Origin of the sequence: Streptomyces sp. 8N706 (assembly GCF_052245415.1) — a bacterium.
Taxonomy (GTDB): Bacteria; Actinomycetota; Actinomycetes; order Streptomycetales; family Streptomycetaceae; genus Streptomyces.
In genome coordinates this window covers 1-47,414 of sequence record NZ_JBQQBW010000051.1, presented here as the reverse complement: position 1 = coordinate 47,414, position 47,414 = coordinate 1, and the positions used below count along the sequence as shown (strand labels likewise).

At 69.6% G+C, this 47,414-nt stretch carries 43 protein-coding genes and 6 pseudogenes; 35 read left to right on the top strand and 14 right to left on the bottom strand.

Going from position 1 to position 47,414, the window contains the following annotated elements:
• The 7 genes from ACTWQE_RS20105 to ACTWQE_RS20075 form a co-directional block, all read left to right on the top strand.
• Positions 1–261: hypothetical protein (locus tag ACTWQE_RS20105; RefSeq protein WP_443330370.1), on the top strand; the 261-nt coding region annotated here is incomplete at its 5' end.
• Complete coding sequence (locus ACTWQE_RS20100) at positions 258–1,691, top strand: condensation protein (protein ID WP_443330369.1); 1,434 nt, start codon at positions 258–260, stop codon at positions 1,689–1,691. The genes ACTWQE_RS20105 and ACTWQE_RS20100, both read left to right, overlap by 4 nt.
• Positions 1,688–2,479, top strand: a complete 792-nt coding sequence (locus ACTWQE_RS20095; protein WP_443330368.1) for a class I SAM-dependent methyltransferase — start codon at positions 1,688–1,690, stop codon at positions 2,477–2,479. The genes ACTWQE_RS20100 and ACTWQE_RS20095 overlap by 4 nt, the downstream gene beginning before the upstream one ends.
• A gap of 4 nt (positions 2,480–2,483) precedes the next feature.
• On the top strand, positions 2,484–3,638 hold the full coding sequence (locus ACTWQE_RS20090; protein WP_443330367.1) for a hypothetical protein: 1,155 nt from the start codon (positions 2,484–2,486) through the stop codon (positions 3,636–3,638).
• Positions 3,628–3,864, top strand: a complete 237-nt coding sequence (locus ACTWQE_RS20085; protein WP_443330366.1) for a Trm112 family protein — start codon at positions 3,628–3,630, stop codon at positions 3,862–3,864. The genes ACTWQE_RS20090 and ACTWQE_RS20085 overlap by 11 nt, the downstream gene beginning before the upstream one ends.
• Complete coding sequence (locus tag ACTWQE_RS20080) at positions 3,861–4,637, top strand: FkbM family methyltransferase (protein ID WP_443330365.1); 777 nt, start codon at positions 3,861–3,863, stop codon at positions 4,635–4,637. Before ACTWQE_RS20085 ends, ACTWQE_RS20080 begins: the two co-directional genes overlap by 4 nt.
• Positions 4,638–4,732: 95 nt before the next feature.
• Positions 4,733–5,311 carry a hypothetical protein gene (locus ACTWQE_RS20075; protein WP_443330364.1) on the top strand — a complete coding sequence of 193 codons (579 nt, stop codon included), beginning with the start codon at positions 4,733–4,735 and terminating at the stop codon, positions 5,309–5,311.
• A gap of 147 nt (positions 5,312–5,458) precedes the next feature.
• Here the strand turns inward: ACTWQE_RS20075 and ACTWQE_RS20070 are convergent, their stop codons facing one another.
• On the bottom strand, positions 5,459–6,112 hold the full coding sequence (locus ACTWQE_RS20070; RefSeq protein ID WP_443330363.1) for an endonuclease: 654 nt from the start codon (positions 6,110–6,112) through the stop codon (positions 5,459–5,461).
• A 132-nt stretch (positions 6,113–6,244) separates the two neighbouring features.
• Between ACTWQE_RS20070 and ACTWQE_RS20065 the strand changes: the two genes are divergently transcribed.
• Positions 6,245–6,760, top strand: a complete 516-nt coding sequence (locus ACTWQE_RS20065; RefSeq protein WP_443330362.1) for a DUF6328 family protein — start codon at positions 6,245–6,247, stop codon at positions 6,758–6,760.
• A 27-nt stretch (positions 6,761–6,787) separates the two neighbouring features.
• Positions 6,788–7,300, top strand: a complete 513-nt coding sequence (locus tag ACTWQE_RS20060) for a hypothetical protein (protein WP_443330361.1) — start codon at positions 6,788–6,790, stop codon at positions 7,298–7,300.
• A 302-nt stretch (positions 7,301–7,602) separates the two neighbouring features.
• Here the strand turns inward: ACTWQE_RS20060 and ACTWQE_RS20055 are convergent, their stop codons facing one another.
• Positions 7,603–8,127, bottom strand: a complete 525-nt coding sequence (locus ACTWQE_RS20055) for a hypothetical protein (RefSeq protein WP_443330360.1) — start codon at positions 8,125–8,127, stop codon at positions 7,603–7,605.
• Positions 8,128–8,396: 269 nt separating this feature from the next.
• Here ACTWQE_RS20055 and ACTWQE_RS20050 point away from each other — a divergent pair, with 269 nt between their 5' ends.
• On the top strand, positions 8,397–8,804 hold the full coding sequence (locus ACTWQE_RS20050) for a hypothetical protein (RefSeq protein WP_443330359.1): 408 nt from the start codon (positions 8,397–8,399) through the stop codon (positions 8,802–8,804).
• A gap of 263 nt (positions 8,805–9,067) precedes the next feature.
• Here ACTWQE_RS20050 and ACTWQE_RS20045 read toward each other — a convergent pair whose 3' ends face one another.
• Positions 9,068–9,256, bottom strand: a complete 189-nt coding sequence (locus ACTWQE_RS20045) for a hypothetical protein (protein ID WP_443330358.1) — start codon at positions 9,254–9,256, stop codon at positions 9,068–9,070.
• Between the two features lie 549 nt (positions 9,257–9,805).
• Complete coding sequence (locus tag ACTWQE_RS20040; protein ID WP_443330357.1) at positions 9,806–10,084, bottom strand: peptidoglycan-binding domain-containing protein; 279 nt, start codon at positions 10,082–10,084, stop codon at positions 9,806–9,808.
• 382 nt (positions 10,085–10,466) lie between these two features.
• Here ACTWQE_RS20040 and ACTWQE_RS20035 point away from each other — a divergent pair, with 382 nt between their 5' ends.
• From ACTWQE_RS20035 to ACTWQE_RS20015, 5 genes are all read left to right on the top strand, one after another.
• A complete protein-coding gene (locus tag ACTWQE_RS20035; protein WP_443330356.1) occupies positions 10,467–12,011 on the top strand; it encodes a substrate-binding domain-containing protein in 1,545 nt (514 codons plus the stop codon).
• 19 nt (positions 12,012–12,030) lie between these two features.
• Positions 12,031–12,231, top strand: a complete 201-nt coding sequence (locus ACTWQE_RS20030; RefSeq protein WP_443330355.1) for a hypothetical protein — start codon at positions 12,031–12,033, stop codon at positions 12,229–12,231.
• Between the two features lie 121 nt (positions 12,232–12,352).
• Positions 12,353–12,550, top strand: coding sequence for a hypothetical protein (locus ACTWQE_RS20025; protein WP_443330354.1), 198 nt, complete (start codon positions 12,353–12,355; stop codon positions 12,548–12,550).
• A gap of 113 nt (positions 12,551–12,663) precedes the next feature.
• Positions 12,664–12,855 (top strand): hypothetical protein, encoded by a 192-nt coding sequence (locus ACTWQE_RS20020; RefSeq protein WP_443330353.1) that lies wholly within the window; start codon positions 12,664–12,666, stop codon positions 12,853–12,855.
• A 640-nt stretch (positions 12,856–13,495) separates the two neighbouring features.
• Positions 13,496–18,196 carry a beta strand repeat-containing protein gene (locus ACTWQE_RS20015; RefSeq protein ID WP_443330352.1) on the top strand — a complete coding sequence of 1,567 codons (4,701 nt, stop codon included), beginning with the start codon at positions 13,496–13,498 and terminating at the stop codon, positions 18,194–18,196.
• A 560-nt stretch (positions 18,197–18,756) separates the two neighbouring features.
• Here the strand turns inward: ACTWQE_RS20015 and ACTWQE_RS20010 are convergent.
• Positions 18,757–20,523, bottom strand: a complete 1,767-nt coding sequence (locus tag ACTWQE_RS20010; RefSeq protein WP_443330351.1) for a fatty acyl-AMP ligase — start codon at positions 20,521–20,523, stop codon at positions 18,757–18,759.
• A gap of 115 nt (positions 20,524–20,638) precedes the next feature.
• A complete protein-coding gene (locus ACTWQE_RS20005) occupies positions 20,639–22,435 on the bottom strand; it encodes a fatty acyl-AMP ligase (RefSeq protein ID WP_443330350.1) in 1,797 nt (598 codons plus the stop codon).
• Between the two features lie 373 nt (positions 22,436–22,808).
• On the opposite strand from ACTWQE_RS20005, the gene ACTWQE_RS20000 reads away from it, so the two are divergent.
• On the top strand, positions 22,809–24,104 hold the full coding sequence (locus ACTWQE_RS20000) for a beta-ketoacyl-[acyl-carrier-protein] synthase family protein (RefSeq protein ID WP_443330349.1): 1,296 nt from the start codon (positions 22,809–22,811) through the stop codon (positions 24,102–24,104).
• Here ACTWQE_RS20000 and ACTWQE_RS19995 read toward each other — a convergent pair.
• Positions 24,068–24,835, bottom strand: a complete 768-nt coding sequence (locus ACTWQE_RS19995; protein ID WP_443330348.1) for a LuxR C-terminal-related transcriptional regulator — start codon at positions 24,833–24,835, stop codon at positions 24,068–24,070. The two genes, ACTWQE_RS20000 and ACTWQE_RS19995, sit on opposite strands and share 37 nt — an antisense overlap.
• Before the next feature lie 466 nt (positions 24,836–25,301).
• Here ACTWQE_RS19995 and ACTWQE_RS19990 point away from each other — a divergent pair, with 466 nt between their 5' ends.
• From ACTWQE_RS19990 to ACTWQE_RS19980, 3 genes are all read left to right on the top strand, one after another.
• Entirely contained in the window at positions 25,302–26,279 is a 978-nt protein-coding gene (locus tag ACTWQE_RS19990) for an AraC family transcriptional regulator (protein WP_443330372.1), read from the top strand.
• Between the two features lie 166 nt (positions 26,280–26,445).
• Positions 26,446–28,122: a BTAD domain-containing putative transcriptional regulator gene (locus ACTWQE_RS19985; RefSeq protein WP_443330347.1), complete on the top strand. Its 1,677-nt coding sequence runs from the start codon at positions 26,446–26,448 to the stop codon at positions 28,120–28,122.
• Positions 28,123–28,431: 309 nt separating this feature from the next.
• Positions 28,432–29,277: a DUF4394 domain-containing protein gene (locus ACTWQE_RS19980; RefSeq protein WP_443330346.1), complete on the top strand. Its 846-nt coding sequence runs from the start codon at positions 28,432–28,434 to the stop codon at positions 29,275–29,277.
• 484 nt (positions 29,278–29,761) lie between these two features.
• Here the strand turns inward: ACTWQE_RS19980 and ACTWQE_RS19975 are convergent.
• Positions 29,762–29,848: pseudogene (locus ACTWQE_RS19975) on the bottom strand (VapC toxin family PIN domain ribonuclease); the annotation flags it as partial.
• 189 nt (positions 29,849–30,037) lie between these two features.
• On the opposite strand from ACTWQE_RS19975, the gene ACTWQE_RS19970 reads away from it, so the two are divergent.
• Positions 30,038–31,273, top strand: coding sequence for a pentapeptide repeat-containing protein (locus tag ACTWQE_RS19970; protein WP_443330345.1), 1,236 nt, complete (start codon positions 30,038–30,040; stop codon positions 31,271–31,273).
• Positions 31,274–31,356: 83 nt separating this feature from the next.
• Here the strand turns inward: ACTWQE_RS19970 and ACTWQE_RS19965 are convergent.
• A pseudogene (locus ACTWQE_RS19965) lies at positions 31,357–31,629 on the bottom strand (ABC transporter ATP-binding protein); the annotation flags it as partial.
• A gap of 150 nt (positions 31,630–31,779) precedes the next feature.
• On the opposite strand from ACTWQE_RS19965, the pseudogene ACTWQE_RS19960 reads away from it, so the two are divergent.
• Positions 31,780–31,947, top strand: a pseudogene (locus ACTWQE_RS19960) (IS982 family transposase); the annotation flags it as partial.
• Between the two features lie 168 nt (positions 31,948–32,115).
• Here ACTWQE_RS19960 and ACTWQE_RS19955 read toward each other — a convergent pair.
• Complete coding sequence (locus tag ACTWQE_RS19955; RefSeq protein WP_443330371.1) at positions 32,116–32,595, bottom strand: DUF6194 family protein; 480 nt, start codon at positions 32,593–32,595, stop codon at positions 32,116–32,118.
• 47 nt (positions 32,596–32,642) lie between these two features.
• On the opposite strand from ACTWQE_RS19955, the gene ACTWQE_RS19950 reads away from it, so the two are divergent.
• A complete protein-coding gene (locus ACTWQE_RS19950) occupies positions 32,643–33,395 on the top strand; it encodes a MerR family transcriptional regulator (RefSeq protein ID WP_443330344.1) in 753 nt (250 codons plus the stop codon).
• A gap of 337 nt (positions 33,396–33,732) precedes the next feature.
• Here the strand turns inward: ACTWQE_RS19950 and ACTWQE_RS19945 are convergent.
• Together ACTWQE_RS19945 and ACTWQE_RS19940 are read right to left on the bottom strand one after the other, a co-directional pair.
• A pseudogene (locus ACTWQE_RS19945) lies at positions 33,733–34,095 on the bottom strand (alkaline phosphatase PhoX); the annotation flags it as partial.
• A 108-nt stretch (positions 34,096–34,203) separates the two neighbouring features.
• Entirely contained in the window at positions 34,204–34,971 is a 768-nt protein-coding gene (locus ACTWQE_RS19940; RefSeq protein WP_443330343.1) for a helix-turn-helix domain-containing protein, read from the bottom strand.
• 402 nt (positions 34,972–35,373) lie between these two features.
• On the opposite strand from ACTWQE_RS19940, the gene ACTWQE_RS19935 reads away from it, so the two are divergent.
• From ACTWQE_RS19935 to ACTWQE_RS19925, 3 genes are all read left to right on the top strand, one after another.
• Complete coding sequence (locus tag ACTWQE_RS19935) at positions 35,374–35,877, top strand: hypothetical protein (RefSeq protein ID WP_443330342.1); 504 nt, start codon at positions 35,374–35,376, stop codon at positions 35,875–35,877.
• A 9-nt stretch (positions 35,878–35,886) separates the two neighbouring features.
• Positions 35,887–36,135 (top strand): hypothetical protein, encoded by a 249-nt coding sequence (locus ACTWQE_RS19930; RefSeq protein WP_443330341.1) that lies wholly within the window; start codon positions 35,887–35,889, stop codon positions 36,133–36,135.
• A gap of 204 nt (positions 36,136–36,339) precedes the next feature.
• Positions 36,340–36,615, top strand: coding sequence for a DUF2255 family protein (locus tag ACTWQE_RS19925; protein WP_443330340.1), 276 nt, complete (start codon positions 36,340–36,342; stop codon positions 36,613–36,615).
• 59 nt (positions 36,616–36,674) lie between these two features.
• On the opposite strand, the pseudogene ACTWQE_RS19920 reads toward ACTWQE_RS19925, so the two are convergent.
• Together ACTWQE_RS19920 and ACTWQE_RS19915 are read right to left on the bottom strand one after the other, a co-directional pair.
• Positions 36,675–37,112, bottom strand: a pseudogene (locus tag ACTWQE_RS19920) (helix-turn-helix transcriptional regulator); the annotation flags it as partial.
• A 192-nt stretch (positions 37,113–37,304) separates the two neighbouring features.
• A pseudogene (locus ACTWQE_RS19915) lies at positions 37,305–37,641 on the bottom strand (ArsR/SmtB family transcription factor); the annotation flags it as partial.
• Between the two features lie 83 nt (positions 37,642–37,724).
• Between ACTWQE_RS19915 and ACTWQE_RS19910 the strand changes: the two are divergent.
• From ACTWQE_RS19910 to ACTWQE_RS19865, 10 genes are all read left to right on the top strand, one after another.
• Complete coding sequence (locus ACTWQE_RS19910) at positions 37,725–38,810, top strand: cation diffusion facilitator family transporter (protein WP_443330339.1); 1,086 nt, start codon at positions 37,725–37,727, stop codon at positions 38,808–38,810.
• Between the two features lie 80 nt (positions 38,811–38,890).
• On the top strand, positions 38,891–39,469 hold the full coding sequence (locus ACTWQE_RS19905; RefSeq protein WP_443330338.1) for a hypothetical protein: 579 nt from the start codon (positions 38,891–38,893) through the stop codon (positions 39,467–39,469).
• A gap of 189 nt (positions 39,470–39,658) precedes the next feature.
• Positions 39,659–40,405, top strand: a complete 747-nt coding sequence (locus tag ACTWQE_RS19900; protein ID WP_443330337.1) for a DUF1775 domain-containing protein — start codon at positions 39,659–39,661, stop codon at positions 40,403–40,405.
• A 560-nt stretch (positions 40,406–40,965) separates the two neighbouring features.
• Positions 40,966–42,324, top strand: coding sequence for an MFS transporter (locus tag ACTWQE_RS19895; RefSeq protein ID WP_443330336.1), 1,359 nt, complete (start codon positions 40,966–40,968; stop codon positions 42,322–42,324).
• 38 nt (positions 42,325–42,362) lie between these two features.
• Positions 42,363–42,719 (top strand): ArsR/SmtB family transcription factor, encoded by a 357-nt coding sequence (locus ACTWQE_RS19890; RefSeq protein WP_443330335.1) that lies wholly within the window; start codon positions 42,363–42,365, stop codon positions 42,717–42,719.
• Positions 42,720–43,096: 377 nt separating this feature from the next.
• Entirely contained in the window at positions 43,097–43,819 is a 723-nt protein-coding gene (locus tag ACTWQE_RS19885) for a serine/threonine-protein kinase (protein WP_443330334.1), read from the top strand.
• A gap of 84 nt (positions 43,820–43,903) precedes the next feature.
• A complete protein-coding gene (locus tag ACTWQE_RS19880; protein ID WP_443330333.1) occupies positions 43,904–44,353 on the top strand; it encodes a hypothetical protein in 450 nt (149 codons plus the stop codon).
• A 258-nt stretch (positions 44,354–44,611) separates the two neighbouring features.
• Positions 44,612–45,076, top strand: coding sequence for a hypothetical protein (locus ACTWQE_RS19875; protein ID WP_443330332.1), 465 nt, complete (start codon positions 44,612–44,614; stop codon positions 45,074–45,076).
• 142 nt (positions 45,077–45,218) lie between these two features.
• A complete protein-coding gene (locus ACTWQE_RS19870; RefSeq protein WP_443330331.1) occupies positions 45,219–46,370 on the top strand; it encodes an alkaline phosphatase PhoX in 1,152 nt (383 codons plus the stop codon).
• A gap of 602 nt (positions 46,371–46,972) precedes the next feature.
• The gene (locus tag ACTWQE_RS19865; protein ID WP_443330330.1) at positions 46,973–47,386 is read left to right on the top strand and encodes a VOC family protein; all 414 of its coding nucleotides are present in this window, start codon (positions 46,973–46,975) and stop codon (positions 47,384–47,386) included.
• Positions 47,387–47,414 lie beyond the last annotated feature (28 nt).

Genomic DNA, 47,414 nt, shown 5'->3' with positions numbered 1-47,414 from the left:
ACGGGTGCGGGCGAACCGGTCGCCGTGGACCAGGGCGCGTTCGGTGCCCCCGCACAGGCCCTCGCCCTGGTGGCGCTGGCAGCCGCGGTGGTGACCACGGGCCGGCCGAAGGGCCGTGACGGCGCGGGCCCCGACGACGGCGGCGACGACACCGACGGCGACGACATGCCCCACCAGGCGCGGACAGAGGGGACGGAGAGGACCGAGAGGACGGATCCGACCGGGAGAACAGCGAGCACAGAAGGGACACCGACCGGATGACAGCCCTGCACTCCACCCGGCGCGACCGGCCCGGAGGCCCGCCCGTGCGGCGGATCCCGTTCCCCACCGTGGACGAGGTGTCCCGGCACTGCCTCCAGGACGAGGAGCCGGACACCGTCCACCTCGAGGTGCATCTGCCGGGACGGCCCGAACCCGGGCGGCTGCGGGCCGCGTTCGCGGAAGCACTGCGACGGCATCCCCGCATCCTGATGCGCGAAGCACCCGGCCCCTGGTTCCGGCGGCGGTACGAGTGGGAGCTCACCGGCGACGCCGATGTGGACCCGGTCAGCTTTCCGCCCCCGGGCCCGGACGCCCTCGACGCGGCCCGCGCACGAGCGTTGTCGCTCTGTCCCCCGCTGTCCGCCTCGCCGCCCGTCCGGCTCGAGGTCATCACCTCGGAGGGGGCCGGCGGCGGCTGCGTCCTGCTGCTCACCATCAACCACACCGCTCTCGACGGGCCCGCGTGCCTGCGGGTTCTGGCCACGGCCGCCGAGTTGTACGGCGGAGCGGCCAACTCCCCGGCGCCCCCGCCCGTACGGGCCGCCCGGCCCGCCCGCACGGCCACCGACCGGGCGTCGGCCCCCGCGTCCGCGCCGGCGGCCGGGTCCGGATGGGCCCGGCCCGTGCGGATCGCCGCGGACACACCGGCCGTCGCCACCGGGAACGGCATGCTGATCGCCGAACTGCCCGTCCCGCGCCGCGCCCCCCGCTGCCCCGGCGGCATGCCCCCGTACACCGTCAACGACCAACTCCTCGTGGCCACCGGCCTGATGGTGGCCCGCTGGAATCTGCTCCACGGCCGGCCCACCGGCCCCGTACGGGTCACCATGCCGGTGGACGACCGGCCCCGCGGCACCGACATGCCGATCGGCAACGGCACCCGGCTCGTCGACGTGACCGTCTCCCCCGCGGACCGTGCCGACGAGGAGTTGCTCACCGCCGTGCGACCCGACCCGGACGCCGTCGCACGCCTTCTGCGCCGCACCGCGGAACGCACCCGCGCACTCAAGGCCGCGCCCCGGCCACCGCTCGGCCGGGGCGGGGCGCTGCTCACCGCGCCCGTACTGCCGGTCGGCGCACGGGCCGTGGTGACCCGGCGGCTGCGGCGGGCCTTCGCCCCATGGACCTCGACCACACTGCTCAGCAATATCGGGCGCGTCCCCTACCCGCTGGACTTCGGCGACGCCGGGCGGGCACACGCCGTCTGGTTCTCGGCCCCGGCCCGGATGCCACGCGGTCTGACGGTGACCACGGCCGGTACCTCCGGCCGCCTCCACCTCGCGCTCCGCTGGTCCAGGGCGCTCCTGGACGAACAGGCCGCGGCCACCCTCGCCCGCCTCTTCGCCCAGGCCCTGAACGTCACGGACATGACGGAGGTCCTGGACGCATCGGACATCACCAGGGACGCCACCGCGGGAGGCGCCGGATGACCGCGGCGACCGGCACACCGGCCCCACCCTCCGGCACACCGGTCCCACCCTCCGGCACACCGGCCCCACCACCCCGTCTGCGGGACTTCTACGAGGATCCCGCCGTCCCCGTGGCTTCCGGGGCGGCGCGGACCCTGCGCCAGGCCCGGATGCTCGCCCGCGCCCTGGGGCCCGTACGGCCGGACGGCCCGCCCGCGACCGTCCTGGACATCGGGTGCGGCGACGGCTCGGCCGCGGCCACCGCCGCGCGGCTGCTCGCCGGGCACCGGATCGTCGGCGTCGACTGGTCGCAGGACGCACTGCGCCGGGCCGGGCCCCGGATTCCGCACCTGGTGCGCGGTGAACTGACCGACGGCGGGCTGCCGTTCACCACCGCCGGAGCCGACGCGGTGCTCTTCAGCGAGGTGGTCGAACACCTCGTCGACCCGGACGCCGCACTGGAGGAGCTGCACCGCGTGCTGCGCCCCGGCGGCCATCTGCTGCTCTCCACCCCCAACCTCGCCGCCTGGTACAACCGCGCTCTGCTGCTCGCCGGAGTCCAGCCGGTGTTCTCCGAGGTGAGCCTGCGGTGGATCCACGGCCGCCCGGGCAGCCGGGTCGTCGGCCATCTGCGGCTGTACACCCCCCGTGCGCTGAAGGAGTTCGTCACTGCCTGCGGCTTCGAGGTCGTGACGGTCGCGGGGGCGCCGTTCCACGGCGTACCGGGCCCCCTGCGCCCCCTGGACCGGGCGCTGTGCAGGCTCCCGTCCCTCGCCTCGATCCTGCTGGTGCACGCGAGGCGGGTGTAGGGCGGTGGGGTGGGGGGTCGCCGCCGCGCTGCTGGCCAATGTCCTCTACAGCACCGGCTTCGTCCTGGAGAAACGGGCGCTCGCCGGTCTGCCGGCACTCAGCGCCGGCCGGCCCGTCCGGGTCGTTCTGCTGCTTCTCGGCAGCCCGCTGTGGATCGTCGGTTCGCTCGCCCTCGCGCTGGGCTTCGGCGCACAGCTCGTCGTCTACCGCACGCTGCCGATCGCCGCCGCCCAGGGCCTGTTCGTCTCCGGGCTCGTGCTCCTGCTCCTGCTCTCCTCGGTGGTCCTCGGCGAACGCCCCACCGGCCGGGAGCGGGCCGGCGTCGCCGTCATCACGCTCGCCCTGCTGATGGTGGTGGCCTCGCTGCACGACAGCACGGAGGCGATCGGCCGCGGCGCCCCCTCCGGCACCCTGCTCGCGCTCTGTCTGCCGTCGCTCGCCGCGGGCCTGTGGCTCTACGGGGCGGCGGAGCGGCGGGCGCGGCGCCGGCACCGGCTGCCGCCCACGGGAGTGGAGTACGGGGTGGCGGTCGGCCTGGTCTACGGGGTGAGCTCGCTCGCCATCAAGGGCCTCTCGACCCTCCTCACCACGGATGACATCGGCGTGGTCGCCCCGGCCCTGCTCCGCTCCCCGTACCCGTACCTCCTGCTCTTCACCGGTGCGGGCGGCCTCGTGCTCTCCCAGACCGCGCTCCAACGCTGCCGGGCCTCCCTGCTCGTGCCCGTCTGCACCACCGTCACCTGCGTGTTCACCGTGGCGAGCGGCAGTTTCGCCTTCGGCGAGCCGCTGCCGGAGAACCCGCTCCGGCTAGCCCTGCGGCTGGGCGGCACCGCCCTCGCCATGGGCGTCCTGCTGACGCTGCCGCGCCACGACGCCCCGGGCCCGGACACCCGGGATCCTCGGGGCGGGCGCGCCGTCACCCCGAGCTCCTGCGCTCCGGTTTCCGGCGCGCCGCCGCACGTCTCCACCCCCGGCGCCCCGCCGCACGTCTCCACCCCCGGCGCCCCGCCGCACGTCTCCACCCCCGGCGCCCCGCCGTATGTCCCCCACCCCGCCGCCCCGTCGTATGGCTCCGGCAACACCCTCTCCGTGCTGCCCACCGCCCCTGTCCCCCGCTCCGACTCCGACTCCGGGAAGGACACCCGTCGTGAGCCCTGATGATCCGCTGCTGAAGATCCTCGCCTGTCCGCTCGACAAGGGCCCGCTGACCCTGCTGGAGGCGGAGGAGGCGCTCTACAACCCCCGGCTGCGCCGCCGCTATCCGATCGTCGACGGCATCCCGCAGCTGCTGCCCTCCTCCGGCGAGCCGGTCTCCGAGGAGGAGCACCGACGGCTGGTACGGCGTACCGGCGCCGGCCGGCCGAACCGGCGGACCCGGTCATGACCCTCGCGGCCCGGCTGGCGCCGCGGCTGCCGCCCCGGATGGTCACCGCGGCCGCGGCGGTGCTCTATCCGCGGTTCGAGCCGGAGCTGCGGCGGCTGGCCGACTTCTGCCCGCCGGGCGGCACAGCGGTGGATGTGGGCGGCTGGTACGGGCCGTGGTCGCGGCGGCTGGCCCGGCGTGCGGACCAGGTCGTCACCCTGGAGCCCGTGCCGCATCTCGCCCGGCTGCTCGCCTCGACCGCCCCCGCGAACGTACGGGTCGTGCAGGCCGCGGCGGCGGACCACGCGGGTGTGGCGCGGCTGTGGCTGCCCCCGGGCGGGCGCGGCGACCGCGGGCTCGCCTCGCTCGTACGCCGCGAGGTGCACGGCGGCGCGATCGAGGTGCGCTGTCAGCCCCTCGACGACCTGGACCTGAGCGACGTCACCCTGATCAAGATCGATGTGGACGGCAGCGAACTGGCCGTGCTCCGCGGCGCGGAGTGGACGCTGCGCCGCGACCGGCCCGCGCTCTTCGTGGAGCTCGAAGTACGGATCCAGCCGTTCGGCGCCGTGCTGTCGCAGCTGGCCCGGCTCGGTTACCGCGGCTGGGTGCTCCCGGAGCGGGACTGGGTGCCGCTGGCCTCCTTCGATCTGGCGGCCCATCAGCGCCGTACGGGCCATGTAGCCGACCACGGTCTGCTGCGTCGCGCCCTCACCCCGCCCCGCCGCTCCGTCCGGTACGTCAACTCGGTGCTCTTTCTGCCGCAGGGCAACCACCCCGGCAGTGCGGACTGACCGCAACCGCCCGCCGCCGGGGGCGATGGCAAACGCCCCGCCGTCCGGACCGACCGATGCGCTCCGGCCCCGGCCCGGCCACTACGGTTCTCTCCATGCCGGCTTCCTCGCAGGGCGCTTTCGGCCCGTGGCAGTTCCAGCTCGTCCTGCTGCGGCGGATGGCCGACCACCAGCCCGGCCTCGTCGAGGACGCGCTGCGCGAACTCGGTGCCTCACGGGCCGACATGCGGGAGGCGAACCGCCGCTGGCAGGCGATGATCCGCTCCCCTCGGGCCCGGGGCGCCGTCCAGCGCTACCGCTCGGTGCTCGGCCCGCCCGAACAGGTCCTGCGCCGCCGGATCGGTGACCTCGACTGCGAGGCGCTTCGCTGGCGGCTGCCGCTGTGGCCGGATCTGCTCTTCGAGGCCCTCACCGGCCCGGACGGGCAGGTCTGGAACGAGTGGCTGGTGCGCGCTCCGTACTCGGCCGGTCCCGGCCTCCGTACGGTCGAGGACCTCCGCCCGTGGTGCTGCACGGTCGACGAGGTCGCGCGGGCCTTCGTCCCGGCCACGCCGATGGAAGGCACGGCGCCCACCCGCTTTCGACTGGCCTTCACGGCGCCGGACGGCTCGGGCGAACGTACCGACCACGTCGCGGAGTTCACCTGGGGCCTGTTGCAGCGCCTGGACCCCTGAAGGGCTGCCTGCAGGGCTGTCAGGAGAGCTGCAGGCAGGGCTGCCTGAAACGCTCCACCCCGAAGCGCTGTTCCCCGCGGCGCTGTTGGGGGCAGCCCGGTTCCGCGCAGCGCTCACGTGGCGCACAGACGGGGGCAGGGCTTCGGATCAGTCGCCCGAGGCGGCGCGCACCTCCTCGGCCGCCGACTTGTCGAGGGCCACACGGACCAGGGCCGCCGCGAGCCGGGGCAGATCCTTCTCGTCGACCAGCCCCGCGAGGGCCTTCGCGGACGTCGGCAGACCGATGCGCCCGGCGCCGTCCAGCGCCTTGCGGTCCAGGTACGGCCGGAACTCCGGCCAGACCGCCTGGGCCTCCCTCAGGAAGATGTTCACCCCGGTGGGCCCGATGCCCGGAAACTCCTGCAGCCGTTTCTTCGGGTCCGCCCCGTCTCCCTCGCGCACCCGCCGCAGATCGCCCCCGTACTCCCGCAGCAGCAGGTCGGCACCGTCGCCGAGCTGGGTGGCGGTCCGCTCGTCGTAGCGGCGGTAGCCGCCTTCGCCGAGCGCGTCGACGCGCTGCTGCCAGGTCGCCTCCGCCATGCCGCGCGGGTTCCGCATCCCGGCGGCGAAGAGGGCCCGGGCCGCCGACACGGCGATGCCTGCCTGGATACGGGCGCTGAGCAGCAGCGAGAGCACCAGCAGCTGGTAGAGGGGCGCGGGAGTGTCGCGCAGCTCGATACCGGCCTCGTCCGCGTACGTCTGTCCGTGCCGGTCGAGGAGCGCCCGCACCACACTCTCCTGCGCTGCTTTCTTCCCGCTCATGACGGCCTCACCTCCCTCGGCACTCCCCCGCACATCCCTTGGTCCTCTCCGCCGGGTGCCCGGCATCGCGGACCGCAATCGGCTCGTTCCGGCCCCGGTTTGCGGCCGGGGGGCGGGGGAACCCGTTGGGCCATGAATCGCGAGGCGCACCCTGGCAGCACCGCTCATGAAGCCCGGAGGACCGGCCGGAATGAGACCAGGGAAGAGCGCGCCGACCGGCTGTGGATGGAGCTGCTGCAAGAGGTGCGAGTGGCGCAGACGGGCGTGCAGATCCTGCTGGCGTTCCTGCTCAGCGTCGCCTTCACCCCGCGCTTTCAGGAGCTCGGCAGCTTCGACAAGGGCATCTACGTCATCACCATCATGCTGGGGGCCGCCGCCACCGGGGCGCTGATCGCCCCCGTCTCCTTCCACCGCATCCTGACCGGTCGCCGGCTCAAGACCGAAGCGGTCCAGTGGGCGTCGCGCTTCACCGTCACCGGCCTCGTCCTGCTGCTGGGCACGGTCAGCTGCGCCCTGCTGCTGATCCTGCGGGTCGTCGTCGACAACCAGCTCGCGGTGTGGCTGTCGCTCATCGCCCTGGTGTGGTTCGCGACCTGCTGGTTTCTGCCTCCTGCCTGGCTCCGCCACCGGAGCCGGCGGAGCCGCTGACGCCCCACTCCTGTCCGGAGGACCACCATGGACAGTGCACCCCGGATGCTCGGGATCTATCTGAACGACCATCTGGCCGGAGCCACGGCGGGAGTCGAGCTGTCGAGGCGTATCGCCCGCGAGAACCGCCGGTCGGCACGCGGTCCCGATCTGGACCGGCTCGCCGACGAGATCGCCGAGGACCGGCAGACGCTGCTCGACATCATGGGCGGCCTCGGCGTCCCCGCCCGCCGCTACAAGATCTACGGCGCCTGGGCGGGCGAGAAGATCGGGCGGTTCAAGCCCAACGGCCGTGTGCGTCAGCGCTCCGGACTCAGTACGGTCGTCGAACTCGAGGCGATGCAGCTGGGCGTGCGGGGGAAGTGGCTGCTCTGGCGGGTGCTGAACACCGTATCGGCGCGGTATCCCGGTCTGGACGGGTCACAGCTGCGGCGCCTGCTGGAGCGGGCCGAGAACCAGCTGGCCACGTTGGAGAGCCTGCACCTCTCCGCCGCTTCGGTGGTGTTCGACCCCGCCCGCCCCGACGACAGCACCGCCTGACTCCCCAGGCCACCGGCCGGGCCCACCGCCGCCGCCCTCCGCTGATCGATCGCCTGACTCCACCGGCCGGGCCCACCGGCGTCCGCCGTCCGCCGATCGTCGGCCCCTTCCTCCGCCGATCGTCGGACGCCGCCCTTGAAATCCCCCGACGAAGAGCGCGGAAGATCCGGTTTGGGCTCGATTGAACAAGTCAGGAGACCGCTGCCTGCCGCACGAGCCGGAGGACGTACCGGCACGGACCGGCCAAGCCGGGAGGCAGGCGGGTCAGTGGGCGCCCACGGTCAGCTGGTGCCCGTAAGGGGTCAGCCGGTGCCTACGGGATCGCTGTGGAGGAGCTCGAGGAGCTGCGGATGGTGCAGCTCGGCGACCGATGCCGTCAGGTCCGGGTGCCGCAGCAGTGAGGCCGCCTGGCGATCATGACCGTCGGGCGCCGTGAGGCGGCGGAAGTCCACGGGTGACGCAGCGGTGTGCTCACCCTCGGTGACTGCCGCGACCGCGGCAGTCGCGAGGGCGGGCGAGGTGAGCAGGCATGCCGCCCAGCTCGCCACGACCTCGTCCACCCAGGTGCGCCAGGCGTACTCCTCGTCACTGAACCCGGCCGCGTCCGCTCCGACGAGCCAGTCCAGCCGGCCGGAGCCGCCGGGCCCCGCCATCGCCACCAGCTCGGCGTCCATCGAGGTCGGGTACCGCAGCCATGCGGCCACGGTCACGGCTTGCCGGGCCTGGGCCTCGGCGAGTGCGGTGCTCATGGGCCCGCCGGCCGCCGGGTAGGCGCGCAGGAGCCACTGAGCGGTAGCTGCTATGACGGACGACAAGTCCACGGACACCGACGCCGCCTCCTTCCGGGCCGACAGGGTCGGCCACGGTACCGGGCGATCCGGTACCGGAGGAATGACGGACGTCACCATCAGGGAGTCCGATGCGGCGGGGCGGGACTCCCCCGCTGCACAGCACTGTGCGACCGGCATGCCACCGCTCTTGGGCTGAGCGCTCCGGGGTACTCGTGCGACAGGTGAGGACCGCCCCGGCACGGGATCTCCGATCCCTTGTGCCGGACATGGTTCGGCCTTGTCGGCCTTGCCTGGAGGAGGCTGTGATGAACCCGGTACGCGTCGCCCGGGCCCAAGGCGTGTTCAACGTGGCCAGCGGTGCCTGGCCGCTGCTGGACCTGCGCGGCTTCGAGCGGGTATTCGGCCCCAGGAGGATGAAGGCGGAGCAGGACTGGCTGGTGAGAACCGTGTCAGGGCTCCTGGTCTCCACCGGCTGGAGCCAACTGGCCTCCTGCTCCGCGCCTGCATGTCTGGTCCAGGCGCGCCGGGCCGGCCTCGGCACCGCCCTCACCCTGCTGGCGGTCGATGTGGTCTACGTCCCCGCCGGCCAGGCGCGCCGTAGCCATCTGCTCGACGCGCTCGTCGAGGCCGGCTGGCTGCTTGCCTGGTGGCGGGCCGGCCGCCTGACCCGTACCGGCACCCGGTACGAGGGTGGGCTCGCCACAGGCGGCTGAGAGCTGGGGACGACGTGGGGGCCGTACGCGGGCCCCGAGGCAAGCGGCTCGGGAGGCAATTCGCCTCGGGCTATGAGGCAGCAGGGGGCCGCTCATAGCGCGGTTGCGGCCAGGCGCGCGAACGGGGGCCGCCACGCACGGGAGCGTGGCGGCCCCGCGTGAGAACCGGGGGCCGCCAGGCGTTATGGGTACCGAAGCGTGAAGGCGCAGGGCCGGGTACGGGTGGTGCTCAAGCGTGGGGAGGTGATCAGGCCGGGAGGTGATCAGGGCCGGGGACGGGGCTGCTCCCCCTCCTGGTTTCCGGGCTTCCGGTCCTGTTCCTCTATTTCCTTGATCTCCTTCTTCCGCTCCTCTTCGGCTTCCTTCATCTGCTCCTTCGAAGTCCCCAGCACCTCTCCGGCGTGGTCCTTCACGTCCTTGGCCTTGTCCTGGAAACGGTCCTTGGAGGCCATCGGGTCCGCCTTCCGAAGATGGGTTGTGAGCGTCACCGGTACCCGCAGGGCTCCCCACCATTCAACTCATCCGGAAATGAGCCTGACCCACAATTAATGCAGGGTTGTCGGTGAGCGGGGTCCATCGCCGCTCCATCTCCCCACGAGCCGATGCCCACGGAAACGAAAGAGGCACGGTGAGTAGCGAGTCGTTATTCCGGCCGGTCCATGACGACCTCGGACCCGGGACCAGAGAAGGGGGCGGGCACTGTGGTTCCGCCGCGGCCGCGATGCTTGAGGTCTGCCGTGGCCCGGCAGGAGGGATCTGGTCCCGCAACGACGCCGACATTGCCCCACACGACACGCCACGCCAAGCCACGACGCGGCGGCTACCCGACGCGATGGGGACCACCGCGTGCGGTGCGGCAGGCCGGGGCACACCTCACAGGCACCGGCCCCCGCACCCTCACGTCACTCCATGGGACGTCGTCCTCCACACCATGGACTCGTCCTTCCCAGCTGGGCGTAATGCTGCCCGTTTTGAGCCCCTGGCACAGCGGAGTGCCGCGCTCAGCAGACGAATTCCGGTGAGTTGGCCCAGAAGGTGAGGAAGGACCATGTCTGGGCGCCGATGATTCCATCCACCGTGATGTCCGCGCACTTCTGGAACCTCTTGGTGGCGGCGTCAGTGACCGGTCCGAAGATTCCGTCCTCGAGAAGCTTCTCCCCGTCCAGTGAAAAGTTGAGATAGCACTGTGCCTGCTTGACCGCAACTCCCGATGAGCCACGCTTGAGCGTGGGGCGGGCGTTGGTGAAAATGCAGGGCTGAGCTTCTGTGCTGCTGGTCATCGTCGGCTCCTCCGTGGCTGTCGATTCCGATCCGGCCGGTGAGTACCGAGTGACATGTGACGGACCCTGCCAAGAGGTTTGTTGACCCGCGGCTGCCATGCCTCTTCCAGGGATGCCATGCCTCCTTCAGGGAAGCACAAGGCCTCACCCACCGCATGTTGATGGCACACGGTGTGGCCACCGATGCCCCATGGGCCGTGCCCTCATGGGCCGTGCCCATGAGTCGACACGGACAACGCGCGCGGCGGTTCGAACACACGGGCACCACCTCAACGGACAGTGAACTCCTGCCGAATGCTCCCCGCCACGCGGAGTCGAGGGCCGCCCGCACTCATATGTTCTTCAACCTCATCTCTCCTTCTCCCGCACAGCGGAGGCGGTCATGGACAACTTTCCGTGGGAAGTCACTCTCGCGGTCCTCGGTGTCGTCGTCCCGATCATCGCGGCGATGTACGAGTTCCTCTTCGTCGGCCGCAAACGGCTCGGCTACCGCGTGCAGATGGACACCACCGCCACGGACGCGGTCCACTCCCAGTACGCGGGAGCGTTGCAGCAGCTACAGCAGGAGAACGGAGCACCGCTGGTCGACCCGTCGTTCGTCCTGCTGCGTGTGGAGAACAACGGCGCGACCAACATCGACACCAGCGACTACGCAGTCCTCGACGACGACAAGGTCGGCATCCGCGTCAGATTCCCCGGGCGCAGAGTGGCCGGAATGGTCGTGACGGAGCTCAGCGACGATTTCCTGCGCCCGTCGTTCGGCCAGGAATCAGGCCTGAGAGTGCAGAACGGCATCATCGAGCTTCCCAAAGTGCCCTTGAACCGCTCCGCGCACTACAAGGTCCTGGCAGCCCTCGAACGCTCCGCCGACGACATGGCCGACCACCGCGAGGAGTTCGACGAACCCGAGATCGTCGGCGGCATCAAGGGCGGAGTGGGGAACGGGAGAATACAGGAGACCAAGAGCCGTACCGGGACGCCCACCCAGGCCATCGCGCTGGTCTGCTTCCTCGTCCTGGTCATCCTCGCCCAACTCACCGTCTCCCTCGCCACGAACGACACGGTGGCCCCGCTGGACTGCGCCACGGGAAAGCTCACCCTCACCGGGTCCACGGCCTTCAAGCCCGTACTGGAAGAGGCCGCCAAGGCGTACAAGGACACCTGCCCCGGGGCCAGTTTCGCCTTGGACCTCGGAGGCAGCACCGCAGGGCTGGAGAAGCTGAAACAGGCTGGGGAGGAGAAGAGCTCCGGCAGTCCCGACTGGCTGGCGTTCTCCGACGGAGACAAGGGCGACGCGTATCCGAAGCTGCTGCCACGCCCCATCGCCTTCTCCCTCTTCACACTCGTCATCAACCAGGAGGCCGGTGTCGAGGACCTCTCCCTGCGCCAGATCAGGCAGCTCTACGCGGGGCGTATCACCAACTGGAAGCAGCTGAACGGAAAAGACCTGCCGGTCCGCCTCATCAGCCGGTACGACAACTCAGGCACCCGGAAAACCTTCCAGAAACAGATCCTCGAGGGCATACGGGAGCCCGGCAGCAACTCCGATGACTGCCTGAACCGGGATCCCGGCACGCCGCGCGGGGTCGTACGCTGCCAACGCGGCTCCACCAGCGATATGCTGAACGCCGTCGCCGACACACCCGGCGCCCTCGGCTACAGCGAGGTCGGGCTCGCCTCGCGCCGCGATGGTGTGCGGCGCCTGTGGATCGACGGCCACCCGGCCACGCTGCGGGGAGCCGACCACGGGGCCTACCCCTTCTGGGAGACGGAGTATGCCTACACCTACGGGGAGCCCCGGGCCACCTCCCTGACCGCCAGCTTTCTGCGCTATCTGACGAACGAGGTCGGCAAGGACATCGTGCGCTCCCACGGCCACCGCCCCTGCGCCGAACTGCAGAACCCGATGCTGTGCCGCCCCTCCTGACCGGACGAGGGCCGGGCAGATGGTGTTGAACCTCGCATCGTTCTGCGATGCGGTGGCCGTCAATGTGCGCAAGGGCAACCAGAACGTCGGTCTCAGCTGGGACGGCAACGGCGCCGCGAGCAGGTTGACCAACCAGATGACGAGCACATCGCATAACATCACCAGGGCCGACTTGAGGAACTCGGCGAACTGGAACGCCATCTGCGCCGCCTGCGCATAACAGCCCATCAGGGACTCGAAGGTCTCCTTGATCTCGCCAAGTTTCTTGCTGAACTGGTCGAAGTACACGGTGGCGGCGTCCGCGGGTCAACGCGATCCCCGTCGGCGGGCAGGCCGCGTCGGTGGCCATGTTCGCGCTGGCCGCGGCACAGGCTCTCCGGCTCATGCAAATGTGGGCCGAGGCGGCCAAGGCGTTCGACACGATGGCGTCGGCGCTGAGCGCGCTCGGCGTGGCCATGTCCGCGGCCATCAACGGGTTCTCGGCGGCGGACGGATTTCCCCAGGTGGGCACCGGTGGCTACGACCACCGGGCGGTATAGCGGAGAAGGCGGTCCGGATCACGGGTTTCTTCGGTGGGGTCGAGGATCTTGATCTCTTCCTGACGCGGTGCTGCTACCTGAGCATCGGGTCGGTCCCAGCCTGGTGGGGCGCCATGCTCTTCTTCACCACGGAAGAGGGCTGGCACTTCAGCTTTCTCCTTGGTTGCGTCCTCCCGCCGATCGCCGCTTACCTGGGGGTCCGGGGCAAACGGGAGATCCGTACGGGGATGTCGGCGACGGCGCTCGCGCTCGCCTTCGCCACGTTGCCGTTGGTGCTCGCACTGGCGTCCCTCGAGAGCTCGTAACACGATCGTGGGTTGTCGGTCCTGAACTTTGTCGGAGACGGGGGCCATGAACGACGGACGACGCCAGACCGGCCGTACCGCCGGGGTTCCGGTTTTGATCTCACGCATCAGGTGCTCCTTCAGGACGCGCTGACGGTCCGGGCAGGAGGGCCCTGTCGAGAGAAGACGGGATGCCGTTCACTCCTTCCCTTCCTGGCAGTTCACTGGTTCCCCTCCCCGATGGGCCCGGCCACGGACGTGTGGTCGTCTCTTGTCTGTCCGCGCCCCCGGCTGACTTCGGTTCGGCTGGGCCCGGCAGACCTTGCGCGAACGTATGAGCTCGCTACGGGGGCGTAAATGATGCCAACGGGCGTACCAGGGCACGGAATGCACGCCCCCGCCTGAGCCCGGGGCGCTGCTCCGTTTGAGGTAATTCTGCGCTTTGTCTCTGGAGCGGCGTCACGAATCGTGGGTCCATCAGTGGTAATGGCCGCTGGTTACCCACGTATGTGCCGACAGCGCGCAGGGCGGGACGTCTCTCGCCGATGCACACTTCCAATTTCCTTACGTTTCCGGGGTGTCGTGCCGGAACGCTCAGTACCGAGCAGCGGGCGCTGCCGGGTGACAAGGGGCCGCCATTCCGCTTACGAAGGGGCGCATCATGGCAGCACCCACGCTCACCCTGGTGGCCTCGGCACCTGCCTCATCGGTCTTCGGTCAGCAGGTCACCTTCACCGCTACCGTCATCTCCGTCCTTCCCGGCATGGGCACTCCCACCGGCACAGTCACCTTCGTCATCTCCGGGAGTGGTGGGGGCACTTACACCGTGCCTCTCAACGCGAGCGGAAAGGCCATTGTCACCGCGACCGCGCTCAGCACGGGCACGCACTCGGTCACCGCCACCTACAACGGCTCGGCCCGGTTCACGCGATCCAGCGGAAATTTCCAGCACGCCGTACTCAAGGCCAGTACGCGCACCGCGGTTTCGTCCTCGCCCAATCCGTCGGCGCGTGGGCAGGCGGTCACCTTCACCGCCACCGTGAGGGCCGTGGCCCCGGGTGCCGGAACCCCCACCGGCACCGTCGTCTTCGTCATCGACGCCCTGCCGGCGATCTCCGCGCAGCTCGATGCGAACGGGGTGGCCACCGTCAGCGTGAACGTCCTGGGAACGGGGACCCATTCCGTCAGCGCGATCTACAGGGGTGATATCAGCTTCCTTCCCTCCACCGGCAGCGGCACCCACACCGTGGCCCCGGCCCAGAAGCCGACGACGACCACAGTGACCACCTCGCCCGACCCGTCCGTCTTCGGACAGCCGGTCGCTCTGACCGCTGTCGTCGCGCCGGCTCCTCCTGGCACCGGACTTCCCACCGGCATCGTCACGTTCACTGTCGACGGCCAAGGCGGCGGTACATTCACCGCACCGCTGGACTCGTCCGGTACCGCCACCGTCACCGTCGACACGCTGGGGACCGGTAGCCACAGCGTCACGGCGGCCTACGGCGGCGACGCCGGCTTCGCCTCCTCCTCCGGCGCCGACACACACACCGTCGACCAGGCGGACACCACCACCGCCGTGTCATCGGCCCCCGACCCCTCCGTCTTCGGCCAGGACGTCACCTTCACCGCTGTCGTGGCACCCGTACCACCGGGCGCGGGTGCTCCGTCGGGGGTGGTCACCTTCACCGTGGACGGCGGCGGCACGTTCACGGTGCCGTTGGAGGCCGACGGCACCGCCACCGTGACGCTCGGCACGCCTCCGGTCGGCGAGGTCACGGTCACGGCGACCTACGGCGGGGACGCTGTGTTCGCCTCCTCCTCCAGCGCCGACACGCACACCGTCGACCAGGCGGACACCACCACGACCGTTTCCTCCTCGCCCGATCCCTCTGCGGTGGGTCAGGCAGTCACCTTCACCGCCACCGTCGCGCCGGTGCCGCCGGGCGCGGGGACACCCAACGGAATCGTGGTCTTCTCCATCAGCGGCGGACCGACGCTCACCGGAACTCTGGTCGACGGCGTCGCGACGGTAACCGATTCCACGTTGTCCACAGGGAGTTACTTCGTCATCGCCACCTACGAGGGCGACGCCGGTTTCGGCCCTTCCACCGGCACCGACACCCACACCGTCGCGGGTGCCTCGACGACCACGACGGTGACCTCTTCGCCGGATCCATCGGTCTTCGGGCAGCAGGTTACCTTCACCGCCGTGGTCTCCCCTGTCGCTCCCGCCACGGGGACTCCCACGGGCACGGTCACCTTCGACTTCGGCGGCACATCCGTCACCGCGCCGCTCGACGCCACCGGCGTTGCGACCGTGACCGAGAACGCCCTGCCTGCAGGAAGTTACTCCGTCATCGCCACCTACAACGGCGACACCGACTACGTCTCCTCCACCGGTACCGACACGCATGTCGTCGAACGGGCTTCGACGACGACCACGGTGACGTCGACTCCCGATCCGTCGGTGTTCGGGCAGGTCGTGACCTTCACCGCGGTGGTGACACCGGTCGCGCCGGGGGCGGGGGTTCCCACGGGAACGGTCACCCTCACCGAAAGCGGCGGGGGCACTATCACTCTGCCCCTGGACTCCAACGGCGTCGCCTCCGTCACCAGCAACGCCCTTGCCGTACGGACCTACAGCGGTACTGCGACCTACAGCGGCGATGCCAACTATGCGCCGTCGGCAGGCAGTGACACCCACGTCGTCGAACCGGCGGCCACTACCACGGCGGTGACGTCATCACCGGACCCGTCGGTCTTCGGGCAGGATGTGACCTTCACCGCCACCGTCACGCCGGTCGCGCCGGGGGCGGGGACACCCGCGGGTCAGGTCACCTTCACCATCGACGGCACGACCACCCTGACGGGCACCCTCGCAGGCGGCGTCGCCACCGTCACCTACAGCGTTCTGGCCGCGGGAAGTCACACCGTCGTAGCCACCTACGTCGGCGCCGGCGACTCCAGGTTCACCTCCTCCTCCGGCGCCGACACCCACACCGTCAACCAAGCAGCGACGACCACGACGGTGACGTCGTCGCCGGACCCCTCGGTCTTCGGTCAGCCGGTCGTCTTCACTGCCGCCGTCGCACCCGTGCCACCGGGAGCCGGAACACCCACCGGCACGGTCACCTTCACCATCAGCGGGGGCGGAGGAACGACCACGGTCCCCGTCGACACCGACGGCACAGCCACCCTGACCCGCACCTCACTGCCCTCCGGAAGCCATTCGGTCACCGCCACCTACAACGGCGACACCAACTACAACCCCTCGGCGGGGACCGACACCCACACCGTCAACCAAGCAGCGACGACCACGACGGTGACCTCCTCTCCCGATCCCTCCGCCCTGGGCCAGACCGTCACCATCAGGGCCACCGTGGACGCCGAACTTGCCGTGACCGGTACGCCTTCGGGCACAGTGACCTTTGTGATCAGCGGCAGCGGCGGCGGCACCTTCACCGAAGCCCTCGACACCAACGGCACAGCCCAACTCGACATCACCACTCTCGACCTGGGCCCCCACACCATCACCGCCACCTACAACGGCAGCACCGACTTCCTCACCTCAACCGACACCACCACCCACACCGTCGAAGTCGAACCCTCCAGCAACACCACCGTGACCACCACCCCAGACCCCTCGGTCTTCGGCCAGAACGTCACCGTCACCGCAGCCGTGACACCAGCAGGCCCCGGCCCCCTCCCCACCGGAACCATCACCTTCACCATCTCCGGCACCGGCGGAGGCACCTTCACCGTGCCACTGACCGACGCCACCGCCACCCTCACCCTCGACACCCTCAGCGTCACCACCCACGCCATCAACGCCACCTACAACGGCGACACCAACTACAACCCCTCCACCGGCGCAGACACCCACACCGTCAACCCCGCCGCCACCACCACGACAGTGACCTCCACGCCCGACCCGTCAGCCTTCGGGCAGGACGTCACCTTCACCGCCGCGGTGGCTGCCGTGCCGCCCGGGGCAGGGACACCCACGGGACAAGTCACCTTCACCATCGACGGCACCACCACCCTCACAGGCACCCTCGACGCCACCGGCACCGCCACCGTCACCCACAACACCCTGACCGCCGGAAGCCACACCATCGAAGCCACCTACGTCGGCGCCGGCGACGCCAGCTTCACCTCCTCCACCGGCACCGACACCCACACCGTCAACCAGGCATCCACCACCACCACGGTGACATCGACCCCAGACCCCTCGGCATTCGGACAGCCGATCACCATCACCGCAGCCATCGCACCCCTAGCACCAGGAGCCGGAACACCCACCGGCACCGTCACCTTCACCATCTCCGGCGGCGGAGGAACCACCACCATCCCCGTCGACACCGACGGCACAGCCACACTGACCCTCAACACACTGCCCTCCGGCAGCTACACGGTGACCGCCACCTACAACGGCGACAGTGACTTCGCAGCCTCGACGGGCACCGACACCCACGCCGTCAACCAGGCGTCCACTTCCACCACCCTCTCGGGAACGCCTGACCCGTCGGTCTTCGGGCAGTCGGTCACTTTCACCGCCACGGTCGCGGCCGTGGCACCAGGAGCCGGAACACCCACGGGAACCGTGACCTTCACCATCTCCGGCGGCCCGACACTCACCGGGGCCCTCGACGCCTCCGGGGTCGCCTCCGTCAGCACCAGCACACTCCCCGCCGGCAACTACTCCATCACCGCCACCTACAACGGCGACACCAACTACACCCCATCAGCAGGCACCGACACCCACACGGTCAACCGAGCACCGACCAGCAGCACAGTGACATCCACGCCCGACCCGTCGGTCTTCGGACAGCCCGTCACCTTCACCGCGGTCGTGGCCTCGAGTGTGCCGGGCGCCGGCACTCCCACCGGCACGGTCACGTTCTTCTTCGACGGCGGCTCGCCCGTCACGGCGTCACTGGTCGGCGGCGTGGCCACAGTCACCCGCAGCAACCTCAGCGTCGGTCCCCACACGGTCATGGCAAACTACAGCGGCGCCTCGAACTTCGCTGCCTCGAGCGGCACGGACACCCACACAGTGAACAGGGCGGCCTCCACCACGGTGACTGTCTCCTCGCCCGATCCGTCCCAGCCCGGCAATGTAGTCACCTTCACGGCGACGGTGACGGCCACACCCCCGGGGGCGGGGACGCCCACCGGTACGGTCACGTTCGTCATCGGAGGCCCAGGCGGGGGTACGTTCACCGCGGCCCTGGTCAACGGCGTGGCCATCGTCACCAACCAAGGACTGTCCATCGGCTCGCACGCTATTACCGCCACCTACAACGGCAACGCCCAGTTCGCTCCCTCCACCGGCACCGACACGCATACGGTCACTACGTGACCAGCCGCCCGGGGTGGGCGGCGACGAGCATGTCAACTCCTCGCTGCCCAAGGGTTCCGCAAAAAGCCCCCGCCGCGCCTCCGTCGAGCGCGCTGCCGCCCAGCGGTCGCGTCCGCCGGGTGGTGAGCGGCGTGTTGCACAGCCCCACCCCCGTGCCGGGCTGTGCCTGCCCGTGGTGGCCCCGTCTCCAGCTGAAGCCCACCTCCGGAGACGGGGCCGGCAGGGGCTTGGCCTGCCCCCAACGGGCCGTAGCCGTCGCCCCCGCCGCGCGGACCATCCCCACGCGAGCGGGGATGGTCCGCGCATGCACCGGCGCGGGCGATGCCTTCACGGGGGCTTCCTGCCGCACCACCTCTCGGGCACCCCGGCGCAGCAGCACAGTCGGTCTGTCGAACTGCCGCCCGATCAACCACCAACCGGGGCCATCGCTGAGTCGGCCACCGGCCTCGCCATCACTCAGGGCTTGAGTCTCCAGCCGCCAGCAGTCCCACTCACACCGGCATATACGAGGACTGCCCTGAACTCCTCCCCAGAGGACCGTGCGACTCGACCGCGCATCCTCATTCGATGAGGGCTGCCTCGAAGGAACCCCCCAGGTACTGGTCCCGGCTGTCGCGCCGTTGCAGCTTGCCGGTCGTCGTGAGCGGCAGCGTGCCCGGCTTGAGAAGGACGACATCGTGTACCTGGACGCGGTGTCCTGCATGGACGGCGCGCCTGATCACCCGCTTGATCTCCTGGGCAGTCACCGGCTCATCGGTCTCGCCGCCGGCTGCCGCCGTCGTCTCGGCGAGCACGATGAGCCGTTCGTGTGCGCCGTCGTCGACCGACACGGCGCAAGCACCGAACTCGCGGACTGCCGGGTGGCTGGCCTCAACCGTGGCCTCGATGTCCTGCGGGTAGTGGTTGGCACCGGCGATGATGATGACATCTTTTGCCCGACCGGTGATGAACAGTTGTCCGTTGTGCAGAAATCCGAGATCACCGGTACGGAGAAAGCGCTCGCCCGGCTGGTCGGGAAGGGTCCCCATGAAGGTCGCGGCACTCTCCTGGGGAGCGTTCAGGTAGCCCGTTGCGACGCTCGGGTCGGATACGAAGATCTCACCCACCTCGTCCTCCCCGCAGGGCTTTCCTGTCGCCGGATCGACGGCGACAACCGTGCTCAACGGGTGTGTCCGGCCGCAGCCGACCAACTCGCGGCTGTCCTGCGTCGACGCGGTTGTACGCACCTTCCCGGCGGCGAGCGCCGCGGAGTCCAGCCGCAGGATTTCCGGGCCCTGGCCGACCGGACCGGCCGTGACCATCACTGTCGCCTCAGCGAGGCCGTAACCGGGGCACAGTGCGTCGCGTCGGAAGCCGGCCTCGGCGAATGCCGCGCTGAAGCGGTCGAGCGTATCGGAGCGGACGGGTTCACCTCCGACCAGGGCCATCTCCCAACGGCTGAGGTCGAGTTCTCGGCGCTGAGCTTCGGTCACCCGGCGTGCGCACAGGTCGTAGGCGAAGTTCGGCGCGCAGCTGTCCGCGCGTCCGAGCTGGGAGATCGCCCGCAGCCACGTGAGCGGACGCTGTACGAATGTCATCGTAGGCAGCAGTGTGACGTCCCGGCCGCAGAATAGGGGGTCGAGGAGATTGCAGATGAGGCCCATGTTGTGCTGCGGCGGCAGCCACGACACCGACGATGGGCGGGGCAGCCCGGCATCGTCGGCAGGCCGACGCGTGTTGTCGTATATCAACGACAGATTGTGCAGCACATTGCGGTGAGTGATTGCGACGCCTTTCGGCAGGCCGGTCGATCCCGACGAGTACTGCAAGTAGGCGACCATCTCAGCGGTGACCACCGGCGGGGTCCACTGCTGGGCCAGGTCCAGGCACACCTCATCGGTCGCCACCCGATTGAGCCGGGCGAGCCCGTCGGTGTCGGTGAGGACGGGGTCCGCGGCGGCAAGCATGGGGCCGGTGGACAGGAACAGCGAGGGCTCGGAACTCGCGGCAATCGACTGCACCCGGGTCCATTTGGCATTGCCCCGCGTGCCGTCGAGCGGAGCTACCGGCACCGGGATCAGCCCCGCATAGACGCAGCCCAGGAAGGCGGCGTGGAAATCCAGTCCGGGCGGGTAACTCAGCAGCGCGCGTGCGCGCGCGGTAGAAACCCGCTTTCGCAGCGTCACCGCGATCGCCCGCGCATAGCGGTCGAGTTCGGCCAGGGTCAGTGAGTCGGATTCCTCGGCACCATCGCCCAGAAAAACAAAATTCTTCCGGTCGGGCTCGGCTGCCGCACGACTGCGGCACAGGTCGATCAACGTCGACAGTGCGCCGTGCTCGCCTGCCACCCCCTCGGGCAGTCGGACACCGTGCTGATGAACGGTTCGCATGAGACCAGTCCAAACGGAGGAAGGAGAAAGAAGGCGGCGGGCAGTTCGCGCGCCTTCACTGCATGGATCGAGTTCAGACCATCTCGAGCATGCGCGCCCGGTACCTGGACCGGCACTGTGCGCGCTGCAGCTTGCCGCTGGTGGTGAACGGAAGTGCACCGGCCTTGACCAGGAGGACGTCGTCGACCAGGAGACCGTGCCCAGCAAAGACGGCCTCTCGGACGGCCTCTTCGACTTCACCCGCCCCGACCTTCACGCGGACCCCTGACGGCGTGTCCGGGGCGGAGTCGGCCACCACGGAGTACCGGCTGTTGATCTCGGCCAGGACCACGAGGCGCGCGCGTTGGCCGTCCTGGACGGTGAAGGCGCAGCAGCGGCCTTCCCGTATGGCGGCGTGGCCTTCCTCTGCGGTCGCCTCGATGTCGTACGGGTAGTGCTGCATACCGTCCACGACGATGAGGTCGGCCACCCGGCAGGTGACGAAGAGCTGACCACCGTCCAGAAAGCCGAGGCTGCCGGTCCGCAGAAACCGGCGGCCGTCGTGGCCCCGCACAGTGGCGTTCAACGTACGCGCCGTCTCCTCAGGGGCGTTCCAGTACGAGGTACCGATACTCGGTCCGGAGGCGAGGATCTCCCCCGTCTCGTCCGGGGCGCACGGTTCGCCGGTTTCCGGATGCACCACTGCGATGGTCATGGAGGGGTGCAACTGGCCCAGGCCGACCAGTCGGCGGGCCTCGTCCTCGGGCCCGGCTCGCTGCACCTTGCCTTTCGCCAGCGCAACCGCATCGAATCGGCGGATCACCGGTTCGGGCTCCACCGGCCCGCCGCTGAGCATGACGGTGGACTCGGCCATGCCGTAACTCGGGAAGAACGCCTCGCGGCGGAAGCCGAACGGGGCGAGCATGGCACTGAACTGGTCGATCATCTCTGCCCGCACCGGCTCGTTTGCGACCACCGCGATCCGCCAGCCGCTGAGATCGAGGGAACGCAGCTGCTCCTCGGAGATGCGCCGCAGGCACAGCTCGTACCCGAAACTGGGTGCCGAACTGATGCCCGCCCCGCGGTCCGATATCGCGCGCAGCCAGTTGACCGGATGCTGGGCGAACGCCGTCGGCGGCATCAGTGCGGCGTCGTACCCGACATAGATCGGCTGCAGAACCCCGGTGATGAGTCCCATGTCGTGGAACACGGGCAGCCAGGACACAACGGGCGGCAGCCGGTTGACGTCGTCCGTGGCCCGGGAACCGTTGGCCAGGATCAGCGAGAGGTTGTGCAGGACGTTGCCATGGGTGAGCTCCACACCCCGGGGCGGACCGGTCGTGCCGGAGGTGTATTGCAGGTACGCCACCGTGTCCGGGCCGATGCGGGGGGCATTCCAGCCGTACGCGTCCGTCTCGCTGATCTCGTCAGTCGCCACAGGGGTCGGCCGGCGGGGTGTGGACATGCCCTTCAGCAACGCTTCGACGCGGTTCAGCCTGGACCCGTTCGACAGCAGCAGATCCGGTCGGCAACTGTTGATGATGGCCTGGAAGCGCGTATACCGGTCGTCGACGCCGACGCGCAGTACCGGAGGAGCCGGCACCGCGATCAGGCCGGCATACAGGCAGCCGAAGAAGGCGGACACGAAGTCCAGGCCCGGCGGGTAACTGAGCACGGCGCGGGCGCCCGGCGGGGCCTGCCTGCTCAGATGCACAGCGATCGCCCGTGCGCGGGCGTCGAGTTGGGCGAGGGTGAGCGAATCGGACTCTTCGACTCCGTTCTCCAGGAAGGCGAACATCCGTCGATCGGGCTCCCTGGACGCGCGGTACCTGCAGAGCTCGACCAAGGTCGTCGGCTCGAGCCGGGATTCTGTGAGGGCATCCTCTGACATTGCTGTCCTCCTGTTCGGCTTGGCCATTGCCATTGCCCTGGCGATTTGCCCACGTGCCCCGCCAGGCGTGGCCATTTGCCCAGCCATGGCCGTACGCCTGCGCCATGGCCGTCCCCCTCGGAGGATGTTAATGAGGCCGAGAAATCTCGGGTATCCGCCGCCGGATGGCGTCCCACCCCCTACCGGAGGCGAGTGACGGGTAACCCGCTGGACGGATGGCCACTCGTCCTCCGGTAGGCCTCACGATTCCGTCCGTCGGCCGTTACGGAAAGCACCCCGTACTGGCTACCGTCATGACGACGGCCAGTGGACGGCGAAGGGCCCATGTTCAAGGGAGAACATTTCCCCGGAACGCTTCAGAAAGGGATCCGTAATGTCCTACGAAGCATCTGACTACTTCTTGGGTTATCCGAAGCTCCCCGACCTCCCCGATCTCCCGGACGGGGAAGCCCTCGGTACGACCGGCGTTGTGGTCACCGGCATGGGAATGACCACGCCGCTGGGAGCCGACGTCCACTCCTCCTGGACGGCGCTGCTCGCCGGCGCATCCCCGATCACCGTGCTCGACGAACCGTGGGCCCGCGACCTGCCCGTACGGCTGGTAGGCCGACTGAGCCAGGAACCGACCGAGGTACTGGACCGGGTCGAGGCCCGACGCATGGACCGCTGCCAGCAGATTGCGATGGTGGCGACCCGGCAAGCATGGGCCGACGCCGGCGCGCCCGAGGTCGCGCCGGAGCGGCTGGCCGTGGTGATCGGCACCGGCCTCGGCGGAGGGAGGACGCTGGTCGACCAGCACGAGGCGTCCCTGGCGAAGGGTCCGGGCCGCGTGTCGCCGTTCGCGGTGACGATGCTGATGCCCAACGGTTCCGCCGCCGCCGTCAGTATGGCTCTCGACGCCCGCGCCGGTGCCCACGCGCCCACCAGCGCCTGCGCCTCCGGAGCGGAGGCAATCGCCATGGGGCTCGCCATACTGCGCGCCGGGCGGGCCGATGTCGTTGTCGCCGGTGGCACCGAGGCATGCATCAGCCGGCTGTCCATGGCGGCTTTCGCCCGCATGGGAGCCCTGTCCAGCCGTCACGAGGAACCTCAGAGCGCATCGCGGCCGTTCGACAGCGCCCGTGACGGATTCGTCATGGCCGAGGGCGCCGGCGTCGTCGTACTGGAACGAACCGAAGCCGCAAGGGCTCGTGGCGCGCGGATGTATGCCACGCTCGCCGGTACAGGGATGAGCTCCGACGCGCACGCCATGACAGCTCCTTCAGCGGACGGTCAGATCAGCGCGATCCACCAGGCCTTGCGCTCCGGCGGCCTCTGCCCGCAGGACATCGTTCACGTCAACGCTCACGCTCCCGGCACGCCCGTCGGTGACCGTATCGAGGCGTCGGCAGTACTGGAATCACTCGGTCCGCATGCTCTCGTGACGGCAACCAAGTCGATCACAGGCCATCTCATAGGCGGGGCCGGCGCGATCGAGGCCATCTTCACGGTCCTGAGCATCTTCAACGACGTGATCCCCGCGACCAGGAACCTCGACGACAAGGACCCCGAGGTGAAGGTGGAGGTCGTCACGGGAAACCCTCGGCGCACCAAGGTCACCGCGGCTATCTCGAACTCCTTCGGTTTCGGCGGTCACAACGTGGTCCTCGCTTTCACCAAGCCCGCCTGACCACGGGCGCGGGACGGGGCCGGAGGGGAGGGAGCTTGAGGGGCCGGGGGGCCTGCGGAGGCCTGCGGAGGCTGGCACGAGTGCACCAGACCGCTCCGCTGGGCCATCAGCGCCGCGTGCATCCGGTTCGGCAATTCGAGCTTGGCGAGAATGCGCGAGACGTGGGACTTCACGGTGGCGGCCGTCACATGCAGCTCGTGGGCGATCTCCTGATTCGACCTCCCCATGGCTATACCGGACAGGACTTGGGTCTCCCGGCCGCTCAGGGCGGCCAGGGCGACCGCGTGACTGCGCTCCTGTGGCGGGGGAAGGATCTCGAACCGATCGATCAGCCGTCGGGTCATCGTGGGGCAAAGGAAAGCCGCGCCGCCGGCGACGGCACGGACAGCTGAGGTCAGCTCCTCCTGGCTGGCGCTCTTGAGCAGAAAACCACTTGCGCCCGCCTTCAACGATCCGAACAGATGGCTGTCGAGGTCGATGCTGGTCAGGACAATGATTCCGGGGGCTGTCGCCTCCGAAGGCTGGGCGAGTTTCCGGAGGAATTCGTATTCGGCATCGACGAGTACGACCTGTGGTCGCCGCAGCTCGACCAGGCGCAATGCCTCATCGCCGACTCTCGCATCGGCGACCACGGTGAGGTCCGGTGCCTCCCCGAGGGCCTGCCGGAAACCGCGGCGCACAAGATCCTCATTGTCGACCAGCATTACTTCCAACGTGCTGAAGTCGTCCATCGCTCACTCCGCCTGTGCGATTCGGAAGTGTGGTCCCCATCCAAGTTCGGGGTCTCCTGACCGTTGTGATTCCAGCCCCTCAAGTGCTCCTTCCGCAGGGCCCCCGCAGTGCCACCCCATTCACCCGTTGCCGGCAACCAGTACTGTGCGTTTCATGGAGTCCTACTCGAGAACGCTTCGGGTACAGCGGCTGCGCACGCGATGGCTGTGGGATGCGCCGAGCCCTACACGCGACCGTGGCTGATACCGCGTATGCCCCCTGGCTCGCACTCACTTCCCGGTTAGGCTGATCGGCAGCCTGCGGCGGGACACGCCGCATCGATCCCTTCCGATGCTAGGGGACTTGGCAGTGCGGGTTTCAGGCAATGGCGGCCATACTGTTGGCCGTTCCGGACACAGGACGGCGGTGGACGAAGCCTCCACAGCTCCGCGGCTGTTCCAGCGAGGTATTGCCGGCGTGCGCGCGATGGTGGATGTCGGGGTCGAGCGCGGAGTACCCGTACAGGCGTGCCTCGGCGGCAGCGGTGTGGACCGGAACACTCTTGCCGACGATGCCGCACACGTCCGAGCCTGGCAGGAGCTCATGGTGGCGCAGAACCTGGTCCGCGCCACAGGCGATGCTCCCGGCCTGGGGCTGGAGGCCGGTAGCCGGATTCCGCTGCGCACGTACAGCGTGTGGGGCTTCGCACTGCTCGCCAGCCCGACGCTGCGCGAAGCGGCGGCTGTGGGACTGCGCTACCTGGAGCTCACCTTCGCCATGGTCGGGATCTGCCTTCAGGAGGACGGAAACGAGGTCCATCTCGTCCTGGATGACGGGCTTGTGCCCCAGCCGGTTCGACGGTTCTTCGTCGAACGGGAATTGGCCAACATCCGCACCATCCTGGACACCATCCTGGGCCGGCCCTTCATACCCCTCCGGTTGGATCTGCGTTTCCCACGGCCTCAAAAGCTGGCACCGTACGAGGCGTTGGCCAACGCGCCGATCGCCTTCGGGGCGCCGCGCAACGCGATCGTCACCTCCGCAGCGGTACTGGAGCAGTCGCTGCCGCAGGCGGACCGGCGCACCATGCAGGTGTGCGAACGCGAGTGCAGCCTCCTGCTGGCCCGGCGCGCCGACGGCGGATTCGCGGCACGGGTACGGGAACTGCTCATGCAGTTGCCGGATGGATTTCCCGACATGGGCGTTGCCGCAGCCGCGCTGCACGTCTCCACCCGCACACTGCACCGGCGCCTGGCCGTGGAGGGCACTTCCTACCGGCGTCTCGTCGACGGAGCGCGACACGCTCGCGCTGTCGAGATGCTGTCCACCCTCGGACTCGGAGTCGACCAGATCGCCGTACGGCTCGGGTACGCCGACGCGGCGGCATTCATCCGCGCGTTCCGCCGGTGGACCGGTGCGACCCCCGGCGCCTACCGCACCAGCGTGCCCTCCCGGCCTTACTGATCGCCGCAGGACAACGTTCGGAGCCAAAGTAGCCGACTGGACAGCCACTGAACGGCTGGCCGGCTGGTGGCAGGTGTGGGCGGCACTGGGCCGGAATGGGCCTTCCGTACATGCCGCTGATGAGAGAAGGGTGAGGAAGATGTGAAACGGCGGTGCGGGGGGGCTCATGCGCATTCAGGTACTGGGGCCGGTCTGTGTCTGGCGGGACGGCACACGCCTCGACCTCGGCTCGCCCCAGCGCCGTGCGATTCTCGCCCTGCTGGCCGTGTCCCGTGGACAGCAACTGCCGTTCTCCGGGCTCGCGGACGCCCTGTGGGGCGAGCGGCCCCCGGCGAGCGCGTCGAACGTCATCCAGACCTGTATCAAGCACCTGCGCCGCCTGTTGGAGCCGGGGCGGCAGCCGCGCGCCCCCAGCGCGGTGCTGCCCCTGCTCGGCGACGGCTACGCGCTGCGCGTTCCGAACGACGTCATCGATCTGCTCCGCTTCCGGGACCTGGTCGCCGCGGCGGAGGTCGCACGGCGGGACGGCGGCCAGGAGCGGGCCGCGGCGCTGCTGGCCGACGCGCTCGGGCTGTGGCAGCAGCCGCCCCTCGCCGACCTGCCGTTCCTCGCTGCCCACCCGATGGCCGTCGCGCTGGCCGGGGAGCGCCGTGGCGTGGTGGCCCAGTACGGCGAAGCCATGATCGCGGCGGGAAAGAGCCCCAGCGTGCTCCCTGTCCTGGAGGAGGCCGCGGCCGCGCAGCCACTGGACGAGGGCGCCCAGGCCCGGCTCATCCGGGCGTACCAGGCCGTCGGGCGACGCGACCAGGCGGTCGCCGTCTACCGGCGAAGCTGCCGCCTGCTGGTCGATGAACTCGGCGTCGACCCCGGCCCCGAGCTGTCCGAGGCCTATGAGTCCGTGCTGCGCCGCCGCACCGGGCCTCTTCCCGGCCACGGGCATGTCCCCGATCAGGACGCGGCCACCGGCCCGGTACCGGTGAGCGTCGCCGGCGCGCTCCCCGCGCAGTTGCCCGCGGATGTGCCCGACTTCTGCGGCCGGGCCACGGAGTTGTCGGCGCTCGACCGGCTGCTGACCGGAGCGAAGGGAAGCCCGAGGACGGTGGCCGTCTCGGTGATCTCCGGCACGGCCGGGGTGGGGAAGACCGCGCTGGCCGTCCACTGGGCGCACCGGACGCGGCACCGGTTTCCCGACGGCCAGCTCTACGTCAACCTGCGCGGCTACGATCCGGACCGCCCCATGCTGCCCGGTGACGCCCTCACCCGGTTCCTCAGCGTCCTCGGGGTCCCTGGTGACGTGATCCCGATCGACGTCGACGACCGCGCCGGCTGGTACCGGACCGAGATCGCCGACCGGAGGATGCTGGTGGTCCTGGACAACGCCCTGTCCGAGGAGCAGGTCCGCCCGCTGCTTCCCGGTTCGCCGTCCTGCACCGTCGTGGTCACAAGCCGGGACGGCCTGGCCGGCCTGGTGGCCCTGGACGGCGCCCGCCGCATCGGGCTGGGCCCGCTCCCACTGCCCGACGCGGTCGCCCTGCTGCGGACGCTCATCGGCGCGCGGGTCGAAATCGAGCCGGGGCCGGCCGCCGCGCTGGCCGAACAGTGTGTACGGCTCCCGCTGGCGCTCCGGATCGCGGCCGAGCTCGCCGTCGTCCGCCCGTCGCTGCAGCTGGCGGACCTGGTGACGGAGCTGGCCGACCAGCAGCGGCGACCGGATCTTCTGGACGCGGGCGGCTACCGGCGCGCGGCGGGTGGAGGCGGTGTTCTCCTGGTCGTACCAGCGTCTGCCCGCCCCCGTCGCCCGCACCTTCCGCCTGCTGAGCCTGCACCCCGGGCCGGAGGCTGACGCCCATGCCGTCGCCGCCCGGATGGGCGCCGCGCGGATGGGCGCCGCGCGGATGGGCGCCGCGCGGGGCGAGGAGCATCGCGTTGCCCCCGTCGATGCGTGGGGGGTGTTCCCCACTGCCGCCCGCCTCGCGTGCCCGCAGGACGCCGAGGTGAGTAGTTCAATCACCGTCCAGTGGATGTCCAGTCCTCCGAAATAGCTTGGGGTCGCCGGCTGAGGTTCGGCCGAGCGGACCATGCCGCACTGCCTTTACCACGCCACACGCTCACCGGGAGGGAAGAACCGATGCGAGCAGGGATCAAAAAGAGAATGGCTGCGGCCGTCGCGGTCGCATCCGCCGTGGCGGCACTCGTTGTGGGAGCCCCGAGCAACGGCTGGGCCCAGGCCCAGGCCGACAGCCTTCGGGCGTTCGGGATCTCGAGTGACGGCACGTTAATGGCCACGTTCACCACCGACAGACCCCAGGTGCTCGACTGGGTCAGGGTCGTCACCGGGCTCAGTGGCGACACCGCCCTGATCGGGATCGACTTCCGCGTGCAGAACGGCCTCATGTACGGCGTCGGCAACCAAGGCGGCATCTACACGATCAAGACCCCGCCAGTGACCACGGACGTGGTGGTCACCAAGGTTTCCCAGCTCCGCGTTCCGCTGTACGGCACGAACTTCGGGGTCGACTTCAATCCCGCGGCCGACCGGCTGCGAGTGATCAGCGACAACGGCCAGAACCTGCGTCACAACCTCGCCGACGGCACCACGGTCGAGGACACCACACTGACCACCCCGCCGGCGACCGGGCCGACCAGGGGCGTCACCGCCGCTGCCTACACGAACAACGACGTGAACGCGGAGACCGCGACCACGCTGTTCGACATCAACACGGCCACGGACCAGGCCGTCATCCAGTCACCGGCCAACAACGGAACGCTGGCCCCGACCGGCGCGCTCGGCGTGGACGCCGGCCTCAATGCGGGCTTTGACATCTTCAGCAACCTGACCAACGGCAAGACGACCTCCGTGTCGGCCTTCGCCACTCTCGCTTCGGCGAGTGGCTCGGCGACGCTCTACAGCGTCAACCTGTTCACCGGGGCCACGGCCGGAGTGGGGCAGTTCCCGCTGGCCATCACCGACATAGCCATTGCACTCGACACGAACTGACACACTTCCGGTCCACCGACCGGTCATGGTGAGCCCGCCCAAACACACCCCCGGGCGGGCTCACCACCGTTGGCTACCACCCGTATCAGCAGTGCTCGGCCCGCGTCGGGGACTCGGTTCAGCCAGGCCGCGTGCGCCTCCTGCGCCACACCGAGCAGCCGGTCACGTGGCGCCTCTCATGTCGTCCCGCAGGGTTTCACCGCAGGGCGGTTCGGACGCAGGGCGATCATCTGCTCAGGGGCGTCCCGGCCACCCCTTGGCGATGTCGTGGATGTGGTCACTCTCCAGGATTGGCCGCCCGGGGGTTCTTCACGTCGCTTGGCGCACCCTCGCATCCCGGGTTTCCACAGGCGCCGTCACAGCGCGTCGGCACGGCGTCCCGCGCCTTGGCGCGGCGGACCGAAGCGGTGACGGTAAGTGCCGTCCGCACCCCATGTGTGTCGCCGGCCGGGCGGAATGAAGGGGCCGGGAACGACATCGCCGGTCAGTCGCGAACGTCCCGCTGCTGGACTTCCTTGAGGACCGCGGCCACGGTGGCGAAGTCGTCGTCCACGTGGAGCACGGTGTGACCGAACCATTCGGGTGCTTCGACAGTGTGGCGCCAGGGCCGCTGCCGCAGCCGTGGGGTGGCATAGGGAGGGTGACTGGTAATCCTGGCCTCCCACGGCTCCGCCGAATCGCACACCGGCGGGCCGCCCGTCGGCAACGGAACCGCCGATTCGGCACGTGGCAGAACGCAGGCAGCGACCACCTGCGGGGGTTGGCACTGTTCGTGGCCGCATTGCCTGGGCTGGCTGCGGTCGTCGCATTGTTGTTTACGTGGGCGACTGTGGAGCAAGCCGGGGAAGAAGTGCGGACCGCGAGGGAAGAAGTGCAGCTCATCGAGCAGGGTCAGATCACCAATCGATTCAATGCCGCGATCGACAACCTGGGATCGAAACCCCTGGACATCCGGCTCGGTGGCATCTATGCCCTGCAGCGCATCATGCAGGACTCACCGCGGGACCATGCCACTGGCTTCTTGGTACTCGGTGCGTACGTGCGCGAGCACGCCCGACTTCCAGGGAGCGGCGCCGAGAGGGCACAGGCCACGTCGGCCCAGCACATGCCGCCTACCGACATCCAGGCTGCGATGAGTGTGTTGACCAGGCACCGCCATGACCAAGATGCCATCGACCTGAGGCGCACGGACCTGAGCGGAGCGAGCCTCGACCGTGCGCCCTTGAGCGGAGCTGTATTGACAGGCGCAGATCTTACTGCCGCGAATCTCCATAAGGCAGACCTGACCAACGCAAAACTACAGCGCGCAACCCTTCGTGCCGCGAACCTCACCAAGGCGAACCTCCCCAAGGCAACCCTGGTCAGGGCGAACCTCACCAAGGCGAACCTCGCTCATGGCGAGCTCACCGAAGTGAAGCTTGACGGGGCAAATCTCACCGGGGCAAACCTGGAAGGTGCGGCACTCCCACGCGCGGTAACCATTGGCGCGAACCTCTCCGACGCGAACCTCTTCGGCGCCGATCTCCGAGAAGTGCAATTCGCCAAACCTTTCCTCTTCCCCGGGACCGAGAGCTTCGTCAAGACGAACCTCGCCCGCGCTCACCTCAACACTGCGAACCTCACCAAAGCAAACCTCCGTGGAGTGAACCTCACTGGGGCAGACCTTCAAGAAGCCGACCTCAGCGGTGCGGACCTCTTCGCGGCCGACCTCAAGGGCGCCTCCTTCACCTACGTCAAGCTCAGCGGCGCGCTCCTCGCCGAGGCCGACCTCACCCAAGCATCCGTCTTCGAGGCAGACCTCACCGGGGCAAACCTTCACAGCGCCAACCTCACCAACGCCGACCTGCGAGGCACGAACCTCACCAATACGGACCTGCGAGGGGCGAACCTCACCAACGCGGACCTGCGTGGCGTGAACCTCACCAACGCGGACCTCAAAGGCGCGAAGCTCGACGGGGTGAAGCGCGGGCCCGCACCGGAGGGACCTTCCGAGTAAGGCTCGTCTCGTTGGCATGTGAGGGCCTGCGTGCGGCGCTATGGGCCGTATGTTGCGCCGGCAGCGTGGCCCGCAGCCGGGCGAGGTCGCTGGGTGCGTACGCGTACGCGCGCGTGGCTGTGCTGTTCGATGAAGCCCTGCATGGGGATGTCGGCGAGGAGTCGGCCCCGGCCGAGGACGACGAGGTGGTCCTCGAAGGTCGCGGTCTCGTTCATCAGGTGGCTGGAGACCAGGACCGTGCGGCCCTCACGGGCGAGTCCGCGCAGCAACTCGCGGATCCAGACGATCCCTGACGGGTCGAGGCCGTTGGTGGGCTCGTCCAGCATGAGAAACGGGCAGGTCCGCGGCTCCCCCAGCTGCCGCTGGGTGGGGGCACTCCCCCAGTCTCCGGCCGGGGGACCCCCACCCGGACGGAGTCTGGGCGAGGGACTTTTGAAACACGCCCTGGTGATCGATTGCAAGGGTTCGGCCGCGTAGATGAGGCGAGGGTTGTCCACCCTCAGTGTGTGACGACCGAGATAGACACCCTCGCTACCGCACTCTCCGTGCGAGTCGATGGTCTGTTGAAGGATTCACCTCATCTGGCGCCGTGGCGGCCGAAGGTGGGCCTCACGCCGAAGCTGAGCAACGCTGAACCAGTCACCCTGGTGGTCATGCAGGCCTTGCTCGGCTTCGCCGTCTTCTCTGGCGGCAACCGTGTGGCGCGAGGCGAGTGGAGACCACTTTGTGCAGCTCAGCGACAGTACGAGCGACATGATCGTGTGCAACACATGTGGCGCTGGTGCTGCAGCTCGCGACGGTGCTACCCAGGCAGGGGCAAGTCGGCTCGCTCTGGAGCCGTGTCAGTCATTTTCCAGCGACCTCCCCGGTTCGTGTCGCCGCTCGGACCGGGCACGAGCGGCGTCGTGGGCGCCGCGCAGAAGCTGCACGACCGTGTCCGTTGCCCGCTCGCCGGGATTGACGACAGAGATCCAGCCGAGCGCGCCGTATACCGGGTGCGGCATCACACTGTCGGCGGCTGCGTAGTCGCGGCGGCGGCTGAGTCTGCGCGGCTCCTCCCCAGTGAGCTCCCGGAACGTCGCACGGTCGACGTGGATGTTCACCCGCCAGCGGCCCGGAGGGTCAAGGTCGGAAGCGGCGTCGTCGGGGTAGTTCTTGGTGACGATCGTCCCGTATGGCTGGACGTTCTGAGGCATCTGACCGTCGGAGGCGTAGGAGAAGAACGCATCTCCCCACGCGAGCTCGGGGAAGTCGCCTCCCGGCTCCGGGATAACCACGAGCGCGCCGTCGAAGCCTCGCACGGTCGCGATGATCTGTTCCATACTCATGGTTCAAGCATCATCTTCAAGTGCTTATGTGGGGTTGGCTGATGGGCGAGCCGGTGAGCGGTTCTCCACGGGTACTGCTTCGAACAGTCGATGTCGCCAGAGAGTCGGGGTACTCGGTGCAACAGGTTCGCGACCTGGAGCGGCTGAGAGTCATTCCTCCAGCCCCTCGATCGAGCAACGGTTACCGTTCCTACACACCGATTCACGTGCACGCTCTGCGCGCCTATCGAGGACTCGCAGGGGCTGTTGGGCCTGTCGCAGCCCGGCAGATGCTCACGGAGCTGCGAACAGAGACGATCGCGGAGGCAGCCTCGGCGATCAACGCGGTACACGTTCGGCTCGCGCGGGAACGAGACGAGGCTCTGCGCGCTCAACAAGCGTTGGGTGCGATCCAGGCCGAAGCGAACACACCCGAGTTCGAGCACGAAAGTGACGCGATGACGATCACGGAGCTCGCCGGGGCGCTTGGTGTACGTCCCTCGACCCTGCGGTTCTGGGAGCAGGAAGGGCTTGTCATCCCCGAGCGAGTGACGTCACTGCGAGCACGTCGCTACGGTCTTTCAGCCATCAGAGCGGCCCGAATCGTTGCGGCCCTCCGCGGCACCGGTTACAGCATTCCCGCTGTGCGCGAGATCATGGGCTCCCTGCACCAGCTCGACGGCCTGGGAGAGACCCGACGCATCCTGCGACAACGTCTTGACCAGATCGCCACACGGACCGTGGCGCTACTCCGAGCGGGCGCAGACCTGGAAGCAGTCGTCATGTCCGCCCAGGAACCGACGATCGCCGGATAGGCCCGGGCCGCCTCGCCTTCTGACATTCGGGTCGGCGACCGGCCCGTCGCCGACCCGAATGTCAGTGACTGACTCAGCCCGCTGGTTCAGAGCTCTGGTCAGGTCCCCCAGCTTGCGCGGCGTCGAGGTCGGAGCACGCCTCGTCCAACGGGGCAGTCAGCTCGACGCTTTGCTGCTCCCGTCTGGTGATCTTTCGTGGGAGTTCGTCGCATCAGTCGGGGCTCCGAGCCCGGACTCCTGCCATGCCTGAGCTCGCTGCCTGTGCTCAACGAGAGCACCTGCGGCCCTGGTGCCGGCGGGGCACACCGTGCAGCCCACAACGGCGGACACGCGACGGCTGGCCGTCGTGCGCGGTGCCCGGGCTCTCGGAACGGGCGCAGCTGGACACGAAGTACGTGCCGCCGTCACCCCACCACATGCCCTCCAGCTTGCGGGAGCGGGTGATCTCACCGGCCAGGAACTGTTTGCGGACAGAGGTGGTGCGGGCGTCGCGGTCCGGCACCTTCACCCACTGCACGCTGTACACGGTGCCGATCTGCGTCGCGCGGGAGAGGTCGTCGACTTACTGGCCCGCAGCGTCCGAGCACTCGAACGCCTCCAGCACGCCCGCGTTGTCGGCCAGGGCCCGCAACGTGCCGGGCCCGTGCGCGAAGCCGACCGGCGGGGTCCAGCGGTAGAGCAGGCTGTTGGCTCGCCCGGCGGCGGTCTGCTGTCCATCGGACTGGATCCACAGCGACGACAGTGGTGACCTCAACACAACAGCGCCCCCGCTGGCTTCGGCCCAGTGGGGGCGCTTTCGTGCGTCCGGTCATGCGGCATCCGCCGGCCGCCGGTTGTACGCCTCCAGCGTCGCCTTCACCGTCGACGCCTCCTGGAAGACCAGTTCCCATGGCCCGGTGTTGACGTCCATGTCCTTACCGAAGCCCACCCACTTGCCGACCAGTCGGCGGCCGGTCGGCTCGGCAAGCATCTGGATCGCCCCGTGATACCGGGCCCCGCGGTAGTAGCCCTCATCCGCGGTCTGCTCCACCCACGTGCCGGTGATGACGCTGCCGTCCACAGTGAGGTCCATGGTGAGCGGCGAGTCCGACGAGCCGGGGAGGCTCCGCACTGTCAACCGGTTGCGGTGCTGCAGCACCACCACGTAGTGCAGGCCGGTGAATGTGCCCTCCCGGCCACTGGAGAAGTACTGGTAGCGGGACAGCCACACGCCCGAGTAGTTCCCGCTGGCCGTCGGCTGGGCGGTGGGGCCGCTGGTGGCCGCAGCCACACCGCCGGCCGCAGCCTCGACGTCGTGGCCACCCCGGCCGTCGTCGGAGACGCGTGCCTGCGGCACGGAGATGGGTGGGAAGCCCAGAGACTCGATCGGCAGACCGGTGACCGTCTCCAGTGCACGGGCATAGACAGGTCGGGGTGAAGTGATGGAGCCGGATTCCCAGCGCTGCACAAGGCGTTTTGATGCCTCGTTGGGTTCGCCTACGCGGCGGCCGGCTTCCCGGAGCGCGCGGGCCAGGTCGTCTTGAGAGAGCAGCAGCCCCATGCGGACTGCGCGGAGGGCGGTGTTTGGTGTGGGCATGAAGCCACGGTAGGCACGCGCGCTCAGAAATGACACCGGAATGACGCCTGACGTGTCGTCGGTTTGACGCCTGCACTGTCGCCGCGCTGGGCGACATTCCGGCGTCATCGTGTAGGCATGGCGGACAGACAGCAACGGCCCCAGGTATCGCCCTCCCGTGCAGCGCTACGCCGGTTCATGGCATCCCGCGACGGCATAGTCCGCGGCATGAAGGAAGGCACCGACCCGCAGTGCGAGGGCGGCAGTGCCATCCCTCCGGGCTCCATGGAGTTCCCGCCCTGTCGGTGCCCGCGGTGCAAGCCCGAGGATTGACGCCCGCCTCCCCATACCCGCCCCGGCCGACGTACCAACAGCACGTCCGCCGGGGCGGCTCCATCAGCGACCTTCATCAGGAGGAGAGCCATGTCCATTCCCGGACCTGACCCGTCCCCGATCCCGGCCAACAGCCCCCGCGGGTTACTCACCGAGCAGCAGTTCGCGGGCGTCCGCTCCACCGTCATGGACGCCAACCCCGACATGACCGAGGTCATGGCCGGTCGCATCGTCGAGGAGGGCCTCAAGTTCGTCGTCGCCTGCGCCCGGTTCCCCGACACCGGCCTGGCCCCGTCCCGGATCGTCGACGAGGGCTGGCACGCCCTGCTGCTCCACTCGAAGCTGTACGCCGACCTGTGCGCCCGCTTCGGCGACTTCGTCCACCACTACCCCGGCTGGGACCCCACGCACTACGACCCCCCGGTCCTCGACCGCACCGGCGCCATGATCGGCGAGTGCGGGTACAGCGCCGACGAGGAACTGTGGGGCCACCCCACCGAGAGCATGCTCGTCTCCGTCGCGGCGAACTGCCAGCACGCACCCGAGTGCACCATCCGGCCCATGCCGAACCCACAGCCGCCCGTCCACGCCTAGGCTGGCGGCATGACCCAGGACCAGGCGAAGCACATTGAGCGACTCCTGCAGCTGTGCGGCATGCCCGGCGTCGCCGCAGCAGTCGACCCGACCGACCCGGCAGGTGAGTGGCGCATCTACGACCGAGCCAACGCCGAGACCCGGATCGACATCACCGTGGAGTCCCGCCTGGCTCTGGCGGCCGGCACCCGGTCGACGCCGGGCACGTCGACGCCCCCCGCGGTTCGGGGCTTCGTTGTCCCCGGCGTGAAGGGCTGAGCAGCACCACCCGGCCCCGGTCGTCCTCTCCCCCCGTGGAGGATGGCCGGGGCTTCTTCGCGTCTCGATCGTTTGCCTTCGGGCCAGCAGCTTCGATGGCGCTCAGCTTCGTCGTGCCGGCACCGGTCTCGCGTCGGCGAACGGTGCCCATCTAGGTGTACGTCACCGACGCGTACGCAGTGCCGGAGGAGAGAGCGTTGGTCCATGAACGATTTCATGGACCACGCGGAGATAGTGATGCGGGTACGGCGTGCGGACGGCCGGTGGTCGGCCAGGCCGGTCTGGGTGGTGGTGCCCGGCGGGGAGGCGTACGTCCGCTCGGCATTCGGGCAGCGCAGCGCCTGGTACCGCCGGACCCTGCAGCATGCGGGCACGGAGGTGGAAGTGGCCGGGGTCCGGCTGTCCGTCACCCTCCAGCCGGTGGACGACCCGGAGCTCGTCCAGCGCGTCTCCGGTGCCTACCGGGCCAAGTACGGGTGAGCCGGCCCGGCCCCGTGGAGTCGATGAACGGGCCCGAGGCCGCGGCCACCACCACGCGGCTAACGAATGTCGGGGAGGTCACGCAGTTGCCTGCGTGAGGTGAGCCCGAGTTTGCGGAAGATGTTGCGCAGGTGCGCGTCGACCGTCCGCGGGCTGAGGAACAGCTTGGCCGCCACTTCCTTGGAGGTGGCGCCGTCGGCGACGAGGCGGGCGATGTGCACCTCCTGCATCGTCAGCTGGTCCGACGCCTGCGCCGAGCGGCTACGGGCGTGCTCGCCCGTAGCGCGCAACTCGCCGGCCGCGCGCTCGGCGAACGCCTCCAGGCCGAGATCGGACAGGGGCTCGTGCGCCAGCCGCAGCTCCGAGCGGGCGTCGCGCCGTCGGCCCTGGCGACGCAGCCATTCTCCGTACAGCAGATGCGCTCGCGCTCGGTAGACCACCAGTGAGCTGTCGTCGAGAAGGTCGATCGCCTCCTGATAGGCGGACTCGTCCTGGGATGGTGCGCGGGGCACGGACGCCGCGCAGCGGGACTGCGGGGCGTTGGCACTGCTCCATGCAGGCGGTCCAGGAACTGCTCCAACAGCTCCGTCTCGACCCTGCGGTCAACCGCAGCGGTGAGCCTTTTCGCAGACCCCGGTCGGTCGGCGCCGCTGGGCAGTCAGCCCCTCCCGGTCAGTCGCGGCGAGGAATGGTGGAAACGTGGAAACATCGCGGTCGGCGTGGCTGAGGGCTTCGCCGACCAGGCGGCGAACATGCCCGTCGGACAGGGTGTGAACGACGCGGCGCCCCTCCTTGCGGGTGGCTACCGGTCCGGCAAGACACAGGTTGGCCAGGTGCCGGCTGACTGCCGGGCGGCCGGCGTCGACGCGTCCGTCAACGTGGCGGCATCGGCCTCGCCTTTGCCAAGGGCATGCGGCAGAGTCAGGCGGTCCGGTCGGCCGGCATGCCCGGAACCTCGGCAGCACGGGCGAACTGCTCTGCGCCCGGGTCTTGCGAGTGCGAACCATGCGTACCTGATATGTGCATGCGTGCACCCATGCGCACATAATGGTCCGGGGGCGCACCTGTGTCCACCTCTTGCTCTGCCCGCGCGTCGAAAGGCGATCCTCGTGAGCGACCACGGCCACATCCACCTGGACGGACAGCACGACGAGCACAGCCACGACCACAGCAGGGAGCCCGGGCACGGCGACGGCAGCACGAGCCGCTGGGCCCGCTGGCGGCACCAGGCCGGGCACCCGCTCCGGCCTCACTCCCACGAGTCGGCAGACAAGATCGACCGCGCGCTGGAGTCCTCGGCGCAGGGCATGCGGGCCCTGTGGATCTCCCTTCTGGTGCTCGGTGCAACGGCGTTGGCCCAAGCGGCGGTCGTGGTGCTGTCCGGGTCGGTCGCGCTGCTGGGCGACACCGTGCACAACACCGCGGACGCACTGACCGCGGTGCCGCTCGGCGTCGCCTTTGTACTGGGCCGGCGCGCCGCCACCCGCCGGTTCACCTACGGCTACGGGCGGGCCGAGGACCTCGCCGGGATCGTCATCGTGCTCACCATCGCTGCCTCCGCCGCGTTCGCCGCATGGACCGCGGTCGACCGGCTGCTGAACCCGCAGGCGATCGGCTATCTGCCCGCGGTGGCCGCGGCAGCGGTGATCGGCTTCGTCGGCAACGAGTGGGTGGCCCGCTACCGGATCCGCGTCGGTCGGCAGATCGGCTCCGCCGCCCTGGTCGCCGACGGCCTCCACGCCCGCACCGACGGCTTCACCTCTCTCGCCGTCCTCCTGGGCGCCGGCGGTACCGCTTGGGGATGGCAGCCGGCCGACCCGATCGTGGGCCTGGCCATCACCGCCGCCATCCTGCTGGTACTGCGGGACGCCGCCCGGGAGGTGTTCCGCCGGGTCATGGACGCCGTCGACCCCGCCCTCGTCGATGCCGCGGAGCATGCGCTGGTAGCGGTTCCTGGCGTACGGGCGGTGGGCGAACTGCGGCTGCGCTGGATCGGGCACCGGCTGCGGGCCGAGGTCGCCGTGGCCGTCGACGGGGAGCTGAACGTACGGGAGGCGCACCAGGTCGCGGTGGCCGCGGAGCACGCCCTGCTGCACGCCGTCCCCCGGCTGACCGCCGCACTGGTGCATGCCGACCCGGCCCCCGTGCCGGGCGCGGCCGATCCGCACGCCGCGCTGGCACACCACGGGCCCTGACCGTCAACGAACCAGCACATTACGGACGTTCGGTCACCCCGCTGATAGGGCGCACAGCGATGCCCCATGATGGAGCGACCATGTCGTGGATGCTGCCCCATGCCCGCGCTGCGCGCCGTGTCGACGGCCGGTCGACCAGCGGTGCGCGCGTCTCGGCTGTCCGCGCGTCGGTATTCACGGTGGTCAGTGTCTTCCTCGCCGTCACCGCACACCATCTGGTCTCGGACGGCCCGGTGCCGTGGGGGGAGGCGCTGTTTTCTGCTGGGGTGCTGTTCACCCTCAGTGCTCCCGCCGCCCCCGCTCCACGGTCCATGCCCGCGGTGGTCACGGCCACGACGGGTGCCCAGGCGGGCCTGCACTACTGGCTGGCGCGGGTGCCGACCAGGGGGCTCCTCCGCACGTCGCCGGTCACTCGCCTGCCGGACACCTCGGCCACGGCGCGCACAGGCTCGCCCATCAGGCCGCTCCATTGGGAGCCCATGACGTATGGCACGCCGGGCACCACGGAACAGCGATGTTGGCTGCACACGTCACCGCAGCACTGGTCGTGGCCTGGTGTCTGCACCGTACGGATGCGGCGTGCCGGGCAGTGGTCCGCGCTGCGACCACCGCCCGGCAGGGCCTGTGGGCCCTCCTGGTCACAGTGCTGCGACGGCTGATCCCGGTACGGCCGGCAACCCACTGCCGCCGGCTCCTGCATTTCGCACATGCGCGAGCACGGCCGCCCCGGCGTAAGCAGATGGTGTTGGCGCACGCAGTGGTGCGGCGAGGTCCCCCCGCGGCGGGGTTCAACCTCGCCGCATGACCTGGGCAGGCGCGTCCGCCTGCCTGGGAGACACATCATCACCATGGGAGTTCTCTTGTCCCGCACCACCCGCCTGCGCTCCGTGCGCCGCCTCGCCGCCGTCACCGCCATCCTGCTGTCGTCAGCCGTCGCCCTCGCCGCACCGGCCTCCGCCCACGTGGAGGTGTCCGCGGAGGACGCCCGCGCCTTGGCCAAGAACGTCACGCTTACCTTCAACGCCGAGTCGGAGTCCAGCAGCGCAGGCATCACCAAGCTGCAGGTCTTTCTGCCCGACGGCATAGCCCCCGAGGACATCACCTACGGCGAGGGCCCCAAGGGCTGGAAGATGGCCCGCGGGGACGACGGGTACACCGTCTCGGGCCCGGCCGTCTCCGCCGGCCAGGACGCCGAGTACTCCGTCACCGTGCGGCAGCTACCCGAGACCGATTCCCTGGCCTTCAAGACTCTGCAGTCCTACAGCGACGGAAGGGTGGACCGCTGGATCGAACTGAAGAAGTCCAGCGGCCACGGGCACGGCAACTCGGCCCCCGCACTGGAACTGAAGCCCGCGGCACCGGGAGCGAAACCCGCCGGCCCCAGCCCCAGCACGGATACCGCCTCGTCCGCACCCGCTGAGGAGAAAGCGTCGCCCTCGAAGGCCGACGACTCCCCGAAGGGCGCGAACGCTGCGGCGAAGAAGGAAGACGACGGGACACCGGCCGCGCTGCCGGTGGCCGTCGGGGCTCTGCTGCTCGCGGCGCTCGGCGGCCTGTGGTGGTGGAAGCGACGCAGCGCCGCAGGCGAGTCCTGATGCGAGGCTGCCCCGCGGCCTCCTCAGCGGGACTGCGGGGCAGCCGAGGCGCCAGGGCGGACCGATGAGCCAGGCCTCTCCACCGAAAGCCGGCAGCCCGCTGCCGCCGCCGTGACGATGAGCACGCCACGGCGAACCTTCGGAGTCATGACGCCAACCTGTGCATGCCAGGTACTCGTAGGCCGGCAAGCCGTCGTGTGCGAAGGCCGCAGCTCCGTCGTCGGCCCGGTCGAACCAGCAGCAGACCGCGGCTTGTGCCCCGACGGTGGTGGTCAGCTGTCGACGCAGTGACGGCGACCGCATAGCGCCGGGCAGAGCGATGGCGACCAGTGCCACGGCCGCGAGAAGGCGGACGGTCCAAGACGGTGTGGCATCGAGGGCCAAATTGGGTTGTGACAACTGGATCGGCGGTCTGGGCAGTTTCGCGAAGGTTCTTGATCTTGCTCCAAACGGATCGTTTACGCGAGGGGCGCAGGGCGTTGCGCAGCCAACTTGTGCGTTGATGCGTACATGTTGCCTATGGTGGCGACGGTCGAGTGTTCCGGTGCCGTGGAGGGTTCATGCTGTCTGTGCTGCGCAACCGCGGCTATCGCCGCTTGTTCACCGGGCAGGTGATCGCGCTGGTGGGTACCGGGCTGGCGACGGTGGCGTTGAGTCTGCTCGCTTATGACATCGCCGGTTCGGATGCCGGGTCCGTGCTGGGTACCGCGCTGGCGATCAAGATGGTGGCCTACGTTGGGCTCGCTCCGGTCATCAGCGCGCTGGCCCACCGGCTGCCGCCGCGGCCCCTGCTGGTGGGCGCCGATCTGGTCCGTGCGGCGGTGGCCCTGGCATTGCCGTTCGTCGGTGAGGTCTGGCAGGTGTATCTGCTGATCTTCGTGCTGCAGGCGGCCTCGGCCACCTTCACCCCTGCCTTCCAGTCACTGATCCCCAAGCTGCTGCCTGCGGAGAACGACTACACCCAGGCGCTGTCGCTGTCCCGCCTGGCGTATGACCTGGAGATCCTGTTCAGTCCGCTGCTGGCCGCCGCCCTGCTGAGGTGGATCACCTACAACTGGCTGTTCTTGGGCACGGTGGTCGGGTTCCTCGCCTCGGCCGCCCTGGTCCTGTCGGCCGCCTTCCCCAAGTCCTCGCCTGGCCCCGCCGAGGAAGCCGCAAGCTTTATGGCCCGGGCCACCCGCGGTACCCGGCTCTTCCTCGCCACGCCCCGCCTGCGGGCGCTGCTCGGGCTGACCCTGGCCGTCGCCGCCGGCGGCTCGATGGTGATGGTCAACACCATCGTCTACGTACGCGAGCATCTCGGCCGCGCCGCCTCCGATGTGCCGGTGGCGCTGGGTGCCTACGGCGCCGGGTCCATCCTGGCCGCGCTGCTGCTGCCCCGCCTCCTGCGCCGCGCCGGCGACCGCGCGCTGATGCTGCCCGCCGCCTTCACCTCCGCCGGGCTGCTCATCGCGCTGGCCGCCGTCACGTGGACCCGGCCGGGTGGCTGGACGTGGCCGGTGCTGCTGGCCGCCTGGGCCGCGTTCGGCGTCACCGAATCGGTCATCATGACCCCCACCGGCCGCCTGATCCGCCGCTCCGCCGCCCCCGCCGACCTCACCGCCGCCTTCGCCACCCAGTTCTCCCTCTCCCACGGCTGCTGGCTGGTGACCTACCCGCTGGCCGGCTGGCTGGGCGCCACCGCCGGCCTGGCGTCCGTGGCCCTCGTCCTGGGCCTGGTGGCCCTCGGCGCGGCGGTGGCCGCCTGGCGCCTGTGGCCCGCACCGGACCCCTCCCGCCTTCCCCACCTGCACACCGCCCTGGAGCACGGGCACCCGCACCTGGCCGACGCGCACCACGTGGGTCCCGGCTGGCGGCACACTCATGACTTCGTCATCGACGACCTGCACGAGCGTTGGCCGCTGCGGACCGCTGTCTGACCCGCCCCCGGGACTTCGGCGGCCCCTACCATGTGCGCATGAGCGCACGCGTGCCTGCCGCAGGTGCACCTCTCTCGCAAGGGCTCGGCAACACCGAGCGGCTGGCCGCTGCCGCGGCCGTCCTGGCCCTGCTCGCCGACCGCACCCGGCTGGCCCTGCTCCAGCAGCTCATCCAGGGCGAGGCCGACGTCGCCACACTGACCGCCGCGTGTGGGGCCGCCCGCCCCTCCGTCAGTCAGCACCTGGCCAAACTCCGTCTGGCTGGTCTGGTCGCCACCCGCAAGGACGGCCGCCGGGTGGTCTACACCCTCCAGCACGGTCACCTCAAACGCCTGGTCACCGAAGCCCTGAGCGTCGCCGACCACCAGCTCGGCCACCTCCCGCCCCACGACTAGAGCCTGTCTCTTCGATCAGGAGGCGCGAGCTACACCGAGGTGCTGGGGTTCGTGAAGAAAACCGAGGTCCCGCTCGGTGAGCTACGTGGCGCGGGCGGCTACCTGGTGATGCGTCGCCGCAAGGCCGCTGCCCAGCAGGATTGACGTCACCTTGAGCCGGCGGCGCCGGACGCATGGGCCCGGCGCCTCTGTTCTACGTTCTGGGAGCTGCGACAGGCTGAGGGCCACAACGCCCACTCGATCGCCCTCGCGGGACGGGTACCCGTTGGTCTCCTGATTGCCGGGCACAGTACCTTCACTTCCCGTGACCAGATCCGTGACATGCGGTGGGTACGGTGATCCGCCATTGTGCAACCTCGGGTCAAAGGGTGGTGCGCGTGGACGAGCTGGCAGCAGGGCGGTATCGGCTGCTGGAGGTGCTGGGCCGTGGCGGCATGGGCGAGGTCTGGCGCGCCGAGGACACCACGCTCGGCCGCCAGGTCGCGGTGAAGCTGCTGCTGGAGAGGTTGACAGTGCCCGACGCCACCGAGCGGTTCCGGCAGGAGGCACAGACCGCAGCCGGGCTGAACCACCCGAACGTGCTGGCGGTCTACGACTTCGGCGAGGAGCAGGGCCGCTGCTACCTGGTCATGGAACTGGTGGCCGGACGCAGCCTGAGCGCCGAACTGGCTGCTGACAGGGGGCCCTTGGAGGTCGAAGAGGCATGCCGGCTGGTCGGGCAGGCCGCGTCCGGTCTGGCGGCCGCTCACAAGGCCGGGGTGGTGCACCGGGACATCAAGCCCGGCAACTTGCTGCTCGCCGAAGGCAGCGTGAAGATCGCGGACTTCGGGATCGCCCGCATCCAGGGTGAGGGCGCCTCCGCCCTGACCACCACCGGGGCAGTACTGGGCACCAGCGCCTATCTGGCACCGGAGCGCGGCATGGGCCGCACCGCCGGGCCGGAGGCGGATGTGTACGCGCTGGGCTGTGTGCTGTACGAACTGCTCTGCGGCCGCCCGCCGTTCAACGGGGACGCCGTGGCAGCTGTGGTGTACCAGCACGTCGACGCCGCACCCGTACCACCCCGGCAGGTCCGCCCCGAGATTCCGGCGGCGGTGTAGACGCTGCTGCTGCGGATGCTCGCCAAGGACCCCGCCGCCCGCCCCACCGCCGCACAGGTTGCCCGGTGGCCTCGCACCGCACCCGTGGCTGACACGCGGCGGCGTGGCCGGATCCGCCTGCCGCGCCGGAGCAGGGTCCTCAGCGGTGCCGCGGCCGCCGCGGTGTTCGCAGCCTCGGTTGTCGCCAGCCACCACCTCGGCGCCGGCGGGGACACCGACGCCGTCACCCCGCCCCGGACCACCGGGCCCTCCTCGCCCGCACGCCCCTCCGCATCGCCCACCACCTCCGAACCTGCACGCACCGACGGCCGCGACCAGGCCCCGCTCGTGCAGCGGGAGCACTCCGAGCCCGTCCCACCGGCGACATCACCGCAGGGGGAGGCCGCTCAGCAGACCGCGGAGGCGGAGCAGCAGGCCGCCGAAGAGGCCCGCAAGACGGCGGAGCAGCAGCGCAACCGGTTGGAAGAGGAACAGAAGAAGGCCGCTGAAGACGCCAGAGAACGGATCGAGGACGCGGCCAGGGCCGGCCAGTAACCCCGGGCGTCCCTCTGGCTTCCGGTGAATGCCAGAGCACCGAGCGGCTGTGCGCCATGGCAGCGGGCTGACGCCAGCTGACGCCAAGAGCCGACGACGCCAGACCCTCGCACCCGAGCGCGTGTTGGGACACACCGCAGGCCCCGGCTGCGACGTCTACTCGCTCGGCTGCGTCCTGTACCAGCTGCTGGCGGGCCGCCCCCTTTCCAAGCCGACACCTCAGCGGCCTCGCTTCACCTGCACGTCAACAGCCTGCCCGTGCCGCCTTACCAGCTGCGCCCGGACCTGCCCGGCGCGTTTGATGCGTATCTCCTGCGGATGCCGGCCAAGCAGCCAGATGACCGTCCCACCGCAGAGGAAGTGGCCCACTGGTTCAGCAGTACCGCCTGGTGCGCAGCGGCGGAGCAAGCACTCGCCGCTGAGGGCACCGGCACGGCGACGATGTACCCGCCACCGAAAACCAGCGTCCAGCCGTCCGCCGCTGCCCCGTGGCGCCGCACGCCGTCCGGCCAGCACCCGGGCACGCCGGGAACGCGCACCATCGACCTGCACGACCTCCACGTACGCGCTCGCGCCCATATGCGCCGGCACAAGACGCTGACCGGTGCGATCGCCGGATTCGGGACCTTCCTTTGCTCTGCTCAAGGGGAACGATCGCCATCGCGCGGACCGCGAGAATTCCGCTCCGGTTCACTTCGGATGTGCCAGATCGTTTTTGCGTGATTTCCACGCACCAGATGGCTGGAAAGAGTTTGCATGCGTGGGCCTTATCGGTCGAGTGCGGCCCTCCTAATCTCTCTGCCCGGTGACCAGTCGGCGGAGCTCAACCAGCCATCGTTCGCCCTTCCTTGATGAAGGAGTAGATGTGGAACGCCGTTCTCTTCTCCGTGCCGCCGTCATCGGCGCCGGCGCGGCAGCCTTCTCCGGATCCCTGTGGCGGCAGGCGGCCGCCTACCCCGCTCTCCCCGGCACCAGCCCGTACGGAGCCCTGCAGTCGGCCGACGCCAACGGCATCATGCTCCCGGCAGGCTTCACCAGCCGGGTGATCGCCCGCTCCTCCCAGACCGTACCCGGCACCAGCTACACCTGGCACGGCGCGCCCGACGGCGGCGAGTGCTTCGCCGACGGGACCGGCTGGATCTACGTCTCCAACGCCGAGCTCGGCAGCGGCGCCGGCGGGGCCAGCGCGGTGAAGTTCAACAGCAGCGCCTCCGTCACCGGCGCGTACCGGATCCTGGGCGGCACCAGCCGCAACTGCGCGGGCGGTTCCACCCCGTGGAACACCTGGCTCTCCTGCGAGGAGGTCAGCACCGGCTTCGTCTATGAGACCGACCCGTGGGGGGTGAACGCCGCGGTCCAGCGGCCTGCGATGGGCCGGTTCAACCACGAGGCCGCCGCCTCTGACCCGGTCCGCAAGGTCATCTATCTGACCGAGGACGCTTCCGACGGCTGCTTCTACCGGTTCGTCCCCACCACCTGGGGCGACCTGTCCTCGGGCACCCTGCAGGTGCTCAAGGAAGTCTCCGGCGTCCTGTCCTGGGCCAACGTGCCCGACCCCGACGGCAGCCCCACCCCCACCCGCGACCAGGTCTCGGGAGCCAAGCTCTTCAACGGCGGCGAGGGCTGCTGGTACCGCAACAACATCTGCTACTTCACCACCAAGGGTGACAGCCGCGTCTGGGCCTACAACGCCGCCAACAACACCATCGCGATCGTCTACGACGACAACGTCACCGGCGCCCCGCTGACGGGCGTGGACAACATCACCGCCTCCGCCGCCGTCGGCGACCTGTACGTGGCCGAGGACGGCGGCAACATGGAGATCTGCATCATCACCCCCGACGACATCGTCGCCCCGTTCCTGCGGATCACCGGCCAGTCCTCCTCCGAGATCACCGGCCCGGCGTTCAACCCCGCGGGCAACCGCCTGTACTTCTCCTCCCAGCGCGGCACCTCCGGCTCCAGCAGCGGCGGGATCACCTACGAGGTCACCGGTCCCTTCCGCACCTCTCTGTGATCCACCTGAGACCGGCCGCTCGGTAACCGGGGGGTGGCGCGGGCTGTTCTCACTCCACCGCAGCCCGCGCCGCCTCCCCCTCCTCATCACCGGCGAGCGCAGCCCACGCCTGGCGAGGCACGCCAACCCCGCGCTCGCCGCTGATGCTCGGAGTCGGCAGCGACGGCGCGCCCCCAACCGGTACAGAGTCGCTGCGGCGATCACCTGCACGACGGCCCTGGCCTCCGCCGCGAGCGGGAGCCACACCGAGCGCGAGCGCAGCGGAGTGCCTTACCGATGAAAGGAGCCCCGCCCTCTTCGCCCGAGGGTGGGCCGCGCGGCCTTTGCGCAGGTCAGCCGCCTGCTTACAGACCACCCCGCCACGTTGCCTCCGCCTGGAACAGCAGCCGCAAGCCGCTCGTCGACGAGTTCGCCGTCCAGACAACTCCCAGGTCCCTGAACCACGTGACCAGCGCCCCGTTGACGGCGTTCGACCAGGACGTCGTCTGCACGAATGCTGAGTCGCCGACCAGGCGGGCAACCAGGGCCCTCAGGTGGTCCGACTTCGCCCCTGACGCCCGTAGGCTGCCCTTACGTACTGTTCGTCTCGAAAGGAGCAACTTGTGCCCTCTCGTCTCAACCCGTACATCAGCTTCGCCGGCGATGCGCGGCAGGCCATGGAGTTCTACAAGAGCGTCATGGGCGGCAATTTGAGGCTGAACACCTACGGCGACTTCGGCTCCGAGTCGCCCCCCGGATACGACGACAAGGTCATGCACAGCATGCTCGAGACCGCCAGCGGATTCACGCTGATGGGCGCCGACAATCCGCCGGGGATGGAACACGAACCCGGGAACAACATCGCGGTGAGCCTGAGCGGCGACGACGCGGACGAACTGCGCGGCTACTGGGACAAGCTGTCCGACGGCGGCACCGTGTCCGTCCCCCTGGAGGAGCAGATGTGGGGCGACGTGTTCGGCATGTGCACTGACAGGTTCGGTATCACGTGGATGGTCAACATCAGCGAGCAGGCCTGATCCGGACGTCGTCGTGGGGGGGGAACAC

Coding starts and splice junctions, on each gene's coding strand:
- ACTWQE_RS20015 (WP_443330352.1), top strand. CDS start 13,496: ATGGCAGCACCCACGCTCACCCTGGTGGCCTCGGCACCTGCCTCATCG.
- ACTWQE_RS20065 (WP_443330362.1), top strand. CDS start 6,245: ATGAATCGCGAGGCGCACCCTGGCAGCACCGCTCATGAAGCCCGGAGG.
- ACTWQE_RS20050 (WP_443330359.1), top strand. CDS start 8,397: ATGAACCCGGTACGCGTCGCCCGGGCCCAAGGCGTGTTCAACGTGGCC.
- ACTWQE_RS19985 (WP_443330347.1), top strand. CDS start 26,446: ATGCGCATTCAGGTACTGGGGCCGGTCTGTGTCTGGCGGGACGGCACA.
- ACTWQE_RS19895 (WP_443330336.1), top strand. CDS start 40,966: ATGCTGTCTGTGCTGCGCAACCGCGGCTATCGCCGCTTGTTCACCGGG.
- ACTWQE_RS19990 (WP_443330372.1), top strand. CDS start 25,302: ATGGTGGATGTCGGGGTCGAGCGCGGAGTACCCGTACAGGCGTGCCTC.
- ACTWQE_RS19925 (WP_443330340.1), top strand. CDS start 36,340: ATGAACGATTTCATGGACCACGCGGAGATAGTGATGCGGGTACGGCGT.
- ACTWQE_RS19905 (WP_443330338.1), top strand. CDS start 38,891: ATGTCGTGGATGCTGCCCCATGCCCGCGCTGCGCGCCGTGTCGACGGC.
- ACTWQE_RS20040 (WP_443330357.1), bottom strand. CDS start 10,084: ATGACCAGCAGCACAGAAGCTCAGCCCTGCATTTTCACCAACGCCCGC.
- ACTWQE_RS19900 (WP_443330337.1), top strand. CDS start 39,659: ATGGGAGTTCTCTTGTCCCGCACCACCCGCCTGCGCTCCGTGCGCCGC.
- ACTWQE_RS20070 (WP_443330363.1), bottom strand. CDS start 6,112: ATGAGCGGGAAGAAAGCAGCGCAGGAGAGTGTGGTGCGGGCGCTCCTC.
- ACTWQE_RS19935 (WP_443330342.1), top strand. CDS start 35,374: ATGTCCATTCCCGGACCTGACCCGTCCCCGATCCCGGCCAACAGCCCC.
- ACTWQE_RS20035 (WP_443330356.1), top strand. CDS start 10,467: ATGGACAACTTTCCGTGGGAAGTCACTCTCGCGGTCCTCGGTGTCGTC.
- ACTWQE_RS19940 (WP_443330343.1), bottom strand. CDS start 34,971: ATGCCCACACCAAACACCGCCCTCCGCGCAGTCCGCATGGGGCTGCTG.
- ACTWQE_RS20095 (WP_443330368.1), top strand. CDS start 1,688: ATGACCGCGGCGACCGGCACACCGGCCCCACCCTCCGGCACACCGGTC.
- ACTWQE_RS19950 (WP_443330344.1), top strand. CDS start 32,643: ATGGGCGAGCCGGTGAGCGGTTCTCCACGGGTACTGCTTCGAACAGTC.
- ACTWQE_RS20080 (WP_443330365.1), top strand. CDS start 3,861: ATGACCCTCGCGGCCCGGCTGGCGCCGCGGCTGCCGCCCCGGATGGTC.
- ACTWQE_RS20060 (WP_443330361.1), top strand. CDS start 6,788: ATGGACAGTGCACCCCGGATGCTCGGGATCTATCTGAACGACCATCTG.
- ACTWQE_RS20005 (WP_443330350.1), bottom strand. CDS start 22,435: ATGTCAGAGGATGCCCTCACAGAATCCCGGCTCGAGCCGACGACCTTG.
- ACTWQE_RS19930 (WP_443330341.1), top strand. CDS start 35,887: ATGACCCAGGACCAGGCGAAGCACATTGAGCGACTCCTGCAGCTGTGC.
- ACTWQE_RS20100 (WP_443330369.1), top strand. CDS start 258: ATGACAGCCCTGCACTCCACCCGGCGCGACCGGCCCGGAGGCCCGCCC.
- ACTWQE_RS20045 (WP_443330358.1), bottom strand. CDS start 9,256: ATGGCCTCCAAGGACCGTTTCCAGGACAAGGCCAAGGACGTGAAGGAC.
- ACTWQE_RS19955 (WP_443330371.1), bottom strand. CDS start 32,595: ATGGAACAGATCATCGCGACCGTGCGAGGCTTCGACGGCGCGCTCGTG.
- ACTWQE_RS20030 (WP_443330355.1), top strand. CDS start 12,031: ATGGTGTTGAACCTCGCATCGTTCTGCGATGCGGTGGCCGTCAATGTG.
- ACTWQE_RS19890 (WP_443330335.1), top strand. CDS start 42,363: ATGAGCGCACGCGTGCCTGCCGCAGGTGCACCTCTCTCGCAAGGGCTC.
- ACTWQE_RS20075 (WP_443330364.1), top strand. CDS start 4,733: ATGCCGGCTTCCTCGCAGGGCGCTTTCGGCCCGTGGCAGTTCCAGCTC.
- ACTWQE_RS20020 (WP_443330353.1), top strand. CDS start 12,664: ATGCTCTTCTTCACCACGGAAGAGGGCTGGCACTTCAGCTTTCTCCTT.
- ACTWQE_RS20000 (WP_443330349.1), top strand. CDS start 22,809: ATGTCCTACGAAGCATCTGACTACTTCTTGGGTTATCCGAAGCTCCCC.
- ACTWQE_RS19980 (WP_443330346.1), top strand. CDS start 28,432: ATGGCTGCGGCCGTCGCGGTCGCATCCGCCGTGGCGGCACTCGTTGTG.
- ACTWQE_RS19995 (WP_443330348.1), bottom strand. CDS start 24,835: ATGGACGACTTCAGCACGTTGGAAGTAATGCTGGTCGACAATGAGGAT.